Source organism: Caenimonas terrae (genome assembly GCF_042655405.1).
Lineage (GTDB): Bacteria > Pseudomonadota > Gammaproteobacteria > Burkholderiales > Burkholderiaceae_C > Ramlibacter > Ramlibacter terrae_A.
In genome coordinates, this window is sequence record NZ_JBHSMF010000009.1 from 431,384 (window position 1) to 486,162 (window position 54,779).

57 protein-coding genes (1 of these 57 cut by a window edge) are annotated in these 54,779 nt (G+C 69.8%); 32 read left to right on the forward strand and 25 right to left on the reverse strand.

Going from position 1 to position 54,779, the window contains the following annotated elements:
* The first annotated feature begins 31 nt into the window (after positions 1-31).
* A complete protein-coding gene (locus ACFPOE_RS15895; RefSeq protein WP_376851104.1) occupies positions 32-697 on the forward strand; it encodes a DUF4142 domain-containing protein in 666 nt (221 codons plus the stop codon).
* Here the strand turns inward: ACFPOE_RS15895 and ACFPOE_RS15900 are convergent.
* Complete coding sequence (locus tag ACFPOE_RS15900; protein WP_376851105.1) at positions 675-1,199, reverse strand: DUF4019 domain-containing protein; 525 nt, start codon at positions 1,197-1,199, stop codon at positions 675-677. The two genes, ACFPOE_RS15895 and ACFPOE_RS15900, sit on opposite strands and share 23 nt — an antisense overlap.
* A 9-nt stretch (positions 1,200-1,208) precedes the next feature.
* Complete coding sequence (locus ACFPOE_RS15905; protein ID WP_376851107.1) at positions 1,209-2,153, reverse strand: DUF72 domain-containing protein; 945 nt, start codon at positions 2,151-2,153, stop codon at positions 1,209-1,211.
* An 18-nt stretch (positions 2,154-2,171) separates the two neighbouring features.
* Here ACFPOE_RS15905 and ACFPOE_RS15910 point away from each other — a divergent pair, with 18 nt between their 5' ends.
* Together ACFPOE_RS15910 and ACFPOE_RS15915 are read left to right on the forward strand one after the other, a co-directional pair.
* Positions 2,172-4,223, forward strand: coding sequence for an ATP-dependent helicase (locus ACFPOE_RS15910; protein WP_376851108.1), 2,052 nt, complete (start codon positions 2,172-2,174; stop codon positions 4,221-4,223).
* A 44-nt stretch (positions 4,224-4,267) separates the two neighbouring features.
* Positions 4,268-5,812, forward strand: a complete 1,545-nt coding sequence (locus ACFPOE_RS15915) for a phospholipase D family protein (protein ID WP_376851110.1) — start codon at positions 4,268-4,270, stop codon at positions 5,810-5,812.
* Positions 5,813-5,822: 10 nt separating this feature from the next.
* Here ACFPOE_RS15915 and ACFPOE_RS15920 read toward each other — a convergent pair whose 3' ends face one another.
* A complete protein-coding gene (locus ACFPOE_RS15920; protein WP_376851111.1) occupies positions 5,823-7,871 on the reverse strand; it encodes a C1 family peptidase in 2,049 nt (682 codons plus the stop codon).
* A 114-nt stretch (positions 7,872-7,985) separates the two neighbouring features.
* Here ACFPOE_RS15920 and ACFPOE_RS15925 point away from each other — a divergent pair, with 114 nt between their 5' ends.
* The gene (locus tag ACFPOE_RS15925; protein WP_376851113.1) at positions 7,986-8,309 is read left to right on the forward strand and encodes a nucleotide pyrophosphohydrolase; all 324 of its coding nucleotides are present in this window, start codon (positions 7,986-7,988) and stop codon (positions 8,307-8,309) included.
* Between the two features lie 13 nt (positions 8,310-8,322).
* Positions 8,323-9,066, forward strand: coding sequence for a tyrosine-protein phosphatase (locus ACFPOE_RS15930; protein ID WP_376851114.1), 744 nt, complete (start codon positions 8,323-8,325; stop codon positions 9,064-9,066).
* Positions 9,067-9,187: 121 nt separating this feature from the next.
* On the opposite strand, the gene ACFPOE_RS15935 is transcribed toward ACFPOE_RS15930, so the two are convergent.
* Entirely contained in the window at positions 9,188-10,339 is a 1,152-nt protein-coding gene (locus tag ACFPOE_RS15935; RefSeq protein WP_376851116.1) for a zinc-binding dehydrogenase, read from the reverse strand.
* A 239-nt stretch (positions 10,340-10,578) separates the two neighbouring features.
* Between ACFPOE_RS15935 and ACFPOE_RS15940 the strand changes: the two genes are divergently transcribed.
* From ACFPOE_RS15940 to ACFPOE_RS15985, 10 genes are all read left to right on the forward strand, one after another.
* Positions 10,579-11,397: an alpha/beta hydrolase gene (locus ACFPOE_RS15940; RefSeq protein WP_376851118.1), complete on the forward strand. Its 819-nt coding sequence runs from the start codon at positions 10,579-10,581 to the stop codon at positions 11,395-11,397.
* Between the two features lie 71 nt (positions 11,398-11,468).
* Positions 11,469-11,819 carry a serine/threonine protein kinase gene (locus tag ACFPOE_RS15945; protein WP_376851119.1) on the forward strand — a complete coding sequence of 117 codons (351 nt, stop codon included), beginning with the start codon at positions 11,469-11,471 and terminating at the stop codon, positions 11,817-11,819.
* 25 nt (positions 11,820-11,844) lie between these two features.
* Positions 11,845-13,197, forward strand: a complete 1,353-nt coding sequence (locus ACFPOE_RS15950; RefSeq protein WP_376851120.1) for a cation:proton antiporter — start codon at positions 11,845-11,847, stop codon at positions 13,195-13,197.
* 109 nt (positions 13,198-13,306) lie between these two features.
* The gene (locus tag ACFPOE_RS15955; protein WP_376851122.1) at positions 13,307-13,501 is read left to right on the forward strand and encodes a hypothetical protein; all 195 of its coding nucleotides are present in this window, start codon (positions 13,307-13,309) and stop codon (positions 13,499-13,501) included.
* Entirely contained in the window at positions 13,498-13,998 is a 501-nt protein-coding gene (locus tag ACFPOE_RS15960; RefSeq protein ID WP_376851123.1) for a hemerythrin domain-containing protein, read from the forward strand. The genes ACFPOE_RS15955 and ACFPOE_RS15960 overlap by 4 nt, the downstream gene beginning before the upstream one ends.
* 43 nt (positions 13,999-14,041) lie before the next feature.
* Positions 14,042-14,431, forward strand: a complete 390-nt coding sequence (locus ACFPOE_RS15965; protein ID WP_376851124.1) for a hypothetical protein — start codon at positions 14,042-14,044, stop codon at positions 14,429-14,431.
* Positions 14,428-14,856, forward strand: a complete 429-nt coding sequence (locus ACFPOE_RS15970) for a hypothetical protein (protein WP_376851126.1) — start codon at positions 14,428-14,430, stop codon at positions 14,854-14,856. The genes ACFPOE_RS15965 and ACFPOE_RS15970 overlap by 4 nt, the downstream gene beginning before the upstream one ends.
* A 38-nt stretch (positions 14,857-14,894) precedes the next feature.
* Positions 14,895-16,133, forward strand: a complete 1,239-nt coding sequence (locus ACFPOE_RS15975) for an FAD-dependent oxidoreductase (protein WP_376851128.1) — start codon at positions 14,895-14,897, stop codon at positions 16,131-16,133.
* Positions 16,130-17,191: an adenosine deaminase gene (add, locus tag ACFPOE_RS15980; protein WP_376851129.1), complete on the forward strand. Its 1,062-nt coding sequence runs from the start codon at positions 16,130-16,132 to the stop codon at positions 17,189-17,191. The genes ACFPOE_RS15975 and add overlap by 4 nt, the downstream gene beginning before the upstream one ends.
* On the forward strand, positions 17,188-18,168 hold the full coding sequence (locus tag ACFPOE_RS15985; RefSeq protein WP_376851131.1) for a Bug family tripartite tricarboxylate transporter substrate binding protein: 981 nt from the start codon (positions 17,188-17,190) through the stop codon (positions 18,166-18,168). Before add ends, ACFPOE_RS15985 begins: the two co-directional genes overlap by 4 nt.
* A 73-nt stretch (positions 18,169-18,241) precedes the next feature.
* Here the strand turns inward: ACFPOE_RS15985 and ACFPOE_RS15990 are convergent, their stop codons facing one another.
* The 3 genes from ACFPOE_RS15990 to ACFPOE_RS16000 form a co-directional block, all read right to left on the reverse strand.
* Complete coding sequence (locus tag ACFPOE_RS15990; RefSeq protein ID WP_376851133.1) at positions 18,242-19,129, reverse strand: sulfurtransferase; 888 nt, start codon at positions 19,127-19,129, stop codon at positions 18,242-18,244.
* A 111-nt stretch (positions 19,130-19,240) separates the two neighbouring features.
* Complete coding sequence (locus ACFPOE_RS15995; protein ID WP_376851134.1) at positions 19,241-20,140, reverse strand: DMT family transporter; 900 nt, start codon at positions 20,138-20,140, stop codon at positions 19,241-19,243.
* 16 nt (positions 20,141-20,156) lie between these two features.
* Positions 20,157-21,329: an aromatic ring-hydroxylating oxygenase subunit alpha gene (locus ACFPOE_RS16000; protein ID WP_376851136.1), complete on the reverse strand. Its 1,173-nt coding sequence runs from the start codon at positions 21,327-21,329 to the stop codon at positions 20,157-20,159.
* 158 nt (positions 21,330-21,487) lie between these two features.
* Between ACFPOE_RS16000 and xseB the strand changes: the two genes are divergently transcribed.
* The 5 genes from xseB (at position 21,488) to ACFPOE_RS16025 (ending at position 27,348) form a co-directional block, all read left to right on the forward strand.
* Positions 21,488-21,712 (forward strand): exodeoxyribonuclease VII small subunit, encoded by a 225-nt coding sequence (gene xseB, locus ACFPOE_RS16005; RefSeq protein ID WP_376851138.1) that lies wholly within the window; start codon positions 21,488-21,490, stop codon positions 21,710-21,712.
* Complete coding sequence (locus tag ACFPOE_RS16010; RefSeq protein WP_376851140.1) at positions 21,712-22,665, forward strand: polyprenyl synthetase family protein; 954 nt, start codon at positions 21,712-21,714, stop codon at positions 22,663-22,665. The genes xseB and ACFPOE_RS16010 overlap by 1 nt, the downstream gene beginning before the upstream one ends.
* The gene (gene dxs / locus ACFPOE_RS16015; RefSeq protein ID WP_376851142.1) at positions 22,665-24,551 is read left to right on the forward strand and encodes a 1-deoxy-D-xylulose-5-phosphate synthase; all 1,887 of its coding nucleotides are present in this window, start codon (positions 22,665-22,667) and stop codon (positions 24,549-24,551) included. The genes ACFPOE_RS16010 and dxs overlap by 1 nt, the downstream gene beginning before the upstream one ends.
* Positions 24,552-24,707: 156 nt before the next feature.
* A complete protein-coding gene (locus tag ACFPOE_RS16020; RefSeq protein WP_376851143.1) occupies positions 24,708-25,787 on the forward strand; it encodes a TRAP transporter substrate-binding protein in 1,080 nt (359 codons plus the stop codon).
* 100 nt (positions 25,788-25,887) lie between these two features.
* A complete protein-coding gene (locus ACFPOE_RS16025; RefSeq protein ID WP_376851145.1) occupies positions 25,888-27,348 on the forward strand; it encodes an NCS1 family nucleobase:cation symporter-1 in 1,461 nt (486 codons plus the stop codon).
* A 13-nt stretch (positions 27,349-27,361) separates the two neighbouring features.
* On the opposite strand, the gene ACFPOE_RS16030 is transcribed toward ACFPOE_RS16025, so the two are convergent.
* From ACFPOE_RS16030 to ACFPOE_RS16040, 3 genes are read right to left on the reverse strand one after another with little or no spacing between them, the layout of a single operon-like run.
* Positions 27,362-27,847: a hypothetical protein gene (locus ACFPOE_RS16030; protein ID WP_376851147.1), complete on the reverse strand. Its 486-nt coding sequence runs from the start codon at positions 27,845-27,847 to the stop codon at positions 27,362-27,364.
* Entirely contained in the window at positions 27,844-29,613 is a 1,770-nt protein-coding gene (locus ACFPOE_RS16035) for a TRAP transporter large permease (protein WP_376851910.1), read from the reverse strand. Before ACFPOE_RS16035 ends, ACFPOE_RS16030 begins: the two co-directional genes overlap by 4 nt.
* 16 nt (positions 29,614-29,629) lie before the next feature.
* Complete coding sequence (locus ACFPOE_RS16040; RefSeq protein ID WP_376851148.1) at positions 29,630-30,229, reverse strand: TRAP transporter small permease subunit; 600 nt, start codon at positions 30,227-30,229, stop codon at positions 29,630-29,632.
* A 147-nt stretch (positions 30,230-30,376) separates the two neighbouring features.
* Between ACFPOE_RS16040 and ACFPOE_RS16045 the strand changes: the two genes are divergently transcribed.
* Positions 30,377-31,639, forward strand: a complete 1,263-nt coding sequence (locus ACFPOE_RS16045; protein WP_376851150.1) for an SUMF1/EgtB/PvdO family nonheme iron enzyme — start codon at positions 30,377-30,379, stop codon at positions 31,637-31,639.
* An 85-nt stretch (positions 31,640-31,724) separates the two neighbouring features.
* Complete coding sequence (locus ACFPOE_RS16050; RefSeq protein ID WP_376851151.1) at positions 31,725-33,584, forward strand: sensor histidine kinase; 1,860 nt, start codon at positions 31,725-31,727, stop codon at positions 33,582-33,584.
* On the opposite strand, the gene ACFPOE_RS16055 is transcribed toward ACFPOE_RS16050, so the two are convergent.
* The gene (locus ACFPOE_RS16055; RefSeq protein ID WP_376851153.1) at positions 33,581-34,714 is read right to left on the reverse strand and encodes a substrate-binding domain-containing protein; all 1,134 of its coding nucleotides are present in this window, start codon (positions 34,712-34,714) and stop codon (positions 33,581-33,583) included. The two genes, ACFPOE_RS16050 and ACFPOE_RS16055, sit on opposite strands and share 4 nt — an antisense overlap.
* Positions 34,715-34,800: 86 nt before the next feature.
* Here ACFPOE_RS16055 and ACFPOE_RS16060 point away from each other — a divergent pair, with 86 nt between their 5' ends.
* Genes ACFPOE_RS16060 through ACFPOE_RS16070 form a run of 3 tightly spaced genes read left to right on the forward strand, consistent with a single transcriptional unit; the run spans position 34,801 to position 37,054 of the window.
* Positions 34,801-35,532 (forward strand): ABC transporter permease, encoded by a 732-nt coding sequence (locus ACFPOE_RS16060; RefSeq protein WP_376851155.1) that lies wholly within the window; start codon positions 34,801-34,803, stop codon positions 35,530-35,532.
* The gene (locus ACFPOE_RS16065) at positions 35,529-36,251 is read left to right on the forward strand and encodes an ABC transporter ATP-binding protein (RefSeq protein WP_376851157.1); all 723 of its coding nucleotides are present in this window, start codon (positions 35,529-35,531) and stop codon (positions 36,249-36,251) included. Before ACFPOE_RS16060 ends, ACFPOE_RS16065 begins: the two co-directional genes overlap by 4 nt.
* On the forward strand, positions 36,248-37,054 hold the full coding sequence (locus ACFPOE_RS16070) for an ABC transporter substrate-binding protein (protein ID WP_376851158.1): 807 nt from the start codon (positions 36,248-36,250) through the stop codon (positions 37,052-37,054). Before ACFPOE_RS16065 ends, ACFPOE_RS16070 begins: the two co-directional genes overlap by 4 nt.
* 4 nt (positions 37,055-37,058) lie before the next feature.
* Here the strand turns inward: ACFPOE_RS16070 and ACFPOE_RS16075 are convergent, their stop codons facing one another.
* The 14 genes from ACFPOE_RS16075 to ACFPOE_RS16140 form a co-directional block, all read right to left on the reverse strand.
* On the reverse strand, positions 37,059-37,709 hold the full coding sequence (locus ACFPOE_RS16075) for a dihydrofolate reductase family protein (RefSeq protein WP_376851160.1): 651 nt from the start codon (positions 37,707-37,709) through the stop codon (positions 37,059-37,061).
* A gap of 55 nt (positions 37,710-37,764) precedes the next feature.
* Positions 37,765-38,394, reverse strand: a complete 630-nt coding sequence (locus ACFPOE_RS16080; RefSeq protein WP_376851162.1) for a glutathione S-transferase family protein — start codon at positions 38,392-38,394, stop codon at positions 37,765-37,767.
* A 2-nt stretch (positions 38,395-38,396) separates the two neighbouring features.
* Positions 38,397-39,041, reverse strand: a complete 645-nt coding sequence (locus tag ACFPOE_RS16085) for a DUF6151 family protein (protein ID WP_376851164.1) — start codon at positions 39,039-39,041, stop codon at positions 38,397-38,399.
* The gene (locus tag ACFPOE_RS16090; protein ID WP_376851165.1) at positions 39,038-40,177 is read right to left on the reverse strand and encodes a methyl-accepting chemotaxis protein; all 1,140 of its coding nucleotides are present in this window, start codon (positions 40,175-40,177) and stop codon (positions 39,038-39,040) included. The genes ACFPOE_RS16085 and ACFPOE_RS16090 overlap by 4 nt, the downstream gene beginning before the upstream one ends.
* Positions 40,178-40,283: 106 nt before the next feature.
* Positions 40,284-40,850 (reverse strand): GNAT family N-acetyltransferase, encoded by a 567-nt coding sequence (locus tag ACFPOE_RS16095; protein WP_376851167.1) that lies wholly within the window; start codon positions 40,848-40,850, stop codon positions 40,284-40,286.
* 83 nt (positions 40,851-40,933) lie between these two features.
* Complete coding sequence (locus tag ACFPOE_RS16100; protein WP_376851169.1) at positions 40,934-41,290, reverse strand: YciI family protein; 357 nt, start codon at positions 41,288-41,290, stop codon at positions 40,934-40,936.
* A gap of 58 nt (positions 41,291-41,348) precedes the next feature.
* On the reverse strand, positions 41,349-41,924 hold the full coding sequence (locus ACFPOE_RS16105; RefSeq protein ID WP_376851171.1) for a cysteine hydrolase family protein: 576 nt from the start codon (positions 41,922-41,924) through the stop codon (positions 41,349-41,351).
* 12 nt (positions 41,925-41,936) lie between these two features.
* Entirely contained in the window at positions 41,937-42,368 is a 432-nt protein-coding gene (locus ACFPOE_RS16110; protein ID WP_376851173.1) for a hypothetical protein, read from the reverse strand.
* Between the two features lie 248 nt (positions 42,369-42,616).
* On the reverse strand, positions 42,617-42,946 hold the full coding sequence (locus ACFPOE_RS16115) for a hypothetical protein (RefSeq protein WP_376851174.1): 330 nt from the start codon (positions 42,944-42,946) through the stop codon (positions 42,617-42,619).
* Complete coding sequence (locus ACFPOE_RS16120) at positions 42,943-43,326, reverse strand: hypothetical protein (protein WP_376851176.1); 384 nt, start codon at positions 43,324-43,326, stop codon at positions 42,943-42,945. The genes ACFPOE_RS16115 and ACFPOE_RS16120 overlap by 4 nt, the downstream gene beginning before the upstream one ends.
* A gap of 67 nt (positions 43,327-43,393) precedes the next feature.
* On the reverse strand, positions 43,394-43,957 hold the full coding sequence (locus ACFPOE_RS16125; protein ID WP_376851177.1) for a tetratricopeptide repeat protein: 564 nt from the start codon (positions 43,955-43,957) through the stop codon (positions 43,394-43,396).
* An 18-nt stretch (positions 43,958-43,975) separates the two neighbouring features.
* Positions 43,976-44,365, reverse strand: coding sequence for a GNAT family N-acetyltransferase (locus tag ACFPOE_RS16130; protein ID WP_376851179.1), 390 nt, complete (start codon positions 44,363-44,365; stop codon positions 43,976-43,978).
* The gene (locus ACFPOE_RS16135) at positions 44,325-45,044 is read right to left on the reverse strand and encodes a carboxypeptidase-like regulatory domain-containing protein (RefSeq protein WP_376851180.1); all 720 of its coding nucleotides are present in this window, start codon (positions 45,042-45,044) and stop codon (positions 44,325-44,327) included. Before ACFPOE_RS16135 ends, ACFPOE_RS16130 begins: the two co-directional genes overlap by 41 nt.
* A 205-nt stretch (positions 45,045-45,249) precedes the next feature.
* Positions 45,250-46,362, reverse strand: coding sequence for a helix-turn-helix domain-containing protein (locus tag ACFPOE_RS16140; RefSeq protein ID WP_376851181.1), 1,113 nt, complete (start codon positions 46,360-46,362; stop codon positions 45,250-45,252).
* A gap of 168 nt (positions 46,363-46,530) precedes the next feature.
* Here ACFPOE_RS16140 and ACFPOE_RS16145 point away from each other — a divergent pair, with 168 nt between their 5' ends.
* From ACFPOE_RS16145 to ACFPOE_RS16175, 7 genes are all read left to right on the forward strand, one after another.
* Positions 46,531-47,007, forward strand: coding sequence for a (2Fe-2S)-binding protein (locus ACFPOE_RS16145; RefSeq protein WP_376851183.1), 477 nt, complete (start codon positions 46,531-46,533; stop codon positions 47,005-47,007).
* A gap of 17 nt (positions 47,008-47,024) precedes the next feature.
* Positions 47,025-49,415, forward strand: coding sequence for a xanthine dehydrogenase family protein molybdopterin-binding subunit (locus tag ACFPOE_RS16150; RefSeq protein WP_376851185.1), 2,391 nt, complete (start codon positions 47,025-47,027; stop codon positions 49,413-49,415).
* Positions 49,416-49,431: 16 nt separating this feature from the next.
* A complete protein-coding gene (locus ACFPOE_RS16155; RefSeq protein WP_376851186.1) occupies positions 49,432-50,229 on the forward strand; it encodes an FAD binding domain-containing protein in 798 nt (265 codons plus the stop codon).
* Between the two features lie 161 nt (positions 50,230-50,390).
* Positions 50,391-51,332 carry an AAA family ATPase gene (locus tag ACFPOE_RS16160; RefSeq protein ID WP_376851188.1) on the forward strand — a complete coding sequence of 314 codons (942 nt, stop codon included), beginning with the start codon at positions 50,391-50,393 and terminating at the stop codon, positions 51,330-51,332.
* Positions 51,333-51,341: 9 nt separating this feature from the next.
* Positions 51,342-52,523, forward strand: a complete 1,182-nt coding sequence (locus tag ACFPOE_RS16165) for a vWA domain-containing protein (protein ID WP_376851189.1) — start codon at positions 51,342-51,344, stop codon at positions 52,521-52,523.
* A 2-nt stretch (positions 52,524-52,525) separates the two neighbouring features.
* Positions 52,526-53,155 (forward strand): CoxG family protein, encoded by a 630-nt coding sequence (locus ACFPOE_RS16170; RefSeq protein WP_376851191.1) that lies wholly within the window; start codon positions 52,526-52,528, stop codon positions 53,153-53,155.
* 25 nt (positions 53,156-53,180) lie between these two features.
* Positions 53,181-54,779: the 5' portion of a TonB-dependent receptor gene (locus ACFPOE_RS16175; RefSeq protein ID WP_376851193.1), read on the forward strand. Its footprint extends 630 nt past the window's final position; the window shows 1,599 of its 2,229 coding nt (coding positions 1-1,599); it begins with the start codon at positions 53,181-53,183; its stop codon lies beyond the right edge, outside the window.

Here is a 54,779-nt window from a genome sequence, read left to right on the forward strand (position 1 = left end):
GGCCCAGGTGGGGGACGGCCCGGTGGCTCCGATGACGGCGCCGCCCACCATCTATTCATCCGCGCCGCCGTCGATCGCGGTCGCCGTGCCGCGGGCGCCGCGCCCGACCTTCGCTGCCGCCGCTGCCGTCTCCGCCACGCGGATGGCGCCGGAAGCACGCGAGGAGCGCATGTTCCTGCGCAACGCCGCCGCGCAGAGCCGCTTCGAGCTGGAAGCGTCGCGCCAGGCCTTCGCCAAGTCCAGCAACCCGCGTGTGCGCGAGCTGTCGGCCGCGCTGATCAACCACCACAACACCGTGGGTCTGGAGCTGGCGCACCTGCTCAACGCGCGCGGCATGGCCGCGCCCATGCTGAGCAACGAGCAGACCAGGGCGCTCAAGCGGATGAACAAGCTGGCCGGCAGCAAGTTCGACGCGGTCTACATGCAGCAGGTCGGGATGGGGCAAGCGGCGGTCGCGCGCGATTACGAAAAGGCCAGCGCGGTCATCCACGAGCCGCAGGTCAATGCCTGGATCGTGAAGACGCTGGCCAACACCCGCTACTTCCAGAACATGGCGGAGCGATCGTTGCCGGCCGATCCCCAGCTCGCCAGATGGAATCGCGCCGGCAAGCCGCAGACCAGGGCGCCGATGCCGGGCGTCCAGCCCGTGTCTTCCACCGCCACGGCGGTCCGGCTCAGCGTGTCGAATAGCCGGTGACGCGCCACTTGCCGTCGGCTTCGCGCACGGTGGTGATGACTTCCACCACTTCTTCCTTCTTGCTGAACTTGCTGCCGTAGATCACGGTGACGTAGTCGCCCGCCGGATAGCCTTCCAGCGTCGGCTTGTAGACGGCTTCCACCGGCTCGCGTTCGACGAAATCACCCAGGTCGCGCGCCTTCGGGATGCCGTCCATCCAGCTCGCCAGCGGAACCGCCTTGCGGAACATCGCCGAGGTGGTTTCCCAGGCGCGGCCCCAGTCGCGGCGGTCCAGCAGCAGCAACCAGCCGGAGGCGGCGAGGGTGGCGGCGGCGGCCTTTTCCTTGACTTCGGGTGAAGCTTGCGCTTCGGCGGCCGGCTCGGAAGCCGCGGCCGCGGGGGCTGGCTTGGCCGCCGGCGCTGTCTTGGGCGCGGCCTTGGACGGAAGCTTCAGCTGCGCGAAGGCGCTGCCGCAGGCAAGGGCGGCCGCGAGGACCAGGAGTGTGGGTTGGTAGGCTTTCATGCGGCGAGTCTAGCCCTCCCGTCCATCCCCTTGCCGCGGCCCCAGTGTTTTACCTGCCGTTGACGCCAGCAGCCTGGCCATCAGCCTGGCGTTGACCTGGCCCTGATCCTCCATGTTGGTGTTGAACAGCACCTGCACCTTGCCGGCGCGCTCGGCCACGGCCTTCACTTCCGGCACCAGCGCCGCCAGTTCGTCCTGCGAATACCAGTAGTCGAAGCGGCTGGAGGAGGCGGCCAGGCCCTTCATGTTCCAGGTGTCCCGGTTGCGGCCGTGCAGGCGCACGATGGCCAGCCGCGGATTGGTCACCTCCCAGATGCAGGGCACGCAATTGGCCACGCCCTGCGGGCCGTCCACGATGGTGTGGACCAGGCCCAGCCGGCGCTCGAAGTCCAGCGTGCGCCCCGTGTTCTCGCCGTCGAACCAGCTCTTGTTGCGGAACTCCGCGGCCAGCAGGTGGCCCGGCATCTTCTGCACGCAGTGTTCGACGTGCGCCAGGCCTTCGCGGTTGCGCAGCAGCCAGGGCGCGAACTGGAAGTGCACCGCGCCCAGCTTGCCGGCCTCGCGCAGCGGCGCCAGCGCCTCGATGAAGCGCCGCCACAGCTCGTCGCGGATCTCCGCCGGCGTGTCCTTGTAGTAAAGCACCTTGGGCGCGTCCGGCCCCAGCGCCTGCTGCAGGTCCTTGTGCAGCACCGCCGGCGAGGTCTGGTGGCCGGTGAACAGGCGGAACGCCTTCACGTTGAAGGTGAAGTGCTCCGGCGTGCGGTCGGCCCACAGCTGCGCGTTGCCCGGGGTCGGCATGCCGTAGTAGCTCGAGTCCACTTCGACCACCGGGAACTGCGTCGCGTAATAGCGCAGCCGCGCTTCCGGCGTCCTGGCGTCGGGCGGATAGAAGCGGCCGCAGGCGATCAGGGTCTTGTCGGTCCAGGAGGCCGTGCCGATCTCGATGTTGCTCACTGTATTAATATACAGCCGATGGACGATCTGAACCAGGCGCAGCGGGAGGCGGTGCAGCACGGCACCGGCGAATCCGCCGCCGACACCCGTGCGCTGCTGGTGATCGCCGGCGCCGGCTCGGGCAAGACCAGCACGCTGGCGCACCGCGTCGCCAACCTGATCCGCCACGGCGCCGATCCCCAGCGCATGCTGCTGCTCACCTTCAGCCGGCGCGCGGCGCAGGAGATGGAGCGGCGCGTCGGCGGCGTGCTGCAGCAGGCGCTGGGCCTGCCGGCCGGCCAGAGCGTGCCGCAGCTGCCGTGGAGCGGCACCTTCCACAGCATCGGCGCGCGGCTGCTGCGCGAGTACGCCGGCCGCATCGGCCTGCATGAGGATTTCACCATCCACGACCGCGGCGACGCCGAGGACCTGATTGGCCTGGTGCGGCACGAGATCGGCTTGTCCGCGGCCAAGAGCCGCTTCCCGCTCAAGGGCACCTGCCTGGGCATCTACTCGCGGGTGCTCAACACGCGCGACCCGCTGGACAAGGTGCTGCAGGAGATCTATCCGTGGTGCACCCAGTGGGAGGCCGAACTGAAGAAGCTGTTCGGCGCCTACGTGGAGGCCAAGCAGCAGCAGAACGTGCTCGATTACGACGACCTGCTGCTGTTCTGGGCCGAGATGGTGGCCGAGCCCGCGCTGGCGCAGGAACTGGGCGCGCGCTTCGACCAGGTGCTGGTGGACGAATACCAGGACACCAACCGGCTGCAGGCCGAGATCGTGCTGGCGATGAAGCCGAGCGGGCAGGGCGTCACGGTGGTCGGCGACGACGCCCAGAGCATCTATTCCTTCCGCGGCGCGACGGTGCGCAACATCCTGGACTTCCCGCACCAGTTCACCCAGCCGGCGCGGATCGTCACGCTGGAGCGCAATTACCGCAGCACCATGCCGATCCTGGAGGCCAGCAATGCGGTGATCGCGCAGGCCAGCGAGCGGCATGCCAAGACGCTGTGGACCGACAAGGCCTCCAGCCAGCGGGCGCAGCTGGTGCTGGTGCCGGACGAAGCGCAGCAGGCGCGCTGGGTGGCCGAGCAGGTGCTGCGCCAGCGCGAGGCCGGGACCAGGCTCACGGCGCAGGCGGTGCTGTTCCGCGCCAGCAACCACAGCGCGGCGCTGGAGCTGGAGCTGGCGCGGCGCAACATCCCGTTCGTGAAGTTCGGCGGCCTGAAGTTCCTGGAGGCCGCGCATGTGAAGGACCTGCTGGCCGTGCTGCGCTTCGCGCAGAACCCGCGCGGCCGGATGGCGGGCTTCCGGGTGACGCAGCTGATTGCCGGCATCGGTCCGGCCACCGCCACCCGGCTGCTCGATGCGATGGGCGAGGCGGCGCAGCCGCTGGCGGCGCTGCAGGCCTTCGAGCCGCCTGCGCAGGCCTTGCCGGAGTGGGCGGCATTCGCAACCCTCTATGCGCAGCTGCGCGATGCCCACGTGGCCTGGCCGGCGGACATGGAGCTGGCCAGGGACTGGTATCTGCCGCAGCTGGAGCGGCTGCACGACGACGCCCACGTGCGCAAGCTGGACATCGAGCAGCTGGTGCGGCTGGCGGCCGGCTACGGCAGCCGCGAGCGCTTCCTCACCGAGCTGACGCTCGATCCGCCGCAGGCCACCAGCGACCAGGCCGGCGTGCCGCACCTGGACGAGGACTACCTGATCCTGTCCACCATCCACAGCGCCAAAGGGCAGGAGTGGAAGGCGGTGCACGTGCTGAACGTGGTGGACGGCTGCATTCCCAGCGACATGGCCACCGGCACGCAGGCGGAGCTGGAGGAGGAGCGCCGGCTGCTCTACGTGGCGATGACGCGCGCCAAGGAGCACCTGCACCTGCTGGTGCCGCACCGCTTCTACGTCACGCAGCAGGGCTCGGGCGGCGACCGCCACGTCTACGCCGGCCGCACCCGCTTCATCAGCGAGGCGATGGCGGCGCAGTTCGAGCCGGTCACGTGGCCGGCCGCGGCCGCCGTCGCGCCCGCCGGGGCAGCGCCGTCCGCGCCATTGATGCAGGTGCGCGACCGGGCCCGGGCGGCCTGGAAGTAATCGGCCTAGACTTGCGTTTTTCCGTTTCGATTGCGGGCCTTCCCATGACGAGCCGCCGCCTGCCGCCGTTCCTGCGCGCCCTGCTGCTGGCGCTGGGCGTGCTGCTGGCGGGCTGCGCCAGCCTGCCGCCGCCACAGGGCCGCACCGAGTCGTCGGCCCTGCAGGACACCGCCGACACGCGCCTGGGCCGCTCGGTGGCTGAGATGGCGCGCGGCCATCCGGGGCAGTCCGGCGTGTTCGCGCTGGCGCAGGGCCTGGACGCGTTCGCCGCCCGCGCCGGGCTGGCCGACGCGGCCGAGCGCAGCCTGGACGTGCAGTACTACATCTGGCGCGACGACATGTCGGGCGGCCTGCTGCTGGACGTGCTGCGCCGCGCGGCCGACCGCGGCGTGCGGGTGCGGCTGCTGCTGGACGACAACAACACCGCGGGCATGGACCGCGTGCTGGCGGAGCTGGCGGCGCACCGCAACATCGAGGTGCGGCTGTTCAACCCCAGCGTCGCCCGCGGCTGGCGTCCGCTGGGCTACCTGCTGGACTTCGAGCGCCAGAACCGGCGCATGCACAACAAGTCGTTCACCGCCGACAACCAGGTGACGATCGTCGGCGGCCGCAACGTCGGCGACGAATATTTCGACGCCGACCCGGGACGGCTGTTCGTCGACCTGGACGTGATCGCGATCGGCCCGGTGGTGTCGCAGGTGTCCCGCGACTTCGACCGCTACTGGGCCAGCGATTCGTCCTATCCGGCGCAGTGGATCGTCCGGCCGCGGGGCGGGGCGCCGCCGCCCGTGTCCGAATCCGCCGGCGCCACGCTGGCGACCAACCGTGCGCTGTACCTGGATGCGCTGGAGCGCGAGGGGTTCGTGCGCGCGGCGATGCAGCACCGGTTGCCCTTCGAGTGGGCGCCGGTGCGCATGGTCAGCGACGACCCCGGCAAGGGCCTGGGCCTGGCTGGCGACGACAGCCTGCTGTGGAGCCGGCTGCTGCGCGTGATGCGGCCGCCGCGCAGCAGCCTGGAACTGGTGTCGCCCTATTTCGTGCCCGGCGCGGCCGGTGTGGAGCAGCTCGCCAGCCTGGCGCGCCAGGGCGTGCGGATCGTGGTGGTGACCAATTCGCTGGCGGCCACCGACGTGGCGGCGGTGCACGCGGGCTATGCCCGGTGGCGCAAGGCGCTGCTGGAGGCCGGGGTGACGCTGTTCGAGATGAAGCCCACCGCCGGCGAGCAGCTGGCGACCGAGCGGCGGCTGGGCGGCAGTTCGGCGGCCAGCCTGCATGCCAAGACCTTCTCGGTGGACCGCACGCAGCTGTTCGTCGGTTCCTTCAACTTCGATCCGCGCTCGCAGCAGCTCAACACCGAGCTGGGGTTCGTCATCGACAGCCCGGCGCTGGCGGCGGCCACCTCCGACGCCATCATCGGCAAGCTGGCGCGCACGGCCTACCGGGTCCAGCTGGGCCCGGACGGCGCGCTGCAGTGGGCCGACAAGATCGAAGGCCGCGAACTGCTGCTGGACGCCGAACCGGGCGCGAGCTTCTGGCGCCAGTTCGGCGTCGGCCTGCTGTCGCTGCTGCCGATCGACTGGCTGCTGTAGCCGGCGCGGCTCAGGCCGACATCGGCGCCGAACCGCGGTCCACGGCCTCGCGCCTGCCGCGCAGCGAGGAACCGGAATGCTGGAACTGGAACTCGCTGGCGGCGGTGACGGGCGCGCCCGCCGGCACTGGCGCGGCGCCGGTGATGCGCGCCAGCGTCGCCTTGAGGGTGGCGCCGTCGTCGTCGAAGTCGTTGTGGTGCGCGGAGCGCGAGGCGGTGATCGAGCCCTCCGGATTGCTGTTCGGCGAGAACACCAGGTCGGCCTTGCCGCCGGTAAAGAGCTGCGACAGATCGGGGTCGCGCGCCAGCCACTTCTCCATCCCCAGCAACGGCGTGCCTTCGCCGAACGCGCTTTGCTCGAAGGCGCGCGACACCAGGTACAGCAGGCTCTTGTTGTAGATGCGGGCGCAGTTGTCGTCCTGCTCCGCCTTGTCGCTGAGGGCGAACACCGCCAGCCGGCCGATGCTGCCGTCCTCCACCGACGGCAGGTAGGCCTGCTTGAACAGCTCGGTCGTCACCGCCGGCGCCCACAGGGTGCAGGTGTCCAGCGGCATCGCGTAGCCGCGCTGGCCCTGCAGATAGCCCGACGCGATCTTGCTGGCCGGTGCCGTCAGCAGCCGCACCAGCGGCGCCTGGAAGATCGAGCCGGCGCTGTGGCTCACCACGTGCAGCTTGAAGTCCATCTGCGTGCGCAGCGCCGCCAGCAGGTCCAGCGCCATCCGCGCGCCGCCCTGCGGCGTGCTGCCGGCGGCCAGCGCGTTCTCCTTCATCTCGTCCCAGGATGCCTTGCCGGTCAGCGCCCGCGCCAGGATCTCCAGCGTGTCGTCCAGCCGGTCCAGCAGGAAGTCCTTGGCCGCGCCCAGCGCGCCCTCGGGCCGGCGCCGCCGCATCGCGTCCTGCAGGATGTTGGTGATGGTGGACCAGTAGTCGCTGTGCCAGACGAATCCGATGGGGTAGATGCAGGCGTCCAGCATCACGCTGCGGTAGTCCGCCATCCGCTGCACCGCGCTGCGTTCGTCCACCAGGCCGCCGTGCGCATAGAGCAGCACGTGCCGGGTCGGCCAGTCGGCCATCACCCGCGGCATGTCCACCTCGAAGATCTCGCGCAGTTCCTCGGCCGTGGTGCCGTAGTCGCCGCCGGGGCGCAGGGCGCCGTCGTTGCCCAGGCTGACGATGTGCGGGCGCAGCTCGGCATACGAATAGGCCACCGAGCGCGCCGCCGCCGCCGAATGGGCGATGGCCGCCGAGCTGCTCTGGCGCAGCACCACCGGAGCGCCCAGCCGCGCCACCCAGACGTCGGTGGCGTTGGCCAGCCAGTCGTCGTAGCAGATCCGCGCCAGGCCGCGCTGGCCCCACTTGTCGCTCCACGAGTTCTGGATCCAGAAGCCGCCGGCGTCGTAGGCCACCACCGCAAAGGCATGGCCGCCGGACAGCGGGCGCGGCCAGGCGATGTCGCCGTTGCCGTCCACCTCGTCCCAGCCTTCGTGCACGGTGGCAGTGGCGTACAGGATGCCGACTTCGGCCAGCGCGCTGTGCATCGCCACCAGGTCCTTGTGGTTGACCCGCAGGTAGGCGCCGAGCGGCCGCTGCAGCGCGTCCGAGGTGCGCGCCTGCGTCAGCCGCCCGGGCGGTGGCGGCGGCGTCACGTGCTCGTATTTCCACTCGTCCTCGCTGCAGACCCCGTGCTTCTGCCAGCCCTTCATCGCGCCGCGCGCGCTCGAGCCGCTGTAGTCCTCGCCGGGCCACTCGTCGTAGCGGCGCGCCATCTCGTAGAGCATGCGGGCGCTGACCGGCACCTTGTCGGGCAGCACCTTGCGCCGCTGCAGCAGGTAGTTGGCCACGGTCGCCAGGCCGAAACCGGTGCAGGCGCCTTCCTCGCCCTGGTCCAGCACCGGGATCCGCCAGGCCAGGTAGTCGGCCAGCGCGATGTGGGTCGGCACCTCGACCAGCGAGGTCTGGAACATGCGGTCGCGAAAGTCCAGCGTGTCGCGGCGGGCGGTGAGCTTGCGCGCGACGGCGGTGCCGCTGCTGCTGCCGGTGACGAGGGTGGTTGTCGCCATGGTGTTCCTCCGGCCCGGATGGTCGCGCCGAAGCCGTCGCCGCACAAGGGCCGGCGGCCGGAACCGGTGTCCGCGCGAGCGGCGCCGGGTTCTCCTTTTTGGCGAGAATGGGCGATGGACCCGACCCTCGCATCGCTGACCCTGGAGCTGCGCGCCTTCGCCGCCGCGCGCAACTGGGAGCAGTTCCATTCGCCCAAGAACCTGGCGTCCGCGCTCTCGGTGGAGGCAGCCGAACTGCTCGAGCACTTCCAGTGGCTGACCGAGGAGCAGAGCCGCAGCCTCGATGCCGCGACCAGGCAGGAGGTGGGCCGCGAGATCGCCGACGTGCTGCTCTACCTGTTGCAGCTGGCCGACAAGCTGGGGCTGGATGTGGCGCAGGAGGCGCAGAAGAAGCTGGCTTTGAACGCCGTCAAGCATCCGGCGCCGCCGCCTGCCTAGAATGAACCGGCATATGACTTCCTCGTTCAACCTCACCGGCGCCCCCAACTTCCGCGACCTCGGCGGCTACCAGACGGCCGACGGCAAGGAAACGGTGCGGCGCCATCACCTGTTCCGCTCGGACCACCTGGGCAACCTGGAGGCCGAGGACATCCAGCTGCTGTCGGGCAAGCTGCGCGAACCGGTGCGGGTGCTGGACCTGCGCGGCGTCACGGAACGAGAGACCGCCGTCTGCGCGCTGGAGGGCGTGACGGTGCACTCGCTGTCGATCGAGCCGACCATCGTGCAGGTGCTGTCGGACCTCACCGATGCCGGCCACAAGCTCACCCGCGCCGACGTCGTCGGCCACATGCAGGACACCTACCGCGGCTTCGTGCGGCAGAACACGCACCGCTTCGCCTCGCTGTTCGGTTTCCTGCTGGAGTCCAGCGACCCGCTGGTGTTCCATTGCACCGCCGGCAAGGACCGCACCGGCTTCGCCGCCGCGCTGATCCTGCTGGCGCTGGGCGTGTCGCGCGAGGACGTGATGGGCGACTACCTGCTGACCAACCAGCGGCTCAAGCCCAAGTCGGAGTGGAAGGGCCTGACGCCCGATGTCGCGTCGGTGCTGTATCGCGTGCAGCCGGAGTTCCTGGACGCCGCCTTCGATGCCGTGCAGCAGAAGTACGGCGGCCTGGAAGCCTACTTCCGCGAAGGCCTGGGCGTGCGCGAGGCCGAGCGCGCCCGGCTGCGGGAGCTGTACCTGCAGCGCAAGTAGCTGCGGCTGTCATCCCGGCCCTGCGCCGGGATCCAGGCGCAGGACATGCGGGACTGTCGATCAGAAGAAGCAGCTGCGACGTTCCTTGATCGACGGTCGCTGATGGCGCTGAACCTGCGCGTCACGCCAGGCATGGCTTCACCAGGAATTTCTCGCCGGTGGCGCGCCTGCCGTAGATCGCGATGTTCTCCGGCGCCAGCACGCCGGCCAGCGAAATCTCACGCGTGTAGTGGCTGGCGAAGGTGGTCTTCAGCTCCGCCGCCACGCGCTGCTTGAAGCCGTCGATGATCGCCGGGTCCTGCTGCTGCAGCTTGTACAGGTAGTTGAACACCAGCCAGCCGCCGATGCCCCAGGCCATGCCGAAGCTGCGGTTGAATTCGGTGGGCGAGGTGTCCAGGCTGCCGTACAGGTACACCTGCTTGTGCGTGGCCGACCCGTAGCGGCTGTAGCTGCCGGCGTTGCGGGTCAGCGCCGCTTCCATGCAGCTGAGGATCTGGCCGGCCAGCTTGCCGCCGCCGGTGGCGTCGAAGGCCAGCGTCGCGCCGGTGGCAACCAGGGCCTCGGTCAGCTCGCGCAGGAAGTCGGGCGCGCTGGAGTCGCAGACGTGGACCGCGCCCTGCGCGCGCAGCAACTGCGCCTGCTGCGGCTTGCGCACGATGTTGACCAGCGGGATGTGCTCGGCCAGGCACAGGCGCTGCAGCATCTGGCCGAGGTTGGACGCCGCCGCCGTGTGCACCAGCGCCTTGTGGCCCTCGCGCCGCATGGTCGCCACCATGCCCAGCGCCGTCAGCGGATTGATGAACGATGAAGCGCCCTCGGCCGGCGTCGTGCCCTCGCGCAGCAGCAGCGTGTCGCTCACCGGCACGCTGCGGTATTGCGCGTACATCGCGCCGCCGTAGGCAGCCACCGTCTTGCCGAGCAGCGCCTGAGCCGCCGGCGACGTTCCGGCCGCCACCACCACGCCGGCGCCTTCGTTGCCCACCGGCAGCGACTGGCCGACGCGCCCGGCCATGGCCTTCATTGCAGCGGCGGGAATGTCGGCGCTGAGGACCGGCCGCTGCGGCGTGCCCGATGCGCGCGCGCTGGCCAGGTCGGCGGCGCCGAACAGCAGGCCGAGGTCCGAGGGATTGAGCGGTGCCGCCTCGACGCGCAGCAGCACCTCGGCCGGGCCCGGCGCGGGCACCGGCAGCTCGATCAGTGAAAGCTGCAGTTCGCCGTCGGCGGTGACGAGCGAGCGCAGCTGCAGGGCGGTGGCGGGATGGGTCTGGGTCATGGATCGATTGTGACTCCGCCCGCGGCGCGACCTTTTCCGCCGCGGCGGCGCGCCGGTTTCCTACGCAATCGCCCGGGTGGCACCGACAGGGTGCGCGCTGCACCCGCAGCACGATGGTCTCCAAGCACCGGTGCTCCTATCGGTGCCGTGGCTACAGGGAGATACGCCATGGCAGTCAGGCAAGAAAGTCCGAGCCGGTTTCTCGCGGTCCAACCGATGGCAGGAACGGAGGCCGCACCATGGCTTATGTGATCTTCGTCCTGAGCGGCGTGCTGGCCCTGGCTGCCATCTACGCCTGCGCCATCGGCTGGCTCTGGTTCTGCCAGGAACGCCTGCTGTTCGAGCCGGACCCGCTGGCGCACAACCAGAGCATCTCCAACGATCCCGACGTGCACGAGAGCTTCATCGACGTGCCCGGTGCCCGCCTGAACGCGGCGCAGCTGAAGCTGCCGAACCCGCGCGGCGTGGTGTTCTTCCTGCACGGCAACTCGGGCAACCTGAAAAAGTGGTTCGTCGACCTCGACGCCTTCCGCGAACTCAATTTCGACGTCGTGATGTTCGACTACCGGGGCTTCGGCAAGAGCAGCGGCCAGATCGCCAGCGAGCAGCAGTTGCGCGCCGACGTGCGGGCGGTGTGGGCCGAATACGCGCCGCGCTACGAGGGCAAGCGGGTCGTCATCTCCGGCCAGTCGCTGGGCACCGGCCTGGCCGCGGGCCTGTCGGCCGAACTGTGCGCCGCCGGCAAGGCGCCCGACCTCACGCTGATGGTTTCGGCATACAGCAGCATGCAGGCGCTGGCCGACGAGCTCTATCCCTGGGTGCCGAGTGCCGTGCTGCGCTATCCGCTGGCCACCCTGGACTACGCCTGCCGCCTCACCGGCAAGCTGATGCTGATCCACGGCGACAAGGACGAACTGATCGGGCTGCACCACAGCCAGGCGCTGTGCAAGGCCGCCCCGCATGCGCAGTTCCTGTGCGTCGAAGGCGCGGGCCACAGCGACTTGCACCAGTTCCCGTCGTTTCGCAAGGCGGTCAACGCCGCCCTGGTCATGCTCTAACTCGGGCCTCAGGCCTACAGCGCGGCGGTGCGTCGGCGCCCATCATGGAGGCCTGCACACAAGGAGTTCCCATGGCCAACGACAAATCCGATCGCAACGAAGGCGCCAGCAATGACCGCGACTACCGCGGCGACGGCCCGGGCAAGATCGGCCTGACCAGCGACAAGCAGCCCGACCTGGTGGCGCCCAGCGGCGTCAACGAGCGCGACCACGGCGCTGCCGACGAAGCGCCGATGGCCGGCGACATGCTCAATTTCGACGACGACGAAGTGATGTCCGGCCGCGGCAACAACACGCGCACCGGCGGCACCTGGGAAGCCAAGGGCGCCGACAGCGGCAAGCTGGCGCCGCCGCGCGAAATCATGTCGGACCGCAACGGCCCGAGCGACACCGACGGCGGCGCCCGCAAGCGCCCGTCCTGAGCGGCCGTACGCACCGCCAGGCTTCATGGATTTCGCCATCTGGTCGGTGATCGTCGGGGTGCTGCTGGTCGTCATGGCGCTCAGCGGCTCGGTGCTGGCGCGCCTGCCCCTGTCCACCGCAATGCTGTACCTGATGGTGGGCATGGCGGTCGGCCCCTGGGGGCTGGACCTGATCGGCGTGGACATCTCGCAGCACTCCAGGCTGCTGGAGACGCTGACCGAGATCGTCGTTCTCGTCTCGCTGTTCTCCGCCGGCCTGAAGCTCAGTTCTGCCTTGAGCGACCGGCGCTGGCTGCTGCCGCTGCGGCTGGCGGTGCTGTCGATGATCGTCACCGTGCTGCTGATCGCAGCGGCGGGCTACCTGCTGCTGGGGCTCTCGCTCGGCGCCGCAGTGCTGCTGGGCGGCATCCTGGCGCCGACCGATCCGGTGCTGGCCTCCGACGTGCAGGTGCACACCCCCGGCGACCGCGACCGGCTGCGCTTCGCGCTGACCGGCGAAGGCGGCCTGAACGACGGCACCGCCTTTCCGTTCGTGATGCTCGGGCTCGGCCTGCTGGGGTTGCACGACCTGGGTCCGCTGGGCCTGCGCTGGCTGGCGCTGGACGTGGTCTGGGGCGTGGCCTGCGGCATCGGCGTGGGGGCGGGGCTGGGGCTGGCGATCGGCCGGCTGGTGCTGTTCCTGCGGCGCGAGCACCAGGAGGCAGTGGGGCTGGACGACTTCCTGGCGCTCGGCCTGGTGGCCCTGTCGTACGGCACGGCGCTGGCTTTCAAGGGCTATGGGTTCCTGGCCGTGTTCGCCGCCGGCGTCGCGCTGCGCCACCTGGTGGAGCGCGAGAGCGAGGCGCCGGCGGCCAGCCGCAAGGTGGCCGAGCATGCGGCGGCCACGCCCGACACCACCGCCGCCAAGCAGGCTGCCGTCGATCCGCAACACGCGCCGGCCTACATGGTGCATGCGGTGCTCGGGTTCAACGAGCAACTGGAGCGCATCGGCGAGGTGACGGTGGTGATCGCCATCGGCGCGCTGCTGTGGGCCGTCGACTGGGACGGCGCGGCGTGGTGGTTCGTGCCGCTGCTGCTGCTGGTGATCCGGCCGCTGTCGGTGGCGATCGGCCTGGCCGGCTCCAGCGCCTCGGGCAACCAGCGGCTGCTGGTGGGCTGGTTCGGCATCCGCGGCATCGGCTCGCTGTATTACCTGATGTACGCCATCAACCACGGCCTGCCTTCGGCACTGGCCGACCGCTTGACCGCGCTCACGCTAACGGCGGTGGTTGCGTCGATCGTCGTGCACGGCATCTCGGTCACGCCGCTGATGGCGATGTACGAGAAGACGGTGGGCCGGCGCCGCGAGCGCCGCACCGACTCCGCCGGCGGCCGCTGACGCTGTCGGGCTGGCGTGCTGTTCTCCTACACAAGTGGCAAAACGCGGCTGACAGCAGCGCCGGCAGGCGCGCCTAGAGTCGGCTGCACCCAATCAGGAGCGATCCCCCATGAAACCCAGCAACCAGCCGGCCCAGGGCAGCGGCGACACCCGGCCCGCGGCCGACAGCACCCCCGCCAAGACGCCCAATGCCGACATGCAGCCTGAGGACACGGGCAGCGGTGACAGCGAAGCCGACAGCGGCTCGGCCGCCACGCGGGCGATGAAGCAGACCAGCAAGACCGCGGCCGAGAGCAAGCGATGAGCAGCAAGCCTCAGGACGCGATCGAACTGCTGGACGCGGAACACCGCGCCCTGAAGGCGCTGTTCGACGACTACCGGCAGCTGTCGGACCACAAGGCCGGCGGCGCCAAGCGCAAGGCGCTGGCCGAAACCATCTGCATGGAACTGACGATCCACATGCGGCTGGAGGAAGAGATCTTCTACCCGCCGGTGCGCGATGCGATCCGCGACGACGACCTGCTCGACGAAGCCGAAGTGGAACACGCCGGCGTAAAGGAACTGCTCGGCCAGATCCTGGCGATGCAGCCGGTCGACCAGCTGTACGACGCCAAGGTGACGGTGCTGGGCGAGTACATCGCGCACCACGTCAAGGAAGAGCGCGAAGAGATGTTCCCCAAGGTGCGCAAGAGCGGCATCGACCTGGCGGCGCTGGGCGAGAAGCTGCGCGCGCGGCGCGAGGAACTGCGGGCGGTGCCGGAGGCGCTGCGCGAAGACGCGCTGGTCTCCGTGTCGGCCTGACCATTTTCATCAACCCAACAGAAACCCCAAGGAGTCCACCGAAATGAATGCAAAGCAAATGACCCGTTCGTCCGTCCTCATCCTGGCCGCCGCTGCCGCCCTGTCGCTGGGCGCCTGCAGCAAGAAGGACGACGTGTCCACGCCGGTCACCACGACCACCCCGGCGCCGGCCGCGACCACGCCGTCGACCGACACCTCCAGCAGCACGTCCGGCAGCTCGGGCAGCACCGCCGCCACCACCCCGGCAACCTCGGGCAGCACCGACACGTCATCCACCGCCTCGACCTCGGGCACCACGCCGGCCACGGGCAGCACCGGCAGCACCAGCACCATGGGCGGCCCGGCCGGCGCCAGCAGCGACGCCACCAACACCACGGGCACCCCCGGCGCCTCGCCGTCGTCCAGCACCACCACGGGCACGACGACCAAATGATGGCGGACGCGAAGGCCTGGGGCCTGGCCCTGCTTGCCGCGATGGCCTTGACTGCCTGCGGCGACAAAGCGGTCAACGGCGCCAACGCCAACGCGCCTGGCAGCCCCGGCACCGGCAATGCGACGGTGCAGGCCGCGCCGGTCGCACCCGACACGCCCACGGGCGGCAGTCCGGGGTTGGTGGGCACGGCGACCGCCGGCTCGTCCGGCGGTGGCGCGGTGCCCGGCACGACCGGCCGCGGCACCGTCGATCCGGGCGGGCGTAGCCAGCCGGCGCAGCCCGGAGTCGGCACGGCCGGCGGGCTGGGCGGCAATTCCGGCCTGGGCATGACCGGCAGCTTCCCCGCCACCAACAGCGCCAATGCCGGCGCCGCCCCGCACGGCAGCACCAACTCGACGCCGAGCACCTCGGTGGGCAACCGCTGACGCTTGCACCAAATCCGCCCGCGGCCTACGCTCCTGCGATGAGCGCTTCGGTCAGCACCCGCTGTTGCATCGCCGGCGGCGGGCCGGCCGGCATCATGCTGGGGCTGCTGCTGGCCCGCGCCGGCGTCGACGTCACCGTGCTGGAAAAGCACGGCGATTTCCTGCGCGATTTCCGCGGCGACACCGTCCATCCTTCGACCCTGGAAGTGATGCACGAACTGGGGCTGCTGGACGAATTCCTGGCGCGGCCGCACGACAAGGCCTACGACCTGCGGGTGACGACCGGCCGGGAGGAAGCGGTGATCGCCGACTTCCGGCGCCTGCCCACCCGCTGCGGCTTCATCGCGATGATGCCGCAATGGGAGTTCCTGGATTTCCTGCGCGACCACGCCGTGCGCTACCCGGGCTTCCACCTGCTGATGAATGCCGAGGCGACCGGCCTGGTGCAGGCGCAGGGCCGCGTCACCGGCGTCACCGCACGCACTGCCGACGGCGAGCTGCGCATCGATGCCGGCCTGGTGATCGGCGCCGACGGCCGCCGCTCGACGCTGCGCCAGGCGGCCGGCCTGAAGGTGCTGGACCTGGGCGCGCCGATCGACGTGCTCTGGATGCGCATCGCCAAGCGGCCGGACGATCCGGCGGGCAGCGGCGGGCGCATCGGCGCCGGCCACTTCGTCGCGATGATCGACCGCGGCAGCTACTGGCAATGCGCGTACGTGATCCCCAAGGGCGGCATCAGCGCGATCCAGGCGCGCGGCCTGGACGCCTTCCGGGGCGAGCTCGCGCAGCTGGTGCCGATCTTCGCCGGCCGGCTCGACCAGGAACTGCCGGCCTGGGACGCGGTCAAGCTGCTGAGCGTCAGCGTCGACCGGCTGGAGACCTGGTGGAAGCCGGGGCTGCTGTGCATCGGCGACGCCGCCCATGCGATGTCGCCGATCGGCGGGGTCGGCATCAACCTGGCGATCCAGGATGCGGTGGCCACGGCCAACATCCTGGCGGCGACGCTGGCCGACCCCAAGGCCGGTGCCGATGCGATCACGCCGCTGCTGCAGCAGGTGCAGGCGCGGCGCATGCTGCCCACGCGCCTCGTCCAGTGGGCGCAGGTGGCGGCGCAGAACAACCTGATCAACCCGCTGCTGGAGCGCCAGCAGGCGCCGGCCATGCCCTTCGCGCTCAGGTTGCTGAACCGGGTGCCGGCGTTGCGGGTCATCCCGGCCTACGCCGTCGGGGTCGGCATCCGGCCGGAACACGTCCGCTCGCCTAAGATGCAGGTGTGACAGCGCTGTACGATTTCCTCCATGCCATTCCCAAGGCGGAACTGCATTGCCATCTGCTGGGCAGCGTGCGCCAGGCCACCTTCACCGAGCTGGCGCTGCGCGAGAAGGCGCCGCTGACGGGCGAGGAGATCGCCGGCTTCTACACCCGCGGCGACAAACCGGTGGGCGTGCTGCGGGTGCTGCGCGCGCTCGACGCCTGGCTGCTGCGCACGCCCGACGACCTGCACCGCATCACCTACGAATACCTGCAGGACGCTGCGGCGCACAACGTGCTGCACGCCGAATTCTCCTGGAACCCGAGCGGCACGGTGCGCGGATCCGGCATGCGCTACGAGCAGGCACAGGCCGGCATCACGCGCGCGATGGCCGACGCGCGCACCGACTTCGGCATCGGCTCGAAGCTGATCGCGGCGATCGACCGCGAGGCGTCGCCGGCCGAGGCGCTGCAGATGGTGGACTGGGTGATCGAGCACCGCCATCCCGACGTCGCGGGCATCGGCATCGATTACCGCGAGGTGGACCGGCCGCCGGAGCTGTTCGCCCACGCCTATGCCAAGGCGCGGCTGGCCGGCCTGAAGACCACCGCCCATGCCGGCGAGTTCGGCATGCCGTGGACCAATGTGCGCACCGCGATCGAGCTGCTCAAGGTGGACCGGGTGGACCACGGCTACACCATCGTCGACAACCCGGACTTCGCCCGGCGCTGCGGCGAGCGCGGCATCGTCTTCACGGTGGTGCCGACCAACTCGTATTACCTGCGCACCCTGCCGCCGGAGCGCTGGGCGCTGGACCATCCGATCCGCCGGATGCCGGGCCTGGGCCTGCGCATCCATCCCAACACCGACGACCCGACGCTGCACCACGTGGACCCGACGCGGGCCTGGCAGATGATGGTGCAGGAGTTCGGCTTCGGCCTGGACGACCTGCGCCGCTTCATGCTCAACGGCATCGATGGCGCCTGGGTCGACGACGGCAGCAAGCGCCAGTGGCGCCGGGACTGGGCGGCCCGCTTCGATAGCCTGCGCGCAGGCATGGATTCTGCTCAGGGACACCCATGAATTCCAAACTCAAACGGATCGCCGTCGCACTGGCGGCGCTGGCCGTTGCCGCCTCGTCCCACGCGCAGCCGGCCTGGCCGGCGGCCAGGCCGATCACGCTGATCGTGCCCTTCAGCGCCGGCGGCAGCGTCGACGTCGCCGCCCGGCTGGTGGCGCAGCGCCTGGGCGAGCGGCTCAAGCAGTCGGTGGTGATCGAGAACCTCGGCGGCGCCGGCGGCACCATCGGGGTGGCCAAGGCGGCGGCCTTGCCGCCGGACGGCTACACGCTGGTGATGGGCGCCGACAGCCCGGTGGCGATCGCGCGCCTGATCAACCCGGCGGCGGTGCGCTACGACGCGCTGCGCGACCTGGCGCCGGTGGGCCTGGTCAACACCGCGCCGATGGTGCTGGTGGCGCGTCCGGGCCTGCCGGCCAACACCCTCGGCGACGTGATCAGGCTGGCCAGATCGCAGCCCGGCAAGCTCAGTTATGCGACCTCGGGCGTCGGCACGGTGCTGCACCTGGCGATGGAATTGATCAAGGACCGGGCCGGCGTGTTCATCACCCATGTGCCGTACAGCGGCGGCGCGCAGATCGTCACCGACGTGGTCGGCAACCAGGTGGACCTGGCGCTGCTGGTGAGCGTCACCGCCACGCCGAACGTGCAGTCGAGAAAATTGAAGGCCATCGCCGTCACCGGCGGCAAGCGGCTGGCCACGCTGCCGGACGTGCCCACCGTGGCCGAGACGCCGGGCTTCAAAGGCTACGACGTCGTCACCTGGACCGGCCTGTTCGCGCCGGCGCATACGCCGCCGGCGATCGTGGAGCGGCTCAACCGCGAGCTCAACGAGGTGCTGCGCTCCGACGACATGCGCGCCAGGATGCAGGAGCAGGGCGCCGTCGGCGGCAGCGGTTCCGCCGCCGAGTTCGCGGCGTTCGTGCAGCGCGAACAGGAACGCTACGCCGTGATCGTCCGGAAGGCCAACATCAAGGAGTGACGACCGTCATGCCTGCCGGCATGCGCGTCGTGGCTGTCATGCCGGGCTTCGACCCGCCATCCCAGACCTCCAGTCAGCCCTTGGCCACCGGCCGCTTCGGGTCGCTGCACCACTCGCTCCAGCTGCCGGCGTAGAGCCCGGTCGGGCCGAAGCCGGCCAGCTCCATGGCGATCACGTTGGGCACGGCGCTGACGCCGCTGCCGCACTGGTGCACCACGGTGGCGGGGTCGCGGCCGGCCAGCAGCTGCTCGAACTCCGCCTTCAGCTGCGCCGGCGGCTTGTACCGGCCGTCGGCATCCAGGTTCTCCGAGAACGGCCGGTTCAGCGCCCCCGGAATGTGGCCGGCCACCGGATCGAGCGGCTCCACCTCGCCGCGGTAGCGCGGCGCGCCGCGGGCATCGACCACCAGCATGCCGGGCTGGCCGAGGCTGCGTTCCACCTCGCCGGTGGTCACCAGCCGGCGCAGCGGCCGGCCCAGTTCGAAGTTGCTCTGGAAGTGGGCCGGCTCGGCCCGATCCGTCACTTCCCCGCCGGCGGCCTGCCAGGCCTGCAGGCCGCCATCGAGCACGGCCACCGCATCGTGGCCGGCCCACTTGAGCATCCACCACAGGCGCCCGCAATAGGTGCCGCCGTTGCGGTCGTAGGCCACGGCCTGCATCGCATTGGAGAAGCCGACGCTGGACAGCCACATGGCGAATTTCTCGCGGCTGGGCAGCGGGTGGCGCCCGCCCGAGGCGGCGTCCGGATGCGGATGGTGGGTGCCATCCGCGTCCACCATGCCATGGTCGCTCAGCGCCTCGTCCAGGCCGGCATAGACGGCGCCGGGGATGTGGGCCTTGCGGTATTGCTCCTGGCCGGCGGCGGGATTCATCAGGTCGAAGCTGCAGTCGAAGACCATCAGCGGCGCGCCGCCGGCCCGCAGGGACTTCAATTCGGCGGCGGAGATCAGGGTGGTGTGCATGGTGCTCGTCGGGCCGGGCCCGCAGGAAGGGACGTGGATGATTATCTTGCGATCCTGCCGCCGGGCCGGGTGCCGCGCCGTCGTGCTTCACGTCGGCGGTGCTCGCGCAGCTCAGTGTTCTTCGGCGGGCGAGTCCGGGGCGGTGCGCGAGCGCAGCACGGTGGCGGCAATGCCGCTGGCGACGATCAGGCCGATGCCGGCCCAGCCCATCGGCGCGATCGCGTCGCCGAACAGCAGCATGCCGAACAGGGCGCCGAACACGATGCCGGAATATTGCAGGTTGGCCACCACCAGCGTGGCGCCGTGGCTGTAGGCGCGGGTCATGCACAGCTGGCCGAGCGACGCCAGCGCCGCGATCGGCACCAGCCAGAGGGCGTGCCGCCACTCCCAGGGCGACAGGCCGGTGACCGCCATGCCGGCAGCGCCGGCGACGGCGGAGCCGACGGCGAAATAGAAAACGGTGCGCGAGGCCGGCTCGCCGATCCTGGACAGCGCCATCACCTGCAGGTAGGCGAAGGCCGCGCTCAGGCCCGACAGCAGGCCCACGATGCCTGCGAACACCTGGTTCTGCTCGATCGTCGGGCGCAGCATCAGCACCACGCCGGCGAAGCCGGCCACCACCGTGAGCACCAGCGGGCCCTGGCGCAGCGGATGGTCCTGCGGCCGCTGCGGATTCCAGTTCAGCAGCGTGCCGCCGACCAGGAAGGCCGCGATCCAGACGCTGCTCATGTAGTTGAGGGTCATCGCCGTGGCCAGCGGCAGGCCGGCCAGCGCATAGAACCAGGCGCCCAGCGAGACGACGCCGACCAGGCTGCGCCAGGCGTGCATGCCCAGGTAGCGGGTGCGCAGCGGCACGCCCTGCGAGCGCGCCAGCAGCCACAGCAGCAGCATGCCCAGCAGGCCGCGGTAGAACACCAGTTCGGCGGAATTGAACCAGGCCGACGCGATCTTCACGCACACCGCCATCGCGGCGAAGAACAGCGCCGCCGCCAGCATCCACAGCGCCTGCATCAGCGCGTGCCGGGCATCAGGGCTGCGGCGCCGGCGAGCCGAGGGCGCCGCGGTACCACTCGTGGAAGTGCTGCATGCCGTCTTCCATCGGGCTCTGGTACGGGCCCACCTCGTTGTCGCCGCGCCGGTACAGGGCCTTGCGGCCGGCATCCATGCGCTCGGCGATCTCGTCGTCCTCCACGCAGGTTTCCATGTAGGCCGCCTGCTGGGCCTCGACGAACTCGCGTTCGAAGGCGGCGATCTCTTCCGGGTAGAAGAACTGCACCATGTTCATCGTCTTGTCCGGGCCCATCGGGTGCAGCGTGGAGACGGTGAGCACGTGCGGATACCACTCCACCATGATGTGCGGGTAATACGTCAGCCAGATCGCGCCGTACTTGGGCGGCTCGCCGTCGCGGTACTTCAGCAGCGCGTCCTGCCAGCGCTCGTACACCGGGCTGCCGGCCTTGCCCAGGCGGTTGGCCACCCCCACGGTCTGCACCGAGTAGTGGTCCTTGAATTCCCAGCGCAGGTCGTCGCAGGTGACGAAGCTGCCCAGCCCCGGGTGGAACGGGCCGACGTGGTAGTCCTCCAGGTAGACCTCGATGAAGGTCTTCCAGTTGTAGTTGCACTCGTGCATCACCACCTTGTCCAGGACGTGGCCGGAGAAGTCCAGGTCGGCGCGCGGGCCCATGTTCGCCAGTTGCGCGGCCACGTCCACGGAGCCGGCGCTGCCGAAGGGGCCTCCTGATCCCTGCTCGAACAGCAGGCCGTTCCAGTTCTGCAGGCCGTAGTTGTTCAGGTTCAGGCACGGGTCCTGCGCGAAATGCGGGGCACCCAGCAGCGTGCCGGCCTTGGCGGTCTGGCCGGCGCTGTAGGTCCAGCGGTGCAGCGGGCACACGATGTTGCCCCCGGTGGTGGCGCTGGCCTGGGTGGACCCGCGGCCCTTGAGGATCACGGCCTGGCGGTGCCGGCAGACGTTGGAGATCAGCTCCACGCCGCGCGGCGTGCGCAGCAGCGCCCGCCCTTCCCCTTCCTGGGGCAGTGCGTAGTAGTCGCCGATGTCGGGAACCGCCAGTTCGTGCCCCACATAACGGGGCCCGCGCTGGAAGATGGTGTCCATTTCGCGCCGGAACAGCGCTTCGTCGAAGTAACTTGAAACTGGTAGTTGGCTTGCGGCCTGCTGCAGTTGAAGACTTAAATCAGACATGAAGTCCTGACCTAGAGACTCCCCCTATGAAGGGGCAGGGTAAGCGCTTTATCCGTGGACTGGCGCGGGAGGGGTGGATCGCTGAGGGGAAAGGGATTGTACCCGTGGGGGTTATCTGCGGGGGGACAGATAAAATGCAACTTTGGAACTGAAACAAAATGCCCAAGGCCTTCAAACCACCCGACACATACGAGGCCGCGCTGCAGGAACTGGAACAACTGGTGGGTCTGATCGAAACCGGGCAATTGCCCCTGGAACAGCTGCTGACGGGCTACCAGCGCGGCGCCGAGCTGCTCAAGTTCTGCCGCGACAAGCTGCAAGCCGTGGAAAGCCAGATCAAGGTGCTCGACGACGGCGCACTCAAGCCGTGGACGCAGGAGTGATGAGCGGCGCAGTGCCGTCCCAAGCCGCGAAGGCCCCCTTGGGGGGCGGCGTCAGCGTGGGGTCTGAAACGTTCTCCTTCGCGCCCTGGAGCTCGGGCCACCGCGCTGCCATCGAACATGCCTTGTCGCGCTGGGTCGTCGCGCAGGCGCCCGGCGGGCTGGGCGAGGCGATGCGCTATGCCGTGCTCGATGGCGGCAAGCGGCTGCGCCCGCTGCTGGTGATGGCGGCCAGCGAAGCCGTGGACGGCAACCCGGTGGCGGCGTTGCGGGCCGCCTGCGCCGTGGAACTCATCCACGCCTATTCGCTGGTGCACGACGACATGCCCTGCATGGACAACGACGTGCTGCGCCGGGGCAAGCCGACGGTGCACGTGAAGTACGGGCAGGCCCTGGCGCTGCTGGCCGGGGATGCGCTGCAGGCGCTGGCCTTCGAGCTGCTGACGCCGGAAGGCGACGAGGTCCCCGGCGTCCAGCAGGCCGCGCTGTGCCGGCTGCTGGCGCGCGCGGCCGGGCACGCAGGCATGGCCGGCGGCCAGGCGATCGACCTGGCCAGCATCGGCCGCAGCCTGAGCGAGGAGGAACTGCGCCAGATGCACCGCCTCAAGACCGGCGCGCTGCTGCAGGGCAGCGTGATGATGGGCGCGGCCTGCGGGACGCCCGACCGGCGCGCCGCCGATGCGCTGTCCGCCTACGGCGCCGCGATGGGCCTGGCGTTCCAGGTGGTGGATGATGTGCTGGACGTGACGGCCGATTCCGGCACGCTGGGCAAGACCGCCGGCAAGGACGCGGCCGCCGACAAGCCGACCTACGTGTCGCTGCTGGGACTGGATCGGTCGCGCGCTTATGCGCAGGAACTGCTGCAGCAGGCGCGCACTGCGCTGGCGGGCAGCGGACTGGAGGACACGCGGGCGCTGCTCGCGCTGGCCGCCATGGTGGTGAACAGGGATAACTAATGACGACCTTGCTCGAGAAGATCAACGACCCGGCCGACCTGCGCAAGCTGGCGCGGGCGCAGCTGCCGCAGCTGGCCGAGGAGCTGCGCTCCTACCTGCTGGACACGGTGGCGCGCACCGGCGGCCACCTGAGCTCCAACCTGGGGACGGTCGAACTCACGGTGGCGCTGCATTACGTGTTCAACACGCCGTGGGACCGCATCGTCTGGGACGTGGGCCACCAGACCTATCCGCACAAGATCCTGACCGGCCGGCGCGAGCGCATGGGCAGCCTGCGCCAGCTGGGCGGCCTGTCGGGCTTTCCGCAGCGCGCCGAGAGCGAGTACGACACCTTCGGCACCGCGCATTCCTCCACCAGCATCTCGGCGGCGCTCGGCATGGCGATGGCGGCCAAGCACAAGGGCGAAGACCGCTATTCGATCGCCGTCATCGGCGACGGCGCGATGAGCGCCGGGATGGCCTTCGAGGCGCTGAACAACGCCGGGGTGGCCGACTGCAAGCTGCTGGTGATCCTCAACGACAACGACATGTCGATCAGCCCGCCGGTGGGCGCGCTCAACCGCTACCTGGCGCAGCTGATGTCGGGCCAGTTCTACGCCGCCGCCAAGAGCGTCGGCAAGAACGTGCTCAAGGTCGCGCCGCCGCTGTTCGAGCTGGCCAAGCGCTTCGAGGAGGGCGCCAAGGGGCTGGTGGTGCCGGCCACGCTGTTCGAGAAGTTCGGCTTCAACTACATCGGCCCGATCGACGGCCACGACCTCGATTCGCTGGTGCCGACGCTGGAGAACATCAAGCACCTCAAGGGCCCGCAGTTCCTGCACGTGGTCACCAAGAAGGGCCAGGGCTACAAGCTGGCCGAGGCCGATCCGGTGGCCTACCACGGCCCGGGCAAGTTCGATCCCGCGGTCGGCCTGGTGAAGTCCACCGCGGTGTCCAAGCCGACCTTCACGCAGGTGTTCGGCAGCTGGCTGTGCGACATGGCGCAGCAGGATGCGCGGCTGGTGGGCATCACGCCGGCGATGCGCGAAGGCTCGGGGCTGGTGGAGTTCGAACAGCGCTTCCCGGACCGCTACTTCGACGTCGGCATCGCGGAGCAGCATGCCGTGACCTTCGCCGCCGGCATGGCGGCCGAGGGCCTGAAGCCGGTGGTGGCGATCTATTCCACCTTCCTGCAGCGCGGCTACGACCAGCTGATTCACGACGTCGCGATCCAGAAGCTGCCGGTGCTGTTCGCGCTGGACCGCGCCGGCCTGGTGGGCGCCGACGGCGCCACCCACGCGGGCGCCTACGACATCGCCTACCTGCGCTGCATCCCGAACATGAGCGTGGCCTGCCCGGCCGACGAGAACGAGTGCCGCAAGCTGCTGACCACCGGCTTCGCCCAGGACCACCCGGTGGCGGTGCGCTATCCGCGCGGCGCCGGCGCCGGCGTGGCGGTGGAGCCGGGGCTGCAGATGCTGCCCTTCGGCAAGGGCGAAGTGCGCCGCCAGGGCAAGGGCATCGCCATCCTGGCCTTCGGCACGCTGCTGTATCCGGCGCTGCAGGCGGCCGAGCGGCTCAATGCCACGGTGGTCAACATGCGCTGGGCCAAGCCGCTGGACACCGAGCTGCTGGCCGCCATCGCGCAGCAGCACGAGGCGCTGGTGACGCTGGAGGAGGGCGCCATCATGGGCGGCGCCGGCAGCGCGGTGGCCGAGGCGCTGAACGCCGCCGGCACGCCCAAGCAGCTGCTGCAGCTGGGACTGCGCGACGAATTCGTCGAGCACGGCGACCACGCCACGCTGCTGGCGCAGCAGGGGCTGGACGCGGCCGGCATCGAGGCGTCGGTGCGCGCGCGCTTCGGCGCGCTGGTGGAGCGCAGCGCGCCTGCGCTCAAGATCGTCGGCTGAACGACTTTGCTCGGGGTTCGCCCCAGCCGGTCTCAAGGGAAAACCCCCGCCTGCCGACGGTGGGGCGTTCCTAGAATGAGCGGCGGCCTGGCTTGCGCTTCGTTTGAAGCGCAGGCGCCACGCAGCCTTTCTTTCCCTGTCTGAGGAGCAAACCCAATGGATCGTCGTTCAATCATCAAAAATGCGGGCATCGCAGGCGTCCTGGCCGCGGGTATCGCCCCTGCGGTGCACGCGCAGGCCGCCATCCGCTGGCGCCTGGCATCGAGCTTTCCCAAGTCGCTGGACACCATCTTCGGCGGCGCCGAGACTTTCGCCAACGCCGTGCGCGCGATGTCGGGCGGCAAGTTCGAGATCTCGGTCCATGCAGCCGGCGAGCTGATGCCCGCCTTCGGCGTGGTGGACGGCGTGCAGAACGGCACCGTGGAAGTGGCGCACACCGCGCCGTACTACTTCTTCGGCAAGGACGAGTGCTTCGCCCTGGGCTGCGCGATCCCCTTCGGCCTGAACAGCCGCCAGACCACGGCCTGGATGTACGAGGGCAACGGCCTGAAGCTGATGCGCGAGTTCTACGCCAAGTACAACATCATCAATTTCCCGGCCGGCAACACCGGCGCCCAGATGGGCGGCTGGTTCCGCAAGGAAATGAAGTCGATGGCCGACATGAAGGGCCTGAAGTTCCGCATCGGCGGCTTCGCCGGCAAGGTGATCGAGCGCATCGGCGGCATCCCGCAGAACATCCCGGGCGGCGAGATCTACCAGGCGCTGGAGAAGGGCACCATCGACGCCGCCGAGTGGGTCGGTCCGTACGACGACCAGAAGCTGGGCTTCAACAAGATCGCGCCGTACTACTACTACCCCGGCTGGTGGGAAGGCGGCCCGCAGCTGGACGTGTTCATCAACCAGAAGGCGTTCGACGCCCTGTCGGCCGAGAACAAGGCGATCGTCCAGGCGGCCGCGGCCCAGGCCCACGTGACCATGCAGGCCCGCTATGACGCGGTCAACCCGGGCGCGCTCAAGCAGCTGGTGGGCAGCGGCGTCAAGCTGCGGCCGTTCCCGCAGGACATGATGAATGCCTCTTTCAAGGCGTCGATGGAGCTGTACAGCGAGCTCAACGGCAAGAACCCGAGCTGGAACAAGATCTACGCGGACCTCTCCAAGTTCCGCGCCGAGCAGAACCTGTGGTTCCGCTTCACCGAAGCCGGCTTCGACCGCTTCATGCAGGCCCAGAAGCTCTGATCCGGCGGCCCGCGCCGCGCCCTGAAAGCCACCGCCCGCGGTGGCTTTTTTGTTGGAAACGGTGCATCCTGCGGCGACGAGGACACGCAGGAGGACCGCCATGGAGATCCGCAACCCTTCGCCCAACCTGTACAACGAAGACCTGGCGCCGGCCCGCGAGCGCCACTGGGGCACCTTCAGCATCTTCAACGTCTGGACCTCGGACGTGCACAGCCTCTGGGGCTACTACCTCGCCGCCAGCCTGTTCCTGCTGTGCGGCAGCTTCCTGAACTTCGTCGTGGCGATCGGGCTGGGCTCGCTGCTGATCTTCTTCCTGATGAACCTGGTGGGCTACGCCGGCGTCAAGACCGGCGTGCCCTACCCGGTGCTGGCGCGCGCCTCGTTCGGGGTCTGGGGCGCCAACCTGCCGGCCCTGGTGCGCGCCGTGGTCGCCTGCTTCTGGTACGGCGCGCAGACGGCGGCGGCCTCGGGGGCGGTGGTGGCGCTGCTCACGCGCACCGATTCGATCATGGAGTTCCACAAGACCACCCACCTGCTGGGCCACTCCGGGCTGGAGGTGATCTGCTACGTGGTGGTCTGGGCCTTGCAGCTGCTGATCATCCAGAACGGCATGGAGACGGTGCGCAAGTTCCAGGACTGGGCCGGTCCGGCGGTCTGGGTAGCGATGCTGGTGCTGGCGGTCGGCCTGTGCGTCAAGGCCGGCGGCTTCTCCTTCGAGCACGGCATCCCGCAGGCGGTGCTGCTGGAAAAGACCAAGGATGCGGGCGTGGCCGGCGAGCCCGGTTCGTTCTGGGCGCTGATGGCGGTAGGCGCCACCTGGGTCACCTACTTCGCGGCGCTGTACCTGAACTTCTGCGACTTCTCGCGCTACGCCAAGGACAAGGACACGGTGCGCAAGGGCAACCTCTGGGGCCTGCCGGTGAACCTGATCCTGTTCTCGCTGGTGGCGGGCGTGACCACCATCGCCGCCTACCGCGTGTACGGCGAGGTGCTGCTGCACCCGGAGCAGATCTCGGCCCGCTTCGACAGCTGGTTCCTGGCGCTGCTGGCGGCGCTGACCTTCACGGTGGCGACGCTGGGCATCAACGTGGTGGCCAACTTCGTGTCGCCGGCCTTCGACTTCGCCAACGTGTTCCCGCGCGCCATCAGCTTCAAGAAGGGCGGCTACATCGCCGCCGGCATCGCGCTGGTGCTGTACCCGTTCGCGCCGTGGGAGGGCAACGCGGCCGGCTTCGTCAACGCCATCGGCGCCACCATGGGCCCGCTGCTGGGCATCATCCTGGTCGACTATTACCGGATCGCCAGGGGCGAGGTGGACGTGCCGGCGCTGTACCAGGAGCACGGTGCCTACCGCTACCAGGGCGGCTGGAACCTGAACGCGCTGATCGCCACCGCCGCCGGTGCGCTGTTCTCCAGCGTGCTGCCCAACCTCACCAGCGTGCTGCCGTCATGGTGGGGGACCTATGGCTGGTTCTTTGGCGTCGCCATCGGCGGCGGCGTCTACTACGCGCTGGCGCTGCTGCGGCCGCGCGCCGTCGCCCCGGCCGGCGCGGGCGCCTGAACGGCGGCGCCGCTCAGGCGTCGGCAGAGCGGAAGACGCCCACGCCCTTGTTCAGCAGCAGCCACTTCCACTTGGCCACCTGGTGGAAGGGCTTGGCCGGTCCGTGCGGTTCCGGCACCGGGTGGCCGAACTTCATTTCATGGGTGATGGTCCGGCCGCTGTCGGGGCCCGGCTTGCAGACCCACTCCTTGGCATTGGCGATCGCGCAGGGCGCCAGCTTGCCCGAGGGCTCGGCCGAGCCGGCCACCCAGAAGATCACCTCGCTGTGGGCCTTGAGCGCGCGGAAGCGATAGCGCTCGGCCGCCTGCAGCGAACCGCTGCAATCCGGCCCGTTCCACTGGCCGCCGACGCACTTCACCGTGTAGACGGTCTTGGATCCGTCCAGCGTGATGAAGTCGTGCGCCCATCCCATGAGCACCAGGAAGGCCACCACCACCACCACGATGGCGGTCAGGGTCGCGCGGCCGCCCCTGCGCCCGTCCGGACCGGCGTGGGTCACTTCTTGGGCGCCCCGAACAGTTCGTCGAGCTTCTTCTGCTCGGCGGCGTCGCTCTTGTCAGCGTCGCCGGGCTGCGGCAGCGCCTCGGGTTTCGCATCGCCCGAGGGCGCCGCCGGCTGGCCCAGGTCCTTGTTCATCTGTTGCTGGATCTTGTCCAGGTCGATCTTCTCGGTCTTGTCCAGGCCGCTGGAGACGATGCCCGGGAAGGCGATGATCAGGCCGACCATGATGATCTGGATCAGCACGAAGGGCACGGCGCCCCAGTAGATCTGCATCGTCGTGACCGGCGCGATCGGCTGCCTGGTGACCCGGTCGGTGTATTCCTTGGTCGGCGCCACGCTGCGCAGGTAGAACAGCGCGAAGCCGAACGGCGGGTGCATGAACGAGGTCTGCATGTTCACGCCCAGCAGCACGCCGAACCAGATCAGGTCGATGCCCAGCTTCTCGGCCACCGGCGCCAGCAGCGGCACCACGATGAACGACAGCTCGAAGAAGTCCAGGAAGAAGGCCAGGAAGAAGATCAGGAAGTTGACGACGATCAGGAAGCCGATCGCGCCGCCCGGCAGGCCGGTGAGCAGGTGCTCCACCCACTTCTGGCCGTCCACGCCCTGGAACACCAGGCTGAAGCAGGTCGAGCCGATCAGGATGAACACCACGAAGCACGACAGCTTGGTGGTGGTGTTCAGGGCCTGCTTGAGCAGCGAGAAGCTCAGGCGCCGGCGCACGAAGGCCATCGTCAGCGCGCCGAGCGCGCCCATGGCGCCGCCCTCGGTCGGGGTGGCGATGCCCAGGAAGATCGTGCCCAGCACCAGGAAGATCAGCAGCAGCGGCGGGATCAGCACGAAGGTGACGCGCTCCGCCATCCGCGATAGCAGGCCCAGGCGGGTGACCTTGTTCAGCACCGCCGCCAGGAAGGCGAACAGCACGCCCAGGCACATCGAGACCACCAGCGTCTCGTCGAACGCCACGGTGGTGGTTTCGGTGCCGGTCCACCAGCTGACGACCTTGGCGTAGTTTTCGGCGAAGGTGATGGCCAGCGCCACCGTGATGGCCGTGAGCACCAGCAGCGACGGCAGGCCGCCGGAGCCGTTGGGCTCGCGGAAGGTGCGCGCCTCCACCGGCATCGCCGGTACCCACTTGGGGCGGAAGATCGCCAGCACGATGACCCACCCCGCATACATCGCGGTCAGCGCGAAGCCGGGGATGAACGCGCCCTTGTACATGTCGCCGACGCTGCGCCCCAGCTGGTCGGCCAGGATGATCAGCACCAGCGAGGGCGGGATGATCTGGGCCAGCGTGCCGGAGGCGGCGATCACGCCCGAGGCCAGCCGCCGGTCGTAGCCGTAGCGCAGCATGATGGGCAGCGAGATCAGGCCCATCGAGATCACCGAGGCGGCGACCACGCCGGTGGTGGCCGCCAGCAGGGCGCCCACGAAGATCACGGCCAGCGCCAGGCCGCCGCGGATCGGGCCGAACAGCTGGCCGATGGTCTCCAGCAGGTCTTCGGCCATGCCGCTGCGTTCCAGGATCAGCCCCATCAGCGTGAAGAAGGGGATCGCCAGCAGCGTGTCGTTCTGCATGATGCCGAAGATCCGCAGCGGCAGCGCCTGCAGCAGCGGTTCCGGCAGCACGCCCAGCTCGATGCCGATGAAGCCGAAGAACAGGCCGCAGGCGCCGAGGCTGAACGCCACCGGGAATCCCATCAGCAGGAACACGATCAGGCCCGCGAACATGATCGGGGCCATGTTCTGGATGAAGAATTGCATCATGGTCGGTCAGTCCTCAGGCGATCTTGTTCTTGGCTTCGGCCAGCCGCACGATTTCCTCGGCCAGCTCTTCTTCCGCGGTCTTGGCCACCTTCTTGCTGGTCGGGTCCTCGATCAGCCCCATCAGGTAGGCGATCCGCTTGATCAGCTCCGACACGCCCTGCAGCATCAGCAGGCCGAAACCCAGCGGCATCATCAGGAACACCGGCCAGCGGATCAGGCCGCCGGCGTTGTTGGACATCTCGCCCGACTGGTAGCCCTTGAGGAAGAACGGGATCGAGAACCACAGGATCGCGAAGCACAGGGGCAGCAGGAACACGGTGAAGCCGAACACGTCGATCCAGACCTGGGTGCGCTTGGACAGCCGGCCGGCCACCACGTCGATGCGCACGTGGTCGTGGTTGAGCAGGGTGTAGCCGGCCGCCAGCAGGAACGACGCCGCGAACAGGTACCACTGCACCTCGAGGTAGGCGTTGGAGCTCATGTTGAACGCCTTGCGCACCACGGCATTGACGCCGCTGATGACGGTCGATCCCAGGATCAGCCAGATCACGTAGCGCCCGACAAAGGCGTTGAGCCAGTCGATGGCATTCGATAACTTCAGCAAGGCGCGCATGGTTTCTCTCCGGGGTCACACAAGACCGGGCGCGCGTTGGCTGGCAACGGGCGCCCGGTCGGATTCTGTCAGGGGAAAATTCTAATGCGCACTATAAAAGCAACCCGACAGTCGCTTGACGGTGTTATCCCGTAGCGATAATCGGCCATGCCGTCACTGACCCCCGCCGCCACGCCCGCCTCGATCGACACGCCGGAGATCGGCCGCGCCGGCCGCGACCTGCTGTCGCTGGCGCTGATGGATGCGCGCAACCACACGCTGCACCTGCTGGCGCAGTACGAGCAGGCGCTGGGCGAGGCCAATTTCGCCGTGCCGTGCCGCACCGAGCTGTCGCCCCCGCTCTGGCTGGCCGGCCACATCGGCTGGTTCGCCGAGTTCTGGATCGGCCGCAATCCGCAGCGCGGGCTGGGCCCGGCCTGCCCGCTGGACGCGGTGCGGCTGGCGTCGATCGAGCCGCGCGCCGACGACTGGTTCCATCCCTCGCTGGTGCCGCACGAGGCGCGCTGGAACCAGCCGCTGGAGATCGCGCCGCTGCGCGCCTGGTTGCTGGAGACGCTGGAGAGCACGCTGGAACTGCTGGAGAAGACGCCGGAAACCGACGAGGCGCTGTATTTCTTCCGCGCCGCCCTGTTCCACGAGGACCTGCGCGGCGAGCAGCTGATCTCGATGGCGCAGACGCTGTCGGTGCCGCTGAAGCTGCCGCTGCCGCCGGGCCAGCTGCCGCGCGACGCGCTGCTGGTGCCGGCCGCCGCGTGGCAGCTGGGCGCCTCGCCCGGCGGCTTCGTGTTCGACGTGGAGAAGTGGGCGCACGAGGTGGAGGTGCCGGAGTTCGAGATCGACGCCCAGCCGGTGAGCTGGGCCCAGTACGTGGAGTTCGTCGACGACGGCGGCTACGACCGGCCCGAGTTCTGGCTGCCCGAGGGCTGGTCGTGGCTGGAGCGCGAGGCGCAGTTCGAGGGCCGGCGCGGGCCCCGCCACGTGGAGCAGATCGGCGTGGCCAGCGGCGCGGTGATGCAGTCGCTGTTCGGCAAGCCGACCCGGATGGGCGCCACCCAGGAGGCGATGCACGTGAGCTGGTGGGAGGCGGACGCCTGGGCCCGCTGGGCCGGCCGCCGCCTGCCGACCGAGGTGGAATGGGAAATGGCGGCCCACGTGGCGCAGCGCCGTGGTTTCCGCTGGGGCGAGGTGCGCGAATGGACCGCCGGCTCGCTGCGGCCCTGGCCCGGCTTTGCCGCCGACGGCTGGACCCGCGGCACCGACTTCGAGGCGGCGCCGCTGTTCGGCCGGGCCCGGGTGCAGCGCGGGGCGTCGTTCGCCACCCGCGCCCGCATGAAGCATCCGAAGCGGCGCGCCTTCGCGCTGCCCGAGCGCGACGACGGTTTCAGCGGCTTTCGCACCTGCGCGCTTTAAACCCCTCGCTATGTGCGTTGGCGCACGGAGCTGGCGGCGGCAAGAGGCTAAGGTGGAATACTGTTGAGCTGTCGGAGGAACCTGCGTGCCCATTTCCGCGAACCTGAGGTCGGTCTGGAGCGACCGTGTCGGGTCGTGGACGATCGACGTCCCGGACCTCGGCGTCCAGTGGTCGGCCGAAGCCTCGGCCATCCTGGGCCTGCTGCAGGCGCCGCCGCAGACCCTGCGCGCCATGGTGGAACTGGTGCGCCCCGAATGGTGGGACACCATTGACGACGCCATCATGAACTGCATCCAGGGCGGCGCGCCCTTCGACGTCGAGGTGCAGATGGAAGCGCGCCGGCCGGCGCCGCTGTGGGTCCGGGTGACGGGCGAGGCGCAGCGCAACCCCGACGGCCTGGTCTGCAGCGTCCAGGGCACGCTGCACGACGTCTCGGGCAAGCTGGCGGCGGTCGAGCAGTTCCGCCAGCTCAGCGAGCAGTTCAGCACCACGCTGGAGAGCCTGACCGACGCCTTCTTCACCGTCGACCGCGAGTGGCGCTTCACCTACGTCAACCGCAAGGCCGAGGCGCTGTTTCGCCATGCCCGCGCCGAACTGCTCGGGCGGGTGATGTGGGAAGTCTTTCCCAGCTCGGTCGGCTCGGTGATCCAGGGCAACTACGAGCTGGCGCTGGCGGCGATGCAGCCGGTGGTGTTCGAAACCTTCTCGTCGGCGCTGCAGCTGTGGCTGGAAGTGGCGGCCTATCCCGATGCCGAGGGGCTGGCGGTGTACTTTCGCGACGTCAGCGGGCACCGCGAGGTGCGCGAGGCGCTGGTGGAGAGCGAGGAGCGCTACCGGCTGCTGTTCGAAAGCAGCGCCGACGCGATCTTCGAGGTGGTGCCGGACGGCACCATCCTGCACGCCAACCCGGCTGCCTGCCTGCTGTTCGGGATGACCGAGCAGGATCTTCTGCTCGCCGGCAGTGCCCGCCTGGTCGCGGCCGATGACCAGCGGGTGCGGGCGCTGCTGGCGGCGCGCGACCAGCACGGCAAGGCCAAGGGCGAACTGACCGTGCTGCGCGGCGACGGCTCCCGGCTGGAGGTGGAGGCGACCGTCGGCACCTACACCACGATGGAGGGCAAGACGCTGCTGAACGTGGTGCTGCGCGACATCACGCAGCGGCTGCGCCACCAGCAGGAGATCATGCAGCTGAACGCCGAACTGAACGAGCGGGTGAAGGCGCGCACGGCGCAGCTGGAGAGCGCCAATTCGGAACTGATGTCGTTCGCGCACGCGCTGGCGCACGACCTGCGCGCGCCCATCGCCACCATCCTGGGCTTCAGCACGATGCTGGGCGACACGCTGGAGAAGGTGGGCGCCGAGCGGATCCGCCATTACCTGCAGCGCATCCGCGTCGCCGCCCGCCAGATGGACGACTTCATCGGCGCGCTGCTGGCGATGGCCAGCGTCGCCCAGTCCAGCATGGACAAGGGCGAGGTGGACCTGAGCGCGGCGGCGCGCGGCGTGCTGGCCGATCTGCAGGAGCGCGAGCCGCAGCGCAAGGTGGTGGCGCACGTGCAGGACGGCATGGTGGTGCACGGCGACGCCAACCTGCTGCGGGTGGCGGTGGAGAACCTGGTGGGCAACGCGTGGAAGTTTTCCGGCGGCCGCGAGGTGTCCGAGATCTCGCTGACGGCGCAGGACCAGGCCGACGGCGAGATCGTCTACTGCGTCAAGGACAACGGCGCCGGCTTCGACATGGCCTACGCCGACAAGCTGTTCGGCAACTTCCAGCGGCTGCATTCGCAGGACGAATTCCCCGGCACCGGGGTCGGCCTGGCCAACGTGCGGCGCATCGTCGGCCAGCACGGCGGCCGGGTATGGGGCGAGTCGCAGCCGGCGCAGGGTGCGACCTTCAAGTTCACGCTGGAGCCCAAGCCGAAGGCTGCTCCGGCCCCGCCTTAAGTCCCGCCCGCTGCCGCTTTCTTGCCGCGCGCAAAGCGCCACCACGGCAACTGCTGCTTGAGGCTGAGCACCTCGCCGCTGCGGTATGGTTCGTAGCCCGCCAGCTGCGCGATGCGGGCCTGCCAGGCCTGGCTGCGCAGCACCTCGCGCAGCGCCAGCATCGGCGGCTGCTCCAGCGCCGAGCGCAGGCACACCAGGTAATACGCCTCCTGCACCAGCGGCACGAAGTCCAGGTGGCGGGCCCGCGCAGCCGCTTCGATCGCCAGCCCGGCATCGGCCGCGCCGGAGGCGACGGCCTGCGCCACCGCCGCATGCGAGGGCTCGGTGCGGTCCCAGCCGGCGATGCGCGCCGGATCGGCGTTCGCCTGCGCCAGCAGTTCCTCGGCCAGCAGCCGGGTGCCGGTGCCCAGCGCGCGGTTGACGTAACGCGCGCCCCGTCCCTCCAGGTCCGCCAGCGAGCGCAGCCGCAGCGGATTGCCGCGCGCGACCACCAGGCCCTGGCTGCGGCGGGCAAAGCCGATGATCTTGTGCCGGCCCGGCTGCAGCAGCGGCTGGTAGGTGCGCTGCGCCAGGCCCGGCTTGCCGCCGGCCGCGCCGCCGGCCGGCTGCGGCGGCGTGTGGAAACCGGCCAGCACGCAGCGGCCCTCGTTGAGCGCGCCGATCGCGTCCACGCTGCCGGTGAAGCGGATGTCCAGGTGCAGGCGCGACTGCGCGGCGGCGTGCTCGCGCAGCGCCACCAGCGCGTCGTCGTGGCTGGCGTACAGCGTCAGCACATGGGCGCTGTCGTCGTAGGCGACGGCGAAGGCGCGTTCCAGGTCGGCGTGCAGCGCCTCGATCTGCGGCGCCAGCCGGGCCTGGGCCTGCTGCTCGGCCCACAGCAGCTTGTCGCCGAATTCCGAGAGCCGCGCCGCCTGGCCCTTCTCCCAGACGATCAGGCCGCGGCCCAGTTCCGCTTCCCAGCGCTTGAGCGCGCCCCACACATGGCGGTAGGACTGGCCCAGCGCCTTGGCGGCCGCGCCGATCGAGCCGTGCTGGCGCACCGCGTGCAGCACCTCCATCATCGGATTGCGGATCGCCTGCGGCCCGGCGTCGCGCGCAGTGAGGCTGTAGGAAAGTTCGATCGTCTTCACGCCGCAGGAGTATGCGCTATGCACACCGCTTCATAGCTCGTGAATCCCGATGCGGCACGCTGCGGCGGCCCGGTAGCATCGGTGCGATGAACACGTTTTCCGACAGCGCCGCGACCGCGCTGGAGCTGATCGCCGGCGCCGACCCGGTGCTGCTGGCCATCGTCGGCCGCTCGCTGGCGGTCAGCGGCATCGCCTGCCTGGCCGCCTGCGCCGCCGGCGTGCTGCTGGGCGCCTGGCTGGGCACGGCGCGCTTCGCCGGCCGCGGCGTGCTGCTCACGCTGCTCAACACGCTGCTGGCGCTGCCGTCGGTGGTGGTGGGGCTGGTGGTGTACCTGCTGCTGTCACGCTCGGGGCCGCTGGGCTTCCTGGGCTGGCTGTTCTCGTTCAAGGCGATGGTGATCGCGCAGACCATCCTGGTGCTGCCGGTGGTGACGGCGCTGACCCGGCAGGTGATCGAGGACGTGGACAGCGCCAATGGCGAACAGCTGCGGTCGCTGGGCGCCGGCGGCCTGCTGCGCAGCCTGCTGCTGGCATGGGACGAGCGCTACGCGCTGCTGACGGTGCTGATCGCCTCCTTCGGCCGCGCCGTCTCGGAAGTGGGGGCGGTGATGATCGTCGGCGGCAATATCGACGGCTTCACCCGCGTGATGACCACCGCCATCGCGCTGGAGACCAGCAAGGGCGACCTGCCGCTGGCGCTGGCGCTGGGCATGGTGCTGCTGGGCGTGGTGCTGGCGCTGAACGCGCTGATCGCCGGCCTGCGGCGCTGGCGGCTGCAGCGCAGCGACCGCCCGCTGTTGCTGCCGGTGGCCGCGTGAGCGGGCGCAGCGCCCCGGTGGGCGGCCTGCTGCAGCTCAAGGCGGTGGACCTGGAGTTCGGTGCGGTGCGCGCGCTGCAGGGCATCGACCTGCGCATCGGCGCCGGCGAGCGGGTGGCGCTGATCGGCGCCAACGGCAGCGGCAAGAGCACGCTGCTGCGCGTGCTGCACGGCCTGCTGGCGCCGACCCGCGGCGCGCTGCTGCGCGACGGCGCCGTCCGCCAGGCGATGCTGTTCCAGCGGCCCTACATGCTGCGCACCAGCGCGCTGAACAACGTGGCGCTGGGCCTGTGGATCGCCGGCCGCAAGTGGGCGCAGGCGCGCGAGGGCGCGCTGCAGGCGCTGGCGGCGGTGGAGCTGTCCGAGGTCGCGCTGCGCAACGCGCGCTCGCTCTCGGGCGGCCAGCAGCAGCGCCTCGCGCTGGCGCGGGCCTGGAGCCTGAAGCCCGACCTGCTGTTCCTGGACGAGCCGACCTCCAGCCTGGACCCGCACGCCAAGCGCGAGGTGGAGGCGCTGATGGCGCAGTTCGCGCAGGACGGCATGACGCTGGTGTTCGCCAGCCACAACCTGGGCCAGGTCAAGCGGCTGGCCACCCGGGTGGTCTACCTGGAGCACGGCCGGCTGCTGGCCGACCTGCCGGTGCACGATTTTTTCAACGGCCCGCAGTTGCGCGACACCTCGCGCGAGGCGGACCTGTTCCTCAAGGGAGAACTGGCTTGAACAAGAACTGGCTCCGGGGCGCGCTGCTGGCGCTGCACCTGCTGGCGGCGGGCGCAGCGGCGGCGGCGACGACGATCACGATGGCCTCCACCACGTCCACCGAGCAGTCGGGACTGTTTCCGCACCTGCTGCCGCAGTTCACCAGGGCCACCGGCATCGAGGTGAAGGTGGTCGCCGTCGGCACCGGCCAGGCGATCGACATCGCCCGCCGCGGCGACGCCGACGTGCTGTTCGTGCACGACCAGGCGGCGGAGCAAAAGTTCGTCGCCGAGGGCGGCGCGGCCAGGCGCTATCCGGTGATGTACAACGACTTCGTGCTGATCGGGCCGAAGGCCGATCCGGCCGGCGCCCGCGGCAAGGACATCGCCGCGGCGCTGGCCAGGATCGCCGCCGCCAACGCGCCCTTCATCTCGCGCGGCGACAAGAGCGGCACCAACGCGGCGGAACTGCGCTACTGGGCGCAGGCCGGGCTGGCCGGCAAGGGCAGCGGCTACAAGGAGTGCGGCTGCGGCATGGGCCCGGCGCTGAACATCGCCGCCTCCACCGGCGCCTATGTGCTGGCCGACCGCGGCACCTGGCTCAATTTCAGGAACCGGGCCGACCTCGCCGTGCTGGTGGAAGGCGACGCCCGCCTGTTCAACCAGTACGGCGTGATGGTGGTCAACCCGGTGAAGTTCCCGCAGGTGAAGGCCGCCGAGGCGCAGCAGTTCGTCGACTGGGTGACTTCACCGGCCGGGCAGGCCGCGATCGCCAGCTACAAGATCGGCGGCGAGCAGCTGTTCTTCCCCAACGCCGCCAGGTAGCAGTTCACGCGCGCTTGCGCAGGAACACGTGGGTGGCACGCTCGCCGGCGACCGACTTTTCCACCTCGTAGCCCAGCGCCCGCAGGTTCAGGCCCTGGAACAGGTTCTCGCCGGCGCCCAGCAGCACCGGCCGCACCGCCAGGTGCAGGTCGTCGATCAGCCCGGCCTGCAGGTACTGCCGCACGGTGGACGTGCCGCCGCCGATGCGCACGTCGCGCCCGCCGGCCGCCGCCCTGGCCTGCGCCAGCGCCGAGTGGATGCCGTCGGTGACGAAGCGGAATTCGGTGCCGCCCTTCATCGGCAGCGTCGCGCGCGGATGGTGGGTCAGCACGAAGGTCGGCACGTGGTAGGGCGGCTCCTCGCCCCACCAGCCCTTCCAGCTCTCGTCCGGCCAGGGGCCGCGCACCGGGCCGAACATGTTGCGCCCCATGATCCAGGCGCCGACGTTGTCGAAGCTCTGTTCGGCCATCGTGTTGTCGATGCCGGTCTCGCCGCCGCCACCGTCGCCGTGCATGGCGCGGAAGACGCGGGTCGGGAAGAACCATTCCATCAGTTCGGGGCCGTTGACGCCCAGCGGATGCTCCAGGTCCTGGTCGGGACCGGCGCTGTAGCCGTCCAGGGACACGGCGAAACTGAGGACACGGACTTTCTGCATGGGGGGATTCCTTCTTGGTGGATGCACGCGGAGCGTGCGGTTGGGGCGCGCGGCCTCAGGCATCCCAGTGGACGGCGAAGACCTGCGCGACCAGGGGATCGGCCTCGATCCGCTGCAGCGTTGCACTGAAGGCGGGACGGGCAGCGGCGAGGTGCGCCCGCGTGCCCGACCACTTCGACACCACGGCCGCGAGATAGTCGAGGGCACCGGGCCGGTCGCCGGCCAGGAAGGGCGTGGCGGGGAAGGTATCAGCGAAGATCTCCCAGTGCCGGTGCAGCTGGCGCCGCGCGGCAAGGCGCACCTGCTCCTGCGCCTCGGACGCGGTGGCGGTGGTCCAGCGCTCCGGATAATCGCCGATGCTGATCGCCGCATAGCAGTTGCTGGCGATGAAGACCAGGCCGCGCAGCGCCATTGCGCGCCCGCCCGGCGAATGCGGCAGCAGGCCGGTGTCCGGAAACTGCAGGCCCAGGTGGATCAGGAGGGCCGCACTCTCGGTCAGCACGGTGCTGTCGTCGAGCACGAGCGTGGGGATCTGTCCGAGCGGATTGAGCTTCGCAAGTTGGTCGCGCGCCGAATCCTGCTCCCAGGTCGCGGCCCGCACGATCCTGTAGTCCTGGCCGCAACGGCGCAGCGCGCATTCGACGGCGGCGGAGCCGGAGCCTCTGGCGCCGAACAGGGTGAGCATGGTCAGAGTTCCTTGCCGGCCCGCGCGCGGCCATCGGAGCTCGCTGCCAGGGCGGCATCGGTGACGGCGGCCCGTTCGGCCCTGGTCAGTTCCCGCACGGGTGCAACCGGCCGGCCGGTCGCGGCGTCGAAGAAGGGATTGTCGCGGTAGCGGCCGCGCAGCCGTGCCCAGGCGACCGGCGTGAGGATCCGCACCAGCGCCGCCACGGTGGCCAGCGGCGTGGCCTTGACGCTGCTCCTGGCGCTGTGCGTGTTGAGCAGCGCACGGACCGGGCCGAACGACTGCTGCAGCGTGGGCGGGCCGGCGGCCAGGCAGCGCTCGACCAGGCCGACGTAGGGCAGCTTCGCGTTGCGCGACGTGTTGCCGATCGGCGTGTTGCAGCAGCCCGCGTACCAGCGCAGCGGCCCCGTCCCGGACAGCGACATGCAGGCCAGCGCGCCGGTGCCCTGGCTGAAGTGGACCAGTGCCGGCAGCGTGGCGGCGATGGCGGTGCCGCCCAGCGGGTCCAGGATGGTGTCCGGCTGCTGCAGGAAATGGGCGTAGGCCTGGCAGTCCTTGCAGTAGCAGACCACGCGGGTGCCGGCGCCGGGGCGCACCACATGGCCCCTGACCGTGCCGCAGCGGCATTGCAGCGGGTGCCTGGTCACGCCGGCGATCCCCCGGCCGCCTGGCCCGCGATCCGGAAGCGCGCCACCACCTCGGTGAGGCGCTGGGCCTCGCCCTGGAACGACATGGAACCGGCCGCGGCTGCCTCCACCAGCGCCGCGTTCTCCTGGGTCACGGTTTCGAGGTGGACGATCGCCTTGTTGATCTCGCTGACCCCGGCGCTCTGCTCGGCCGACGCGGTGGCGATGGTGCCGATCAGCGCGTTGGCGCGCTGCACGCTCGACACGATCTCGTCGATGACCGTGCCCGCCGCCTCCACCTGGCGACTGCCCTCCGTGATCTCGCCGGCCGACTGCTCGATCAGCGCCCGGATCTCCTTGGCTGCCTCGGCGCTGCGGCCGGCGAGCGCGCGGACCTCGCTGGCCACCACGGCGAAGCCGCGGCCCTGGTCGCCCGCGCGGGCCGCCTCCACCGCCGCATTGAGGGCCAGGATGTTGGTCTGGAACGCGATGCCCTCGATGGCCCCGATGATGTCGGCCATGCGCTGGGAGCCCTGCTGGATCCGGCCCATGCCCTGCACCACCGCGTGCACCTCGCGGGCGCCGTCGCGGGCGACGGCCTCGGCCCGCTGCGCCAGCCCCGATGCAACCTTGCAGTTCTCCGCGTTCTGCCGGACGGTGGCGGACAGCTCCTCCATTCCCGAGGCGGTCTGCTCCAGCGTCGAGGCCTGCTGTTCGGTGCGCCGCGACAGGTCGGTGCTGCCGTCGGTGATCTCCCTGGCGGACCGGGCGACGGCGTCCGAGCTCTGGCGCACCTGGGCGACGATCTCGCCGAGGTTGCGGTGGATGTCGCCCAGCAGGCCGAGGAACATGCCGAAGTGCCCGCCGAGCCCGGCGGAATCGATCCTCGCCGTCAGGTCGCCGGCCGCCAGCCGCCGGAACGGGCCGAGCACGCGGGTCCAGCCTTCGTTGGCCTGCAGGTAGAACGCGATCATCACGTAGACCGCGAACAGCACGCCGGCGGCGATCCAGGCCTTGACCGCCGTGGAGGCCTGGGCCCCCGTCTCGTAATAGAGCAGCGCCAGCGGCAGGAAGAAGACGACCAGCATCAGCGGCAGCTTGCGTTCGTTCGGCAGCCGCAGCATCAGCCGCACGGCGGGCCAGAAAATCAGTTTCATGCTCGAACCTCCCCGGATTGCCGCGTCGCGGCGGCTCCGGCGTGCCTACGGGCACCATACCAAAGGCCCGGCGGAATCGCCAGCAGGACGAACGTCCGCGTGTGCGTCAAGCGGCACGGTTGCCGCGCAGCCATTCGTGCGCCAGGCAACCGTAGATGTTGGTGTCGGTGGCGACTCCCTTGCTGATCCAGCGCTGGCGGAACATGCCTTCGTGCACGAAGCCGAGCGACTGCAGCAGTGCATTCGACGCGGCGTTGCCGGGGTTCACTTCCGCCTCGATCCGGCGCACCGCCAGCTGGCCGAAGGCGTGCCCGCAGACCGCCAGCAGCGCTTCGGCCGCGTAGCCCTGGCGCCAGTGGGCACGGCCCACCACGTAGCCCAGCTCCAGCCGCGCGCTGCCTTCGTCGAAGCGGAACAGCAGCACCGTCCCGACCACCTTGCCGTCCGCGTTGCGCTCGATGACCAGCTGCCGCGACGTTCCGGTGGCATCCAGCGCCTCCATGCGCGCCAGCCAGGCGCGGCCGTCCTCGGCCGACTGCCAGGTCTTGTAGGGCAGGAAGCGGGTGACGGCATCGTCGCCGTTGACCTCCAGCAGGTCGTCGAGGTCGGCGCCGGCGACCGGGCGGACCGTCAGCCGCGGCGTGAGGATGGCTGTGATGGCGGGCAGGGGCATGGGTGCTGGCGGGTGGGCCGGTTGCAGGCGCGTTCAGAACCAGTGGTCGGCCACGCAGCGGCCGTCGGCCGGCAGGCAGAACCTCATGCGCCCGGCACCGGCATGCACTCCATCACTTCCACCGCCTCGCCGGGCAGCACCGCGAAATGGGGGTGCTTGTCGAACAGCCTGGCGGCGGCATCGTGCGAGTCCGCGGAAACCACCACATAGCCGCAGATGGCGTTGTGCGCATCGGTGATGCCCTTGCCCGACACCCGCTTGGTCTTGCCGATCGGGCCGCCGGCCACCACGATCTGCGCCTTGTGGTTCTCCATCCACGCATGCCACGCCGCGATGCCGGCCTGCGACCGCTTGTTGCGCTCGGACTCGCTGAGCGCGTTCCAGCCCGACTTCTCCACCGCTTCGGGGGTGCCATTGAATATGGCGAGGAAATTCTTCATGAGGAGGCTCCTTGTCTGGGATGTGGGCGTGCACTCCCGGTTGAAATGCATGTTCCCACTAGGACGACGAACAAGGGCGGTGGAAATCGACATCGGCCGCGCGGGCAGTGCCGTTGCTGACGCCAGGATACTGGAGCCAGCGCATCGCGACGTTGAGTTCACGGACCACGGCTTCGGCCTGGATCGTCGCGCCGCCGCCCAGTTCCATCGACTCCGTCGTGTGCGCGTCGTCGACCAGCGTCAGGTCGTAGCCGCGATCCAGCGCTCCATACGCGGTGGCGCGAATGCACCAGTTGCTTTGTGCACCGGCCAGCACGATGTGGGTGGCGCCCAGGGCGGCGAGTTCGGCGTCCAGCGAGGTCTGCTCGAACGACGAGTTGTACTGCTTGTGGACCAGCGTCTCGCCGCCGGCCGGCCCCAGTTGCGGCACCCACTGCCACTGGGCCGACCCCAGGGGCAGCTCCTCGTTCGAATGCTGGACCCAGATCACCGGCACTGCCTGCGCGCGGGCGCGCTCGACGGCGCGGGCGATGTTGCCGATGACGCGCTGGGCCTCCCAGGCCTGCTGCATGACGCCCACCTGGACGTCGACCACGACCAGGGCCGGAATGTTGCCTTTGCGCACGGTTGCCATCTGCGGGTTCCTTCACGGAGCTTTCTTGGCCGGCTGGCCCCGGTGGTCGGCGCTGCCTGCCTCCCGGCTCTGCACGAACGCGACAAATGCGCGCACATACCGCCGCACGCGCCATCGCTGGAATACGGTCAGCACAATGCCGCCCAGGACCACGGTCGTACCGGCGCTGTCGCCGAGCAGGGGCGACGGATGGAAGAAGGCAATCGCCAGGACGAACGACAGCCACGCGATGTAGAGCGTCAGCATGAGCGGCTCCCGCTTGACCAGGTCGGAACAGCGCCGGGTGATCACATTGCGCTGCCACGGCTGGAACTGCCGCAGCTCGGGGAAGCGGTAGAACAATTGCGCGTGGCGGGCCATCGCATTCTTGCGGCGCTCGGACTCGCCCCGTGCCTGCTCGAGCAGGACACGTGCGATCGCGTCGGCGGCTTCCCTGGAAATCATGCGACCCCCTGCAGGCTGATGGCGGGACCGCGGTTTGCGCAGGCTTCGCCGCGACGCGGAAGGCCCCGGTCTCGCCCGTGTGGTTGATTGACCTCTGGGTTGTCATCGTATCGGATCCGAAGCCCAGCAATGGCGTGGGATGGGCAGGCACAGGCAGCGCGGCCAGCCGCGGGACGGCTGGCCGGATGTCGCTCGGAACAGGGCAAGGGCGACGCGACTGCAGCGGCCGCCAGGCCCGGGTGCCGTCCTCAGTTGGCCTTGGCGGCGGCGGCGGCGGCGACCGGGCTCTGGGCCGGCAGGTTCTGCGGGTTGGCCCGGCCCTGGGTCGCGGACAGCAGCGCGTTCTGCTCGCGCAGCAGGCTGATGATCTGCTCGTTCTGCTCGCGCAGTTGCGGCAGGACGGACATCACGAGTTTGGGCGGCGAATTCTCGGGCAGGCTGACCATCATGCGTTCCATGCGGCCCACCATGCGGTGGCGGACAGCATCGCCGATGCGTTCGCGCTTTGCCCTCAAGAGAAGGCCAAGCCCGAGCAGCCCGCCGGCGGCTGCCACTCCGAGGCCGAGGGGTCGGTTCATGTTTCCTCCCTGCTTCTGTCCGAACGGAACAAGGCACGCACTACGAGCGTCACGCCGAGCGCGATGAACACGAGCGGCATCAGGCCGCCCGGAATGCGCTCCAGCCCGAAGCGCTCGCCGAGCACGTGCCAGCCGCCCCATACGAGCATGGCGATGCCGATCGCCAGGCCGAACACCTCGACGCGCAGCCCCAGGTAGACGCGTGCTGCCTGCACGCCGACGGCGATGACCCCGGCGCCGAACACGCCGGCCGGCCAGCCGACGTCGGCCAGGAAGGCCGCACCGATCCAGATGAACATCAGACCCCAGGAGAAGACGGTGAGTCTGTCGGACGGGGTGCGGCGCGGATTGGCAGGCAGATGGGCTTGGAGACCGTTCACGGTGGACACTCCTGGACGCTGGGTGATCCCACTATAGGCAGGGCAACCAGCCAGGTGTTGACGCGGATCAAGTGCTTGCGGTGGCGTCACCCGGCGAGCTGCCGGCGCTTCGCAGGGCGGCCAGTTCGGCCAGTGCCTTGCGCGATGACTGCTGCCGCGGCTCGCCGAGCTGGACCCGGATCGCGAGCTCTTGCGAGATGTTCTTCTGCGCGTCGTCGAGCCGTCCCTGTTCCACCAGGCTGCGGCCCCAGTGGTGCAGGATCAGCGCTTCCACCCGTCGCCAGCCTCCTGCGCGGGCGAGGTCCAGGGCCAGCATGAAATAGCGCTCCGCCTCGGCGTGCCTGCCGCAGTACTGCAGGGCCGTGGCGTAGGCGTTCCAGAACCACGCGGCCGGTTCGTGCCCTGCGGCGGCCTGCGCCGCATCCGCATGCAGTTGCAGCAGTTCCACCGCGGCGACCTCCATCCGGGCCGTCGTGAGCATGGTGCCCAGGTCGGCTGCCAGCTCCACGATGCGCGCCGCGCCAGCGCCGGCCGCGGCGGCGAGTTCTTCGCGCGTGCTGTGAATGCTGCGCGAAAGAGCTTGCGCATCCGGCGCGGAGAAGCGCATGAACTGGGGAACGGGCTGGGGCATGGTGACCGCGGCGGCGGCTCAGGCCGCCGGGGGCCCGACCGGCTTGTACATCGTGATGTTGGTCGGCTGGTAGCCCAGCTTTGCGTAAAACGCCTGCGCCACCCGATTCTGGCCAACCACATGCAACTCGATCCCCGACAGCCCCATGGCGCCGGCTTCGGCTTCGAGCGCGCGAAAGGCGAGGGTGGCGTGGCCGTGGCGCTGGTGCTCCTTCCGTACTTTCACGTCGTAGACGAAAGCGACTCGGCCGCCGGCGCGCTCCTTGCCGGCGACCCGGAGCCGGCCGACCGCAGCAGCCTGCTCCGCGGCTGCCGTTGGTCTTTGCAGCCGCTTTCTCGCGGCGCACTTGTTCACCGCCGCCCCGCGATCAGCGACCACAGTAAGCCTGCACTTCGGCAGCGTAGTCATGCCTGCCTCGCCTGAATGTCCCGCGCCATTGGTATTGGAAGGGATAGTTCGCCATGGAAGCCTTTTCCTTCTCGTTCAGCATCGAGTACAGCTCCGGCAGGTTCCTGCAATAGCGCTCCTGAACGAACTGCCTTTCGCGTTCTGTTTGCGCGATGTCCTTCGCTTGCAGGAAGGCTTCATACCACGCCCTGTACTCCTCGGCATGTGCGGGGCTGCCGTCGAGATGAAAGACGTTGCCCGAACGCGAAGGAGTGATCGCCGTCAGCCGGAGCATGACCACGTCGGCGTCCGCCGTCAGGTACCGGTACCTCGGGATCTTTTCATAGTTCGTATAGGCATACCCGACGTGAATCTCGGCGGAGTCCTGGTATCCGGGCTTGCGCACGCGCACGTAGGCAAAGTCGCAGCCGACAACCTGCAGGAACGAGAATTGGTACATCCCGTCCTTGTCCGAAGTGACCGTGACATCCCTCACCTTCGCTGAACCGTGACCGAGCAGGGTCCGGCGGCATTCCATCGCGACAGTCGCGCCTTCGATCGGTTGCTGCGTCGTCGTGTCCAAGACCTGGCCATCGCCCCCCAGCATCTGCTGTCCCGAAGCCGACAGACTGGTCAGCGCGCCGGCCAGCAGCCAGAGCCACTTCGCCGACAACACGACGTCGGCGCGCAATGCGTTCATGCCGGACGGCCAACGGATGCAGTGCTGGCGATGCGACTGCAAGTGCTTCCCTGGGCAGGCCATCCACGACATGGTTTGTCGCATTCAAAGTGGCGTCAAAGTGCACAACAGATATGAAGCAGTGTCGCCATCGTCAGGGCCGGCGCGTATCACTCCGTCCGGAAGATGGATCGCGCGCACACCAGAAGCGCCGCAACGGCCGGCGTCACTTTCGCCCCAGCTTGCGGTAGACCGTGGCCCGGCTGATGCCCAGCGCCCTGGCGGCTTCCTGCACGTTGCCGTGCGCCTGGTCGACCGCGCGGCGGATCAGCGCCGCCTGGACGTCGCGCAGCGGCAGCGGCCGCTCGATGCCGGGTGCATGGCCGACCGGCCCGGCGCCGGGCGTCTGCGCCAGCACCTGCAGCACCAGCCCGGACCACAGCGGCACCTCGACCGCGCGGCCGCGGCGGGCGGCGTCGAATAGCAGCTCCCACGGCATCGCGAACAGCTCGCTGCAATGCACCGGCAACTGGCCTTGCGCCAGCTGCGCCACCATCTGCCGCGCCGCCGTGTTGGCCGTCACCACGTGGCCGTCCAGGTCCAGCCCCAGCAGGCCGTCGCCGTCGTCGCCCAGGGTGCAGCCCGGCCAGTTCACGCGCAACAGCAGCACGTGCTGCTGCGCCAGCGCCAGCGAGTTCTCGATGCTGCGCGCCCACTGCGCCACCAGGTGCTTGAGCTCGGGCCGCTCGGGCACCTCGATGCCGGTCAGGTCCAGCATGCCGGCGCAGCGGCCGTCCGGCCCGAACAGCGGCGCGCCGGCGCAGCTGAACACGGCGGTGTCGTCGAAAAAGTGCTCGCCTCGGTGCAGCCACACCGGCCGCAGCTCGGCCAGCACGGCGCCGATCGCGGTGGTGCCGACCGCACGTTCCGACAGATCCACGCCCACCCGCGCCAGCAGCCGGGCCCGGCGGTCGTTGCCGACCGGGCCGTTGACGTCGATCACCATGCCCTGGGCGTCGGTGAGGATGGCGAAGTAATGGCTGTTGGCGATCGCCCGCCCCAGCTGGTCCAGCAGCGGCCGCGCCACCTCGAGCAGCGCGTGGTTGCCTTCCTCGGCGCGGCGCCGGGCCTGCGCCGGCACCACGTCGAACGTCAGTCGCTGTTCAGGCTGGCGCCCGGCCTGCAGGCAGCGCTGCCAGGAGCGCTCGATCCAGCTGCGTTCGCCGCCGCCGTCCGCCAGCAGCGCGGCGGCCGGGCGGCGTTCGGTGATGACCGTGCGCCGCAGCTGGTCGATCTGCGCGAGCCGGTGCTGCGCCGGGGAATCGAGAGTGGCAACCATGTGGATCCGGAGTGCGGTGGATGAGCTCGCCGGGCGTGGCGGATCGCCATTGTTTCATTTTGAGAATTTCATGTCTCGCCCAATCCAACCTAGGGTTTGCGCTAGGTATCCTGCCCGACCCGGGTTCAACAATGAAACGCGTTTTTTGCCACCCCAAGGAGTCCCGCAATGCAAGTCCAGCTCAATGTCAACGGCCAGTCGCGCAGCGCCGACGTGGCCCCCAACACGCTGCTGGTGCAGATGCTGCGCGAGCAGCTGCGCCTGACGGGCACCCACGTCGGCTGCGACACCGCGCAGTGCGGGGCCTGCACCGTCATCGTCAACGGCCGCGCGATCAAGTCGTGCAACACGCTGGCCGCCCAGCACATCGGCGCCGATGTGACGACCATCGAAGGACTGGCGGCGGCGGACGGCACGCTGCATCCGATGCAGGCCGCTTTCAAGGAATGCCACGGGCTGCAGTGCGGCTTCTGCACGCCGGGCATGGTGATGAGCGCGGTGGACCTGGTCAAGCACCATCCCAACTCCAGCGAGGAGGAGATCCGTGCCTTGCTGGACGGCAACATGTGCCGCTGCACCGGCTACCAGAACATCGTCAAGGCCATCCAGGTGGGCGGCCAGGCCATGGCCACCGCCAACGTCTGAACCCACAGGAGAACGACATGGGTGCATCCGATTTCTCCGGCCTGCCGCACATCGGCGAGGCCGTGAAGCGCAAGGAAGACTATCGCTTCCTCACCGGCTCGGGCAATTACACCGACGACATCGTGCTGGCCAACCAGGCGTACGCCGTGTTCGTGCGCTCGCCGCACGCCCACGCCGTGATCAACTCCGTGGACACCGCGATCGCCGCCAAGATGCCGGGCGTGGTGGGCATCTTCACCGGCAAGGACATCGAGGGCAAGATGGCCGGGCTGCCCTGCGGCTGGCTGATCAACAACCCGGACGGCACCCCGATGAAGGAGCCGCAGCATCCGGTGCTGGCGATCAAGAAGGCGCGTTACGTCGGCGACCAGGTGGCGATGGTGGTGGCGGAGACGCAGGAGCAGGCGCGCAACGCCGCCGAGGCGGTGGTCGTCGATTACGGCGTGCTGCCGGCGGTGGTCAGCGTGGCCGACGCGGCCAAGAAGGCCAGCGGCGTCACCCTGCACGACGAAGCGCCCGACAACCAGTGCTACAAGTGGGCGATCGGCGACAAGGCGGCGGTGGATGCGGTGTTCGCCAAGGCGGCCCACGTCACCCAGATCGACCTGGTCAACAACCGGCTGGTGCCCAACGCGATCGAGCCGCGGGTGGCGATCGGCAGCTACGCCCGCGCCACCGAGGAATACACGCTGTACGTCGCCAACCAAAACCCGCACGTGGAGCGGCTGCTGATGACGGCCTTCGTGCTGGGGCTGCCCGAGCACAAGGTGCGCGTGATCGCGCCGGACGTCGGCGGCGGCTTCGGCTCCAAGATCTTCCTGTATGCCGAGGACGTGTGCCTGACCTGGGCGGCCAAGCAGCTCAATCGCAGCATCAAGTGGACCTGCGAGCGCTCGGAGAGCTTCCTCACGGATGCGCACGGCCGCGACCACGTGACGCACGGCGAGATGGCGATGGACGCCAACGGCAAGTTCCTGGCGATGCGCGTGCACACGGACGCCAACCTGGGCGCCTACCTGTCGACCTTCTCCACGGCGGTGCCCACCATCCTGTACGCCACGCTGCTGGCGGGGCAATACACCACGCCGCAGATCTACGTCGAAGTGGACGCGTGGTTCACCAACACCGCGCCGGTGGATGCCTACCGCGGCGCCGGCCGGCCGGAAGCGACCTATCTGCTGGAGCGGCTGGTCTCGCGCTGCGCCTGGGAGCTGGGCATCGGCCAGGACGAGATCCGCAAGCGCAACTTCATCACCACCTTCCCGTACCAGACGCCGGTGGCGCTGCAATATGACACCGGGGATTTCGCCAGCTGCATGAGCAAGGCGCAGTCGCTGGGCGAGGTGTCCGGCTACGCGGCGCGCAAGGCGGCGACGGAGGCCAAGGGCAAGCTGCGCGGCATCGGCTACTCCAGCTACATCGAGGCCTGCGGCATCGCGCCGTCCAACATCGCCGGCGCGCTCGGCGCCCGGGCCGGGCTGTTCGAATGCGGCGAGATCCGCGTGCACCCGACCGGCAGCGTGACGGTGTTCACCGGCTCGCACAGCCACGGCCAGGGCCATGAAACCACCTTCGCGCAGGTCGTCGCCGCCCGGCTGGGCATCGCGGTCGATGCGGTGGACGTGGTGCACGGGGACACCGGCCGCGTGCCCTTCGGCATGGGCACCTATGGCTCGCGCTCGATCTCGGTCGGCGGCGCCGCCATCATGAAGGCGCTGGACAAGATCGAGACCAAGGCCAAGAAGATCGCGGCGCACCTGATGGAGGCCAGCGACGCCGACGTGGAATTCTCCAACGGCGAGTTCAAGGTCAAGGGCACCGACAAGAAGGTGACCTTCGGCCAGGTGGCGCTGACGGCCTACGTGCCGCACAACTATCCGCTGGACAAGCTGGAGCCGGGCCTGAACGAGACCGCCTTCTACGACCCGACCAACTTCACCTTCCCGGGCGGCACCTACATCTGCGAGGTGGAGGTGGACAAGGCAACCGGCGAGGTCAAGGTGGACAGCTTCACCGCGGTGGACGACTTCGGCACCATCATCAACCCGATGATCGTGCAGGGCCAGGTGCACGGCGGCATCGCCCAGGGCCTGGGCCAGGCGTTGATGGAGAACTGCGTGTACGACAACCAGAGCGGCCAGCTGCTGACCGGCAGCTTCATGGATTACGCGATGCCGCGCGCCGAGGACTTCCCGCCGATCAAGCTGGGGACGGTGTGCACGCCCTGCACCCACAACCCACTGGGCACCAAGGGTTGCGGCGAGGCCGGGGCGATCGGCTCGCCGCCGGCGCTGATCAACGCGGTGCTCGACGCGCTGGCGCCGCTGGGCGTGAAGGACCTGGACATGCCGGCGACGCCGCACCGTGTCTGGGAAGCGATGGACAAGGCGCGCAAGCTGGCGCAGTAGCAGCAAAGGAATCACCATGTACACCTTCACACTCGAACGGCCCACCACCCTGGCCGACGCGGTCCGCCTGGCAGCGGCCGGCGCCAAGCCGCTGGCCGGCGGCCAGACCCTGCTGGCCTCGATGAAGCTGCGGCTGTCGGCGCCCGAGCAGCTCGCCGATCTCTCCGCCGTCCAGGAGCTGACCGGCATCCGCAAGGAAGGCAACGCGCTGTCGATCGGCGCGATGTCGCGGCACATGGACGTCGCCACCAACGCGGAGGTCAGGGCGGCCTATCCGGCGCTGGCGGCGCTGGCCGACGGCATCGGCGACCGCCAGGTGCGCGCGCTGGGCACCATCGGCGGCTCGGTCGCCAACAACGACCCGGCGGCCTGCTACCCGTCGGCGGTGCTGGCCTCCGGCGCGACCATCGTCACGGACCGGCGCGAGATCGCGGCCGACGACTTCTTCCAGGGCATGTTCACCACGGCGCTGGACGGCGGTGAGCTGATCACCAAGATCCGCTTCCCGATCCCGAAACGCGCGGTGTACGAGAAGCTGCGCCAGAAGGCCTCGCACTTCCCGCTGGTCGGCGTGTTCATCGCGCAGTACGACAACGGCGTGCGGGTCGCCGTCACCGGCGCCAGCAACGGCGGCGTGTTCCGCCACACCGGGCTGGAGCAGGCGCTGACGCGCAGCTTCACGGCGGACGCCGCCAGCAAGGTGAAGATCGACGCCACCGACCTCAACTCCGACCTGCACGCGACCGCCGCTTACCGCGCCAACCTGATCAGCGTGCTGGCGCAGCGCGGCGTCAACCGGATGCTTGATCACTGAAAAATCGCAGAGGCGATTTTTCAGTGGCTGATCAGTGTCAAGAGGACCGGCAAAGCCGGATCCTCCTGACAAGGGGAACCTGGCTGCGCGTTGCTGCGCCAGGTTCGTCGTAGGGTCGGGCCTCTGCTGAACATCATTTTGTTAACAGGTACCCTAGCGCAATGAATCTTTCCGCGCCTGCATCGACAGCCCCGTTTTCCACCGTCGACGCTGTCGTGCAGGCGCTGGAAGGCGAGGGCTACTTCGCCGACCGCCGGCTGGCCACCGCCGTGTTCCTCGCGCTCAAGCTGCAGCGCCCGCTGCTGCTGGAAGGCGAGCCGGGCGTGGGCAAGACCGAGCTGGCCAAGGCGCTGGCCAGCGCGCTGCAGCGGGCCCTGATCCGGCTGCAGTGCTACGACGGGCTGGAACACCGCGAAGCGCTCTACGAATGGAATTACGCCGCGCAGCTGCTGCACATGCGCGCGGCGGAACTGACCCATGCCGGCTCGGTCGGCGCCGAATCGGTGGAGCGCGAGGTGTACACGGACCGCTACCTGATCCGCCGGCCGCTGCTGCAGGCGCTGCAGACGCCCGAGCCGGGCGCGGTGCTGCTGATCGACGAGGTGGACCGTGCCGACGAGCCGTTCGAGGCCTTCCTGCTGGAGTACCTGGGCGAATACCAGGTGAGCATCCCCGAGATCGGCACCATCAGCGCGCTGGCCACGCCGGTGACCATCCTCACCAGCAACCGCACGCGCGAGCTGCATGACGCGGTCAAGCGCCGCTGCCTGTACCACTGGGTGGACTATCCCGAGCGCGAGCGCGAGCTGGCGATCGTGCGGGCCCGCGTGCCGCAGGCCAGCGAGGCGCTGTCGCGGCAGGTGGCGGAGTTCGTCGCCCGGCTGCGCAGCCAGCCGTTCGCCAACGCCTTCCAGCGCGCGCCCGGCATCGCCGAGAGCGTGGAGTGGGCCAAGGCGCTGGTGGCGCTGGACACGCTGGTGGTGGACCCGGAAGTGGTGGCGGACACCGCCGGCATCCTGTTCAAGCAGCGCGAGGACGTGGCGGCGCTGACGCGCGAGCTGGCCGTGGAGCTGCTTAGGCCGGAAGAAGCGCCGGCGAACTGAGGGCCTGCCATGCGACTGGGCGACGCGCGCGCCGGCAAGCTGGCCGACAACATCACCGGCTTCGGGCGGGCGCTGCGGCGCGCCGGGGTGCCGGCCGACAGCGCGCGCATGGCGCTGGCGACGCAGGCCGCGCAACTGGTCGGCGTGGCCAGCAAGGCCGACCTCGGCGCCGCGCTGGAGACGGTGATGATCAGCCGCGAGCAGGACCGGCAGGTGTTCCGCGAGCTGTTCGACGCCTATTTCAGCGATCCGGAAATGGCCAACAAGCTGCTGGCGCAACTGCTGCCCAGCGCCGAGGGCAGGGCCGAGCCGAACAAGCGCCGGCCGCGGGTGAACGAGGCGCTGGCGCCGGCCCGCGCGCTGGGCGCCAGCGCGCCCAAGGCCGACAAGGAAGTGGACTTCGACGCCGCGATGACGGCCAGCGACATCGACATCCTCAAGCACGCCGACTTCAACGGCCTGTCCGCGTCCGAGTACCGGCTGGTGGAGCAGCTGGCGCGCGACATCGCGCTGCCGGTGCCGCGGCTGTCGGCCCGGCGGCTGCAGCCGGGGGCGCGCGGCGCGACGCTGCACTGGCCCGGCGTGCTGCGGCGGGCGGCGCGCACCGGCGGCGAGCTGCTGGAGCTGCCGCGCCTGCGCCGGCAGGAGCAGCCGCTGCCGCTGCTGGTGCTGGTGGACGTGTCCGGCTCGATGGAGCGCTATGCGCGGCTGCTGCTGGCCTTCCTGCATGCGGCCACGCGCGGGCTGCGGCGCGACGTGTTCGCCTTCGGCACCCACCTGACCGACCTCACGCCGGCGTTCCGGCTGGCCGACACCGACGCCATGCTGGCGGCCGCCAGCGCCGCCATCGACGACTTCGCCGGCGGCACCCGGCTGGGCGATTCGCTGGCGACGCTGCGCCAGCGCCACGCGCGCCGGCTGGTCGGCCGCCGCACGCTGGTGCTGCTGATCACCGACGGCCTGGACACCGGCGAGCCCGAGGCGCTGGAGACCGAGGTGCAATGGCTGGTGCGCCACAGCCGCAAGCTGCTCTGGCTCAACCCGCTGCTGCGCTTCGACGGCTATGCGCCGGCGGCGCGGGGCGCGGCGGTGCTGCACCGGCACGCGCATGGCATGCTCGCAGTCCACAATCTGAGCAAACTGAAGGACCTGGCGGCTGGGCTGGCCGCGGTCATGAACAACAAGGACTGAACATGGACATGGAAGGCAGCCGCGCGCTCGCGGTCACGCAGCAGCAGGCATGGGACGCGCTCAACGACCCGCAGGTGCTCAAGACCTGCATCCCCGGTTGCGAGAAGATCGAGGCCAGCGGCGACAACCAGTACGCCGTGGCGCTGGCCGTGAAGATCGGACCGGTGCAGGCCAAGTTCAACGGCAAGATCACGCTCAGCGAGGTCAACGCGCCCGACAGCTACACCATCACCTTCGACGGCCAGGGCGGCGCCGCCGGTTTCGGCAAGGGCGTGGCCCGGGTGAAGCTGTCGCCCCTGCCCGACGGCCCGGGCTGCCTGCTCGAATACAAGGTGCAGGCGCAGGTGGGCGGCAAGATCGCCCAGCTGGGCCAGCGGCTGATCGACGGCGTCGCCAAGGGCATGGCCGAGGATTTCTTCAAGCGCTTCGACGCCGAGATGCAGCGCGTGCATCCGCAGGCGTATGCGGCGCGGCAGGCCGCGGCGGAAGCGGTCGCCGAGGCGGCCGGCGGCATCGGCGCCGTGCCGTCGGCGGCGGTGGCGAACCCGCAGGGCGTCACCGTGCCCACCTGGGTCTGGGTGGCGGTGGCCTTCGCGGTCGCGGTGGTGATCCTCCTGTTCGTCAAACGCTAGCCCGGGCCGTGCGCGGGGCATTCGGATGACCGCGACCGGTCCGCTGCGCCGCGCCGCCATGCTGGCTGGCCTGGCGCCGCTGCTTGCATTCGCGCAGCCACCCGATGCCGACGCCGTGCACGCGCTGCAGCCGGTGGAGGTGTTCGGCCGCACGCCGCTGCCGGGGCTGGTGAGCTCGCCGCAGTGGTATCCGGGCAATGTGCAGCTGGTAGACGACGGCGCCATCGAGCGCGGCAAGGCCGTCAACCTGCCGGACTTCATGAAGCGCCAGCTCACCGGCGTCACGGTCAACGAGGTGCAGGGCAGCCCGTTCCAGCTCGACGTGAACTACCGCGGCCATCGGCTGTCGCCGACGCTGGGCACGGCGCAGGGCCTGTCGGTGTACCTGGACGGCGTGCGCGTCAACGAGGCCTTCGGCGACGTGATGAACTGGGACCTGCTGCCGGAGGCGGCCGTCGCCAGCCTGGCGCTGATGCCCGGCTCCAATCCGCTGTTCGGCCTGAGCACGCTGGGCGGGGCGCTGGTGCTGACGACCAAGTCGGGCCTGAGCCACAAGGGCACGGAAGCGGATTTTTCGGTCAGCAGCACCGGCCGCCGGCGGCTGGACCTCGGCCACGGTGTGCAATGGCAGGGCGGCTGGCACGGCTACGCCGCCGCCACGCTGTTCGACGACAGCGGCTGGCGGGAACGCTCGCCGGGCCGGCTGGCCAACCTGTTCCTCAAGCTCGGGCGGCGGCAGGGGGCGGACGACTGGAGCCTGAGCTGGCTGGCGGCCGGCAGCCGGCTCACCGGCAACGGGCCCCTGAGCCAGTCGCTCTACGACGTCGATCCGCGCGCCGGCTACACCTTCAGCGACACCACGCGCAGCCGCACCTCGCTGCTGAATTTCAGCGGCACGCGCAGCCTGGCGTCAGGCGACAAGCTCTCGCTGGTCGCCTGGCACCGCGAGGGCCGGCGCCAGGGCAGCAACGGCGACGTCGCCGATGCGGCCGATGGCGACGCCGGCGCGCCGGCGGCAGTGCTGAACGACTCCACCGCGACGCAGCGGAGCAGCGGCGCCGGCCTGCAATGGACCCGCCAGGCCGGCCGCCACCAGTTCGCGCTGGGCGCCGATGCATCGGCCAGCCGCATCGGCTACCAGCAGAGCACCCAGGCCGGCAGCTTCGACGTGTCGCGGCTCGCGGTGGCCGATCCCGGCGCGCCGATCGAGCAGCAGGTGGCGCTGTCCGGCACCAGCCGCCAGGCCGGGCTGTTCGCCACCGACATCGTGAGCATCGGCGAGCGCACGCAGCTCACGCTGTCGGCGCGCTGGGACCGCACGCGGGTGAGCAACACGCTGACGTCCGGCGGCGCCAGCGGCACCGAGGCGTTCACCTTCAGCAAGCTGAACCCGGCGCTGGGCCTGGCCCATGCCTTCTCCCCGACGCTCAACGTGTTCGCCAACCTGTCGCAGGGCACCCGGGTGCCGACGGTGCTGGAGCTGGGTTGCGCCGATCCCGCGCGGCCCTGTGTGCTGCCCACCGGCCTGCAGTCCGACCCGGCCCTGCGGCAGGTGGTGGCCCGCACCGGGGAATTCGGTTTCAGGGCACGGCCGCTGCCGCCGCTGCAACTGTCGGCGGCGCTG

Excerpts from the sequence above, each read along its gene's own strand:
- ACFPOE_RS15895 (WP_376851104.1), top strand. The coding sequence starts at position 32 with ATGACGGCGCCGCCCACCATCTATTCATCCGCGCCGCCGTCGATCGCG.
- ACFPOE_RS15900 (WP_376851105.1), bottom strand. The coding sequence starts at position 1,199 with ATGAAAGCCTACCAACCCACACTCCTGGTCCTCGCGGCCGCCCTTGCC.
- ACFPOE_RS15910 (WP_376851108.1), top strand. The coding sequence starts at position 2,172 with ATGGACGATCTGAACCAGGCGCAGCGGGAGGCGGTGCAGCACGGCACC.
- ACFPOE_RS15915 (WP_376851110.1), top strand. The coding sequence starts at position 4,268 with ATGACGAGCCGCCGCCTGCCGCCGTTCCTGCGCGCCCTGCTGCTGGCG.
- ACFPOE_RS15920 (WP_376851111.1), bottom strand. The coding sequence starts at position 7,871 with ATGGCGACAACCACCCTCGTCACCGGCAGCAGCAGCGGCACCGCCGTC.
- ACFPOE_RS15925 (WP_376851113.1), top strand. The coding sequence starts at position 7,986 with ATGGACCCGACCCTCGCATCGCTGACCCTGGAGCTGCGCGCCTTCGCC.
- ACFPOE_RS15930 (WP_376851114.1), top strand. The coding sequence starts at position 8,323 with ATGACTTCCTCGTTCAACCTCACCGGCGCCCCCAACTTCCGCGACCTC.
- ACFPOE_RS15935 (WP_376851116.1), bottom strand. The coding sequence starts at position 10,339 with ATGACCCAGACCCATCCCGCCACCGCCCTGCAGCTGCGCTCGCTCGTC.
- ACFPOE_RS15940 (WP_376851118.1), top strand. The coding sequence starts at position 10,579 with ATGGCTTATGTGATCTTCGTCCTGAGCGGCGTGCTGGCCCTGGCTGCC.
- ACFPOE_RS15945 (WP_376851119.1), top strand. The coding sequence starts at position 11,469 with ATGGCCAACGACAAATCCGATCGCAACGAAGGCGCCAGCAATGACCGC.
- ACFPOE_RS15950 (WP_376851120.1), top strand. The coding sequence starts at position 11,845 with ATGGATTTCGCCATCTGGTCGGTGATCGTCGGGGTGCTGCTGGTCGTC.
- ACFPOE_RS15955 (WP_376851122.1), top strand. The coding sequence starts at position 13,307 with ATGAAACCCAGCAACCAGCCGGCCCAGGGCAGCGGCGACACCCGGCCC.
- ACFPOE_RS15960 (WP_376851123.1), top strand. The coding sequence starts at position 13,498 with ATGAGCAGCAAGCCTCAGGACGCGATCGAACTGCTGGACGCGGAACAC.
- ACFPOE_RS15965 (WP_376851124.1), top strand. The coding sequence starts at position 14,042 with ATGAATGCAAAGCAAATGACCCGTTCGTCCGTCCTCATCCTGGCCGCC.
- ACFPOE_RS15970 (WP_376851126.1), top strand. The coding sequence starts at position 14,428 with ATGATGGCGGACGCGAAGGCCTGGGGCCTGGCCCTGCTTGCCGCGATG.
- ACFPOE_RS15975 (WP_376851128.1), top strand. The coding sequence starts at position 14,895 with ATGAGCGCTTCGGTCAGCACCCGCTGTTGCATCGCCGGCGGCGGGCCG.
- ACFPOE_RS15985 (WP_376851131.1), top strand. The coding sequence starts at position 17,188 with ATGAATTCCAAACTCAAACGGATCGCCGTCGCACTGGCGGCGCTGGCC.
- ACFPOE_RS15990 (WP_376851133.1), bottom strand. The coding sequence starts at position 19,129 with ATGCACACCACCCTGATCTCCGCCGCCGAATTGAAGTCCCTGCGGGCC.
- ACFPOE_RS15995 (WP_376851134.1), bottom strand. The coding sequence starts at position 20,140 with ATGCAGGCGCTGTGGATGCTGGCGGCGGCGCTGTTCTTCGCCGCGATG.
- ACFPOE_RS16000 (WP_376851136.1), bottom strand. The coding sequence starts at position 21,329 with ATGTCTGATTTAAGTCTTCAACTGCAGCAGGCCGCAAGCCAACTACCA.
- xseB (WP_376851138.1), top strand. The coding sequence starts at position 21,488 with ATGCCCAAGGCCTTCAAACCACCCGACACATACGAGGCCGCGCTGCAG.
- ACFPOE_RS16010 (WP_376851140.1), top strand. The coding sequence starts at position 21,712 with ATGAGCGGCGCAGTGCCGTCCCAAGCCGCGAAGGCCCCCTTGGGGGGC.
- dxs (WP_376851142.1), top strand. The coding sequence starts at position 22,665 with ATGACGACCTTGCTCGAGAAGATCAACGACCCGGCCGACCTGCGCAAG.
- ACFPOE_RS16020 (WP_376851143.1), top strand. The coding sequence starts at position 24,708 with ATGGATCGTCGTTCAATCATCAAAAATGCGGGCATCGCAGGCGTCCTG.
- ACFPOE_RS16025 (WP_376851145.1), top strand. The coding sequence starts at position 25,888 with ATGGAGATCCGCAACCCTTCGCCCAACCTGTACAACGAAGACCTGGCG.
- ACFPOE_RS16035 (WP_376851910.1), bottom strand. The coding sequence starts at position 29,613 with ATGCAATTCTTCATCCAGAACATGGCCCCGATCATGTTCGCGGGCCTG.
- ACFPOE_RS16040 (WP_376851148.1), bottom strand. The coding sequence starts at position 30,229 with ATGCGCGCCTTGCTGAAGTTATCGAATGCCATCGACTGGCTCAACGCC.
- ACFPOE_RS16045 (WP_376851150.1), top strand. The coding sequence starts at position 30,377 with ATGCCGTCACTGACCCCCGCCGCCACGCCCGCCTCGATCGACACGCCG.
- ACFPOE_RS16060 (WP_376851155.1), top strand. The coding sequence starts at position 34,801 with ATGAACACGTTTTCCGACAGCGCCGCGACCGCGCTGGAGCTGATCGCC.
- ACFPOE_RS16075 (WP_376851160.1), bottom strand. The coding sequence starts at position 37,709 with ATGCAGAAAGTCCGTGTCCTCAGTTTCGCCGTGTCCCTGGACGGCTAC.
- ACFPOE_RS16080 (WP_376851162.1), bottom strand. The coding sequence starts at position 38,394 with ATGCTCACCCTGTTCGGCGCCAGAGGCTCCGGCTCCGCCGCCGTCGAA.
- ACFPOE_RS16090 (WP_376851165.1), bottom strand. The coding sequence starts at position 40,177 with ATGAAACTGATTTTCTGGCCCGCCGTGCGGCTGATGCTGCGGCTGCCG.
- ACFPOE_RS16095 (WP_376851167.1), bottom strand. The coding sequence starts at position 40,850 with ATGCCCCTGCCCGCCATCACAGCCATCCTCACGCCGCGGCTGACGGTC.
- ACFPOE_RS16100 (WP_376851169.1), bottom strand. The coding sequence starts at position 41,290 with ATGAAGAATTTCCTCGCCATATTCAATGGCACCCCCGAAGCGGTGGAG.
- ACFPOE_RS16105 (WP_376851171.1), bottom strand. The coding sequence starts at position 41,924 with ATGGCAACCGTGCGCAAAGGCAACATTCCGGCCCTGGTCGTGGTCGAC.
- ACFPOE_RS16110 (WP_376851173.1), bottom strand. The coding sequence starts at position 42,368 with ATGATTTCCAGGGAAGCCGCCGACGCGATCGCACGTGTCCTGCTCGAG.
- ACFPOE_RS16115 (WP_376851174.1), bottom strand. The coding sequence starts at position 42,946 with ATGAACCGACCCCTCGGCCTCGGAGTGGCAGCCGCCGGCGGGCTGCTC.
- ACFPOE_RS16125 (WP_376851177.1), bottom strand. The coding sequence starts at position 43,957 with ATGCCCCAGCCCGTTCCCCAGTTCATGCGCTTCTCCGCGCCGGATGCG.
- ACFPOE_RS16130 (WP_376851179.1), bottom strand. The coding sequence starts at position 44,365 with ATGACTACGCTGCCGAAGTGCAGGCTTACTGTGGTCGCTGATCGCGGG.
- ACFPOE_RS16135 (WP_376851180.1), bottom strand. The coding sequence starts at position 45,044 with ATGAACGCATTGCGCGCCGACGTCGTGTTGTCGGCGAAGTGGCTCTGG.
- ACFPOE_RS16140 (WP_376851181.1), bottom strand. The coding sequence starts at position 46,362 with ATGGTTGCCACTCTCGATTCCCCGGCGCAGCACCGGCTCGCGCAGATC.
- ACFPOE_RS16145 (WP_376851183.1), top strand. The coding sequence starts at position 46,531 with ATGCAAGTCCAGCTCAATGTCAACGGCCAGTCGCGCAGCGCCGACGTG.
- ACFPOE_RS16150 (WP_376851185.1), top strand. The coding sequence starts at position 47,025 with ATGGGTGCATCCGATTTCTCCGGCCTGCCGCACATCGGCGAGGCCGTG.
- ACFPOE_RS16155 (WP_376851186.1), top strand. The coding sequence starts at position 49,432 with ATGTACACCTTCACACTCGAACGGCCCACCACCCTGGCCGACGCGGTC.
- ACFPOE_RS16160 (WP_376851188.1), top strand. The coding sequence starts at position 50,391 with ATGAATCTTTCCGCGCCTGCATCGACAGCCCCGTTTTCCACCGTCGAC.
- ACFPOE_RS16165 (WP_376851189.1), top strand. The coding sequence starts at position 51,342 with ATGCGACTGGGCGACGCGCGCGCCGGCAAGCTGGCCGACAACATCACC.
- ACFPOE_RS16170 (WP_376851191.1), top strand. The coding sequence starts at position 52,526 with ATGGACATGGAAGGCAGCCGCGCGCTCGCGGTCACGCAGCAGCAGGCA.